Genomic DNA, 56,685 nt, shown 5'->3' with positions numbered 1-56,685 from the left:
GCTTCCGGGGCCTGTGCGCGGCGCACGTCCGGCTGCTTCCAGGAATCGGCCGCGGCCTCTTCGATGGCTTGCTGGATGGCGCGCTTGCGGCGCTCTTCGGCCTGGCGGCTGAAGTACCAGACCAGGAAGGTCACCAGCGACACCGCCAGCAGGATCAGGCTGGCCACGGCGTTGATTTCCGGTTTCACCCCCAGGCGCACCGCCGAGAACACTTCCATCGGCAAGGTGGTGGAGCCCGGGCCGGAGACGAAGCTCGCCAGCACCAGGTCGTCCAGGGACAGGGCGAAGGACATCATGCCGCCCGCCGCCAGGGACGGCGCGATCATCGGGATGGTGATCAGGAAGAACACCTTCCACGGCCGCGCCCCCAGGTCCATGGCCGCCTCTTCGATGGACAGGTCCAGCTCGCGCAGACGCGCCGACACCACCACCGCCACATAGGCCGCGCAGAACGTGGTGTGGGCGATCCAGATGGTGACGATGCCACGCTCCTGCGGCCAGCCGATCATCTGTGCCATGGCCACGAACAGCAGCAACAGCGACAGGCCGGTGATCACTTCCGGCATCACCAGCGGCGCGGTGACCAGGCCGCCGAACAGCGTGCGGCCCTTGAAGTGGGTGATACGGGTCAGGACGAAGGCCGCCAGGGTACCCAGGGCTACCGCGGCGATCGCGGTGTAGCAGGCGATCTCCAGGGAGCGCACCACCGAGCCCATCAGTTGCGAGTTGTCCAGCAGGCCGACGTACCACTTCACCGACCAGCCGCCCCAGACCGTCACCAACTTGGAGGCGTTGAACGAGTAGATCACCAGGATCAGCATCGGCAGGTAGATGAACACCAGGCCCACTACCAGCATCAGGTTCGAGAAACTGAAGCGCTTCATTCCTTGCCCTCCATTTCTTTGGCCTGACTGCGGTTGAAGAGGATGATCGGCACAATCAGGATCGCCAGCATCACCACTGCCAGGGCCGATGCCACCGGCCAGTCACGGTTGTTGAAGAACTCTTGCCAGAGCACTTTACCGATCATCAGGGTTTCCGGACCGCCGAGCAGTTCCGGGATCACGAACTCGCCCACCACCGGGATGAACACCAGCATGCAGCCGGCGATGATGCCGTTCTTCGACAGCGGCACGGTGATTTTCCAGAAGCTGTTGAAAGTGCTCGAACCCAGGTCCGAAGCGGCTTCCAGCAGACTGGTATCGTGCTTCACCAGGTTGGCATAGAGCGGCAGGATCATGAACGGCAGGTACGAATAGACCACGCCGATATACACCGCCAGGTTGGTGTTGAGGATCTGCAGCGGCTCGTCGATCAAGCCCATGCTCATCAGGAAGCCGTTGAGCAGGCCGTTGTTGCTGAGGATGCCCATCCAGGCATAGACGCGGATCAGGATCGCGGTCCAGGTCGGCATCATGATCAGCAGCACCAGCACGGTCTGCAGCTCTTTGCGGGCGCTGGCGATGGCATAGGCCATCGGGTAGCCGATCAGCAGGCACAGCAGCGTGCTGAAGAACGCCATCTTCAGCGAGCCGAGGTAGGCGGCGATATACAGTTCGTCGTCGCCGAGCATCGCGTAGTTGCCCAGGTTGAGCAGCACCTGCAGCTTCTGGTCGATGAAGCTGTAGATCTCGGTGTACGGCGGAATGGCCACGTCCGCTTCGGCGAAGCTGATCTTCAGGACGATGAAGAACGGCAGCATGAAGAACAGGAACAGCCAGAGGAACGGAACCCCGATGACCATCTGGCGGCCACCGGGAATTATTCGATTGAGGCGGCGCTTGAGCTTTCGCATGTTCATGAGCGCAGTACCACGCCGCTGTCGTCTTCCCACCAGACGTACACCTGGTCGCCCCAGGTCGGACGCGCGCCGCGACGCTCGGCGTTGGCCACGAACGACTGCACCAGCTTGCCGCTCGGCAGCTCGACGTAGAACACCGAGTGGCCGCCCAGGTAGGCGATGTCGTGCACCTTGCCGCTCGACCAGTTGTATTCGCAGGTCGGCATGTCCGGGGTCACCAGGAGTTTTTCCGGGCGGATGGCGTAGGTCACCGACTTGTCCTGCACCGAGGTGCTGATGCCGTGGCCCACGTAGATGTTACGGTCCAGGTCCTTGCAGGTGATGGTCGCGTGGCCTTCGGCGTCGTCGATCACTTCACCCTCGAAGATGTTGACGTTGCCGATGAACTCGCAGACCAGGCGGCTGGTCGGGGTTTCGTAGATGTCGATCGGGCTGCCGATCTGGGCGATCCAGCCCAGGTGCATGATCGCAATACGCTCGGCCATGGTCATGGCTTCTTCCTGGTCGTGAGTCACCATCACGCAGGTCACGCCGACGCGCTCGATGATCTCCACCAGCTCCAGTTGCATCTGCGAGCGCAGCTTTTTATCCAGGGCGCCCATCGGTTCGTCGAGCAGCAGCAGTTTCGGCCGCTTGGCCAGGGAGCGGGCCAGGGCCACGCGCTGGCGCTGGCCGCCGGAGAGCTGGTGCGGCTTGCGCTTGGCGTACTGGCTCATCTGCACCAGTTTGAGCATCTCGGCCACGCGGGCATCGATCTCGGCCTTGGGAATCTTGTCCTGCTGCAGGCCGAAGGCGATGTTCTGCGCCACGGTCATGTGCGGAAACAAGGCATAGGACTGGAACATCATGTTGATCGGCCGCTCGTAGGGCGGCATGTCGGTGATGTCCACACCGTCCAGGTAGATGCGCCCCTCCGTGGGCCGTTCGAACCCCGCGAGCATCCGCAGCAGGGTGGACTTACCCGAGCCAGAACCGCCGAGCAGGGCGAAGATCTCGCCTTTCTTGATTTCCAGGGACACATCGTCCACGGCAATCGTCTCGTCGAACTTCTTCGTGACCCGGTCGATCTTGACCAACACCTGCTTCGGTGTCTGGTCGCCCTCGAGGGCTTTCTTGTAGGCGCCGGAGGCAACTGCCATTTACGAAACTCCCAGAAAAAAAGAGTGCAGTTCGCCCAAGGCGAGCGAACCCAGGATAGTTTGAGCGATTGACGCTATTTGCCCGACTTGACCTTGGTCCAGCTGCGGGTCATGAGTCGTTGGATCTTGGGCGGCAACTCTGAGTTGACGTATAGCTTGTCGACAATCTCCTGCGCCGGGTAAACGGCTTCGTCCTTGCGGACCGACTGGTCCATCAGCTCGCCTGCCTTGGGGTTCGGGTTGGCGTAACCGACGGAATCGCTGACCTGGGCGATCACCTCAGGCTTGAGCAGGTAATTGATGAAGGCATGGGCCTGCTTGACGTTACCGGCGTCCTTGGGAATGGCCAGCATGTCGAACCAGAGGTTGCCGCCTTCCTTGGGAATCACATAGGCGATTTCGATGCCCTTGCCGGCTTCGGCGGCGCGCGCCTTGGCCTGGAACACATCGCCGGAGAAACCCGCGGCCACGCAGATTTCGCCATTGGCCAGGTCGGAGATGTATTTCGAGGAGTTGAAGTAGGTCACGTAAGGCCGCACTGCCAGCAACTTGGCTTCAGCCTTCTTGTAGTCGTCGGGGTTCTGGCTGTTGGGGTCCAGGCCCATGTAGTTGAGCACCGCCGGGAGCATTTCATCGGCGGAGTCGAGGAAAGCCACGCCGCAGCTCGACAGCTTCTTGATGTTTTCCGGCTCGAACAGCATGGCCCAGGAGTCGATCTTGTCCACGCCCAGCGCGGCCTTGACCTTCTCGACGTTGTAGCCGATGCCGTTGGTGCCCCACAGGTAAGGCACGGCGTACTGGTTGCCCGGGTCGTTCTTTTCCAGACGCTTGAGCAGCACCGGATCGAGATTGGAATAGTTGGGCAACTGCGCCTTGTCGAGCTTCTGGAACGCCCCGGCCTTGATCTGCTTGCCCAGGAAGTGGTTGGACGGCACGACCACGTCATAACCGGTACGACCGGCGAGCAACTTGCCTTCCAGGGTTTCGTTGGAATCGAACACGTCGTACAGCGGCTTGATGCCGGTGGCCTTTTCGAAGTCCGCCAATGTGCTCTGACCGATATAGTCAGACCAGTTATAAATATGCACGGTCGGCGCGGCATAAGCGCTGACGGCCAGCGTCAGTCCGGCGCCCACCAGCATGGCTTTGCGAAATAAAGAAATAGGCAAGTGGAGGTCCTCTCAACAATTGGGCCTGAGTTGCCCGCACTACATGACAGCCAAGAGCTGCCCAGCAACAAAACCGGCGCGCAACTTACCTTCGATAAACCGATCCAGCAAAACTTTCTGTCATTTAATTGCACCGCTGACCGCCCTCGCGGGGACGACGGCCAGCGGTTGCTGCCTCAAACCGGTTATTTGCCGGATTTGATCTTGGTCCAGCTGCGGGTCAACTCACGCTGGGTGGCGGCCGGCAGATCGGCGATCGCATACAGCTTGGCCTGCACGTCTGCTGGTGGGTAGATGCCCGGATCGCTGGTGATGTCTTTTTCTACCAGTGCCGTTGCGGCGGCGTTGCCGTTCGGGAAACGCACGGCGTTGGTGATGCTGGCCATGACTTCAGGCTTCTGCAGGTAGGTCATGAACTTGTAGGCGCCCTCGACGTTTTCCGCATCCTTGGGGATAGCGACCATGTCGTAGAAGGTGCCGGCGCCTTCTTTCGGAATGACGTAGCTGACTTTCACCTTGTCGCCGGCTTCGGCGGCGCGGGACTTGGCCTGCTGCACGTCACCCGAGTAACCGACCGCTACGCAGATGTTGCCGTTGGCCAGGTCCGAGATGTACTTGGAGGAGTGGAAGTAGGTGATCGAAGGACGGATCTTGAGGAACAGCTCTTCGGCTTTCTTGATGTCGTCTTTCTTCTGGCTGTCGGTCGGCAGGCCCAGGTAATGCAGGGCGACCGGGAGCATTTCGGTTGGCGAGTCGAGGAAGCTCACGCCGCAGCCCTTGAGCTTGGCAATGTTCTCGGGCTTGAGCAGGGTGTCCCAGGAATCGATCTTGTCGACGCCCAGCGCAGCCTTGACCTTCTCCGGGTTGTAACCGATACCGATGGAACCCCACATGTATGGGAAAGCGTGCTTGTTGCCCGGGTCACTGACCGAAACCGCCTTGAGCAGATCCTGGTTCAGGTTTTTCCAGTTGGGCAACTTGGAGACGTCCAGCTCCTGATAAACACCGGCCTTGATCTGCTTGGCCAGGAAGTTGTTCGACGGCACGACCACGTCGTAACCGGACTTGCCTGCCAGCAGTTTGGCTTCCAGGGTCTCGTTGCTATCGAAAACGTCGTAGACCACCTTGATCCCGGACTCTTTCTCGAAGTTCGCGATGGTGTCAGGTGCGATGTAGTCGGACCAGTTGTAAACGTGCAGCACTTTGTCGTCTGCCTGGGCCACTGCCGCCATCGCGCCCATCAGGGACATGGCGAGGAGGGTCTTGCCAGCTTTCTTCATACCTATTGCCTTCATGCGTCATGCTCCAATTATTCTTTTTAACCTTGTGTTCAGCGACCGGTTGCCAGGCAACTAAAAACAGGCGGTAGTCTGGCAAGTTCCAAGGCGGGCTTTCAACAGAAGACCCCATCCTTTATGGCCGCCCCGAGCGAAGTACCGTGGGGTACTCCGCTCAGAGCCTAGCACTTAGCCCTGTAACGCACTCAAGGTCAGGTCCAGGCACTTGCGGGCCTTGCTCACCAGCTCATCGATCTCCTCCCTGGTGATCACCAGGGGCGGAGCAATGATCATGGTGTCGCCCACGGCGCGCATGATCAGGCCGTTGTCGAAGCAGAACTGCCGGCAGATCATGCCGACGCCTTTTCCGACATACCGCGCACGGGTGGCCTTGTCCTGAACCAGCTCGATGGCGCCCAACAGGCCGACTCCGCGAACCTCACCCACCAGGGGGTGATCGTTCAGTTCCCGCAGGCGTTTCTGCAAATACGGTGCCGTTTCTGCCTTGACGCGCTCGATAATTTTTTCGTCGCGCATGATACGGATGTTTTCCAGGGCCACGGCGGCGGCCACCGGGTGCCCGGAATAGGTGAAACCGTGGTTGAAATCGCCGCCCTCGTTGAGCACCGCCACCACTTCGTCGCGCACGATCAGGCCACCCATGGGGATGTAACCGGAGGTCAGGCCCTTGGCGATGGTCATCATGTCCGGCTTGAGGTCGTAGAAATCGCTACCGAACCACTCACCGGTCCGCCCGAACCCACAGATCACCTCGTCGGCGACGAACAGGATGTCGTACTTGGCGAGGATTTCCTTGATCCGCGGCCAGTAGCTTTCTGGCGGCACGATCACGCCGCCCGCGCCCTGGATCGGCTCGGCGATGAAGGCACCGACGTTATCGACGCCGACTTCGAGAATTTTTTCTTCCAGCTGGTTGGCCGCCCAGATCCCGAACTCGTCCGGGGTCATGTCGCCGCCTTCGCCGAACCAGTAAGGCTGCGGGATATGCACGATGCCCGGGATCGGCAAGTCGCCCTGTTCGTGCATATAGGTCATGCCGCCCAGGCTCGCGCCGGCCACGGTGGAGCCGTGATAGCCGTTGACCCGGCTGATGATGGTTTTCTTCTTCGGCTGGCCCTTGATCGCCCAGTAGTGGCGAACCATGCGCAGCATGGTGTCGTTGCCTTCGGAACCGGAGCCGGTGAAGAACACATGATTCATGCCCTTGGGGGCCACATCGGAGATGGCCTTGGCCAGTTCCAGCGCCGGCGGGTGGGCGGTCTGGAAGAACAGGTTGTAGTACGGCAGCTCGCGCATCTGCTTGCTGGCGGCGTCGGCCAGTTCTTCGCGGCCATAACCGATGGCCACGCACCACAGCCCGGCCATGCCGTCGAGGATCTTGTTGCCCTCGCTGTCCCAGAGATAAACGCCCTCGGCGTTGGTGATGATCCGCGGACCCTTCTCCTTCAATTGCTTGAAGTCGCTGAACGGGGCCAGGTGGTGCTCGCTGCTGAGGGTTTGCCACTCACGGGTTTGCGGGTTGTTGCTGATCATTGGAACTCTCCTGATTTTCCGGTGAGGGCGCCGCCGGTGATAGCGGCGCCCCGCGCATCAGACGGCGAAGAGCAGGAATTCCCGCTCCCACGAACTGATGACGCGCTTGAAGTTTTCATGCTCGGCCCGCTTGACCGCGACGTAGCCAGTGATGAATTTCTTGCCCAGGTACTTCTCGATGGTCTTGCTGTTTTCCATGCGCTCCAGGGCGTCCTCGATGGTCAACGGCAGGCGCAGGTTGCGGCGCTCGTAACCGCGGCCAACCACCGGCGCGCTCGGGTTGTGGCCTTCGACCATGCCGATGAACCCACACAGCAGGCTGGCAGCAATGGCCAGGTAAGGGTTGGCGTCGGCGCCCGGCAGGCGGTTTTCCACCCGGCGGTTCTGCGGCCCGGCATCCGGCACGCGCAGGCCCACGGTGCGGTTCTCTTCGCCCCACTCCACGTTCACCGGTGCCGAGGTGTCCGGCAGGAAGCGGCGGAACGAGTTGACGTTGGGCGCGAACAGCGGCAGCAGCTCGGGGATGAACTTCTGCAGGCCGCCGATGTGGTTGAGGAACAGCTGGCTCATGGTCCCGTCTTCATTGGAGAAGACGTTCTTGCCGGTCTCGATGTCGATGATGCTCTGGTGCAGGTGCATGGCGCTGCCCGGCTCGCCGGTCATCGGCTTGGCCATGAAGGTGGCGGCCACCTCGTGCTTGAGCGCGGCTTCGCGCATGGTGCGCTTGAACACCAGGATCTGGTCGGCCAGGGACAGGGCGTCGCCGTGACGGAAGTTGATCTCCATCTGCGCCGTGCCGTCTTCGTGGATCAGCGTGTCGAGGTCCAGCTCCTGCAGTTCGCACCAGTCGTAGACGTCCTCGAACAGCGGGTCGAATTCGTTGGCCGCTTCGATGGAGAACGACTGGCGACCGGTTTCCGGGCGCCCGGAACGACCGACCGGTGGCTGCAACGGGTAGTCCGGGTCGTCGCTGCGCTTGGTCAGGTAGAACTCCATCTCCGGCGCCACGATCGGCTGCCAGCCATGGTCGGCGTAGAGTTTCAGGACCTTCTTGAGCACGTTGCGCGGCGACAGCTCGATCGGGTTGCCCTGCTTGTCGTAGGTGTCGTGGATCACCTGGGCGGTCGGCTCGATGGCCCAGGGCACGAGGAATACCGCGTTCTGGTCCGGGCGGCAGACCATGTCGATGTCGGCCGGGTCCAGCAGTTCGTAATAGATGTCGTCTTCGACATAGTCGCCGGTCACCGTCTGCAACAGCACACTCTCGGGCAGGCGCATGCCTTTTTCGGCGATGAACTTGTTGGTCGGCGAGATCTTGCCCCGGGTGATCCCGGTCAGGTCGCCAATCATGCATTCGACTTCTGTGATCTTGTGGTCTTTCAACCAATCGGTGAGCTGGTCGAGGTTGTTACTCATAAATGCCTCTAGGCGTGAGTTTCCTGGCTCTTATAAGCCAGGTTTTTGTGACGCATTGGCGTCGCGTTGCATTACCCGCTGGCGACAGGCATCGCCAAATGCCTGGAAGATGGCGAGGTAGTGAGGGTTAGAGCTTACCTGCCATTCGGGGTGCCATTGCACCCCCAAAGCAAAAGCCTTGCCTCCCTCGATCGGCGCCCCCTCGACAGAGAAGGCTTCGATCAATCCGTCGGGTGCCAGGGCCTCTATCTTCAGGCCCGGCGCCAGACGTTCAACGCCTTGGCCATGAATCGAATTGACTTCAATCTGCGCCGGCAGGCCGAGGCCGGCCAGCACCCCGCCCGGTTGTACATGCAGCGCATGGGCCGGAGCGTATTGCACGTCCACCGGCTGGCTATCGTCCTCGCGGTGGTCCATGAACGGGCCGGCCTCGTGGACCCGCTGATGCAGGCTGCCGCCGAAGGCCACGTTCATTTCCTGAAAACCGCGGCAGATCCCCAGTACCGGAACCCCGGCCGCCACCGCGGCGCGGATCAGCGGCAGGGTACTGGCATCACGGGCAGGGTCGTGCGCGGTTCCCGGCGCGCTGGCGGGACCGCTATAGTGAAAAGGTTCGATATTGGAGGGTGAACCGGTAAAGAGGATGCCATCCAGACCGTCCAGAATATCGGACGGGCTCAGAATATCGGCCAGGGACGGGAGGATCATGGGCACGCCCTTGGCTGCTACTGCCACTGCGCGGACGTATTTGTCGCCACTGATGTGATAAGCATGCAGACCGATCTGCCTGGAGCAGGCGGTGACGCCGATTAACGGCAGGCGAGACATGAAACACCCCGGTATTATTGCTGTTATGGGTTTAAATCGAGCTTAGCCTTGTTCATTTTTTTACACAACACCCCCGTAAAAAATACAACACGGCCCGCTCAAGGCCGTGGCGGCCAAGCCCTCCGAAGCCAGAAAAGCGCCCCAAAAATGCCCCGCAGGCGCTTTTTTAGGGCAAAAAAGGCCTCGCTTGACTTCGGCATGCCGTTCGGGTTGACTGAAACCTGAAAAGATCAATGATTGATATTTTTAACAACAAAGGTGTTGCATCATGTCGGTACCCCCGCGTGCCGTTCAGCTTAACGAAGCGAACGCGTTCCTTAAGGAACATCCTGAGGTTCTGTACGTTGACCTTCTGATTGCGGATATGAATGGTGTGGTGCGCGGCAAGCGCATCGAACGCACCAGCCTCCACAAGGTTTACGAGAAAGGCATCAACCTGCCAGCCTCTTTATTTGCTCTGGATATCAATGGCTCGACGGTGGAAAGCACCGGCTTGGGCCTGGACATCGGCGACGCCGATCGAATCTGCTATCCAATCCCCGATACCCTGTGCAATGAGCCCTGGCAGAAGCGCCCCACCGCGCAACTGCTGATGACCATGCACGAACTCGAAGGCGACCCTTTCTTCGCCGACCCGCGCGAAGTGCTGCGCCAGGTCGTTGCCAAGTTCGACGAGCTGGGCCTGACCATCTGCGCGGCTTTCGAGCTGGAGTTCTACCTGATCGACCAGGAGAACGTGAATGGCCGGCCACAGCCGCCACGCTCGCCAATCTCCGGCAAGCGCCCGCATTCGACCCAGGTCTACCTGATCGACGACCTCGACGAGTACGTCGACTGCCTGCAGGACATTCTCGAAGGCGCGAAAGAACAAGGCATCCCGGCCGACGCCATCGTCAAGGAAAGTGCTCCGGCGCAGTTCGAAGTGAACCTGCACCACGTCGCCGACCCGATCAAGGCTTGCGACTATGCGGTACTGCTCAAGCGTCTGATCAAGAACATCGCCTACGACCATGAGATGGACACCACCTTCATGGCCAAGCCTTACCCAGGCCAGGCGGGTAATGGTCTGCACGTCCACATTTCGGTCCTGGACAAAGACGGCAAGAATATTTTTGCCAGCGAGGATCCCGAGCAGAACGCCGCACTGCGTCACGCGATCGGCGGTGTGCTCGAGACCCTACCGGCGCAGATGGCTTTCCTCTGCCCGAACGTCAACTCCTACCGTCGTTTCGGCGCGCAGTTCTATGTGCCGAACTCGCCGAGCTGGGGCCTGGACAACCGTACCGTAGCCATTCGCGTACCGACCGGTTCTTCCGATGCCGTGCGCATCGAACACCGTGTCGCCGGTGCCGATGCCAACCCGTACCTGCTGATGGCTTCGGTGCTGGCGGGCGTGCACCACGGTCTGGTCAACAAGGTCGAGCCGGGCGCGCCAACCGAAGGCAACTCCTACGAGCAGAACGAGCAGAGCCTGCCGAACAACCTGCGCGATGCATTGCGCGAGCTGGACGACAGCGAAGTCATGGCCAAGTACATCGATCCGAAATACATCGATATCTTCGTGGCCTGCAAAGAAAGCGAGCTGGAGGAGTTCGAGCACTCGATCTCCGACCTCGAGTACAACTGGTACCTGCACACCGTGTAAGCGGCTGCTGCAAAAAACGCCACCGGCCGCAAAGGCCCGTGGCGTTTTTTTATGGCCGCTGTAGCCGCTGCCGCAGGTTGCGACCGGCTCTGCAGGAGACACGCTCTGAGGGCCTCGGAAGCCCCTTCGGGCCTTGTCGCAGCCTGCGGCAGCGGCTACAACGATCGCGCCTGACCGTGCCTCATGACCTCGCGTACAATGCCCGCTGCCCCGCAGGAGACTCCCATGACACGCGTAGCCACCCCCCGCAAACCCCGCGCACGCAGCCAGGCCCGGATCGACTCGATACTCGATGCCGCCCGCACCCTGCTTGCCGCCGAGGGCGTGGCCAGCCTGTCGATCTACAGCGTGGCCGAGCGCGCGGAGATCCCGCCCTCCTCGGTCTACCACTTCTTCGCCAGCGTTCCCGCCCTGCTCGAAGCCCTGACCGCCGACGTCCACGCCGCCTTCCGCGCCTGCCTGCAAGAGCCCATCGACCACGCCGCCCTGGGCAGTTGGCACGACCTGTCGCGCCTGGTCGAACAGCGCATGCTCGCCATCTACAGCGCCGACGCCGCGGCCCGCCAGTTGATCCTGGCCCAGCATGGCCTCACCGAGGTCACCCAGGCCGACCGCCAGCACGACATCGAACTGGGCGACCTGATGCACAAGCTGTTCGACCAGCACTTCCAGCTGCCTGCGCTGCCCACGGATGTGGATGTGTTCGCCCTGGCCATGGAGCTGGGCGACCGCGTCTACGCGCGCTCGGTCCAGCAACATGGGCAGATCACTGAGCGCATGGCCGAGGAAGGCATGCGGGTGTTCGATGCCTACCTGGGGCTGTACCTGCCGCCTTACCTGCCCAAGCGCCCTGCCCTGTAGCCGTCATCGCCCACAAAAAAGCCCCGAAGGGCTCACGCCATCCGGGGCCGGTTGTCGCACACCGATCACAACTTGGCGATCGATACCTCGGTGGATTTCACGAACGCGATCACTTCGCTGCCGATCGCCAGCTCCAGCTCCCGGACCGAACGGGTGGTGATCACCGACGTGACGATGCCGGAGGCGGTCTGCACGTCGATTTCCGAGAGCACGTCGCCTTCGACGATTTCCTTGATAGTGCCTTTGAACTGGTTGCGAACGTTGATGGCCTTGATAGTCATGGTATTTCTCCTGAGGTCGAAATAAGCCACAAGCTTCAAGCGATAAGCTGCAAGCAAAAGCGCTCGGCTCTTTCTTGCCGCTTGCAGCTGGAAACTTGCTGCTGCTTTAAAGCGCCCAGCGCAATTGCGTGGGCAAGGGTGAAAAAGGTTCCGGCTCGGGCGGCGACCCGGGCAGCGACAACACGCGGTTGAGTACTTCGGCTTCCAGCGCCGCCAATCGATGGGAGCCACGCACCCGTGGGCGCGGCAGCTCCACCAGCAGATCGAGACCGACCTCGCCTTCTTCGATCAGGATCACCCGGTCGGCCACCGCCACCGCTTCGCTGACATCGTGGGTCACCAGCAGGACGGTGAAACCATGCTGCTGCCACAGGCGCTCGATCAGTTGCTGCATCTCGATCCGGGTCAGGGCATCCAGCGCGCCCAGGGGCTCGTCCAGCAGCAACAGGCGTGGCTGGTGGATCAGCGCCCGGGCCAGGGCCACCCGCTGCTTCTGGCCACCGGACAAGGCAGCCGGCCACTCATTGGCGCGGTCGGCCAGGCCTACCGCCTCCAGGGCTTCCAGGGCCTGGGGGCGCCAGTCGCCCTTGAGGCCCAGGCCGACGTTGTCGATGACTTTCTTCCAGGGCAGCAGGCGCGCCTCCTGGAACATCAGGCGGGTGTCCTCGATGGCCTGGCTCAGCGGCGCGGCACCGGCCAGCAATTCGCCGCCGGCGGGTTTGTCGAGGCCGGCCAGCAAGCGCAGCAAGGTGCTCTTGCCGCAGCCGCTACGGCCGACCACCGCGACGAATTGCCCGGCCGGAATATGCAGGTCGATCTCGCGCAACACCTGGCGCGAACCGAAGGTCTTTTGCAGCTTGCGCACCGCCAGCGGAATACCGCGCAGCAGGCGTGGAGGTTGTTGAGCCGTCATTGCGCACCTCCCCTGGCCACTTGATAGGCCGGATGCCAACGCAGCCAGGCACGCTCCAGGCCGCGCGCGGCGAGGTCCGCCAGTTTGCCGAGCACGGCATACAGGACGATGGCCAGTACCACCACGTCGGTCTGCAGGAACTCCCGGGCGTTCATCGCCAGATAACCGATGCCCGAGCTGGCGGAGATAGTTTCCGCGACGATCAGCGTCAGCCACATAAAGCCCAGGGCGAAACGCACGCCCACCAGGATCGAAGGCAAGGCGCCCGGCAGGATCACCTGGCGGAACAGGGCGAAGCCGGACAGGCCATAGCTGCGCGCCATTTCCACCAGCGCCGGATCGACGTTGCGGATGCCGTGATAAGTGTTCAGGTAGATCGGGAACAGAGTGCCCAGGGCCACCAGGAAAATCTTCGCCGACTCATCGATGCCGAACCACAGGATCACCAGGGGAATCAGCGCCAGGTGCGGCACGTTGCGGATCATCTGCACCGAGCTGTCCAGCAGGCGCTCACCCCACTTCGACAGGCCGGTGATAAAGCCCAGGGCCAGGCCGATGCCGCCGCCGATCAGGAAACCGATCGCCGCGCGCCAGCCGCTGATAGCCAGGTGGGTCCAGATTTCGCCGCTGCGCACCAGGCCGACCCCGGCTTCGATCACTGCGCTGGGTGCCGGCAGGATCCGCGTCGACAGCCAGCCGGCCGAGACCGACAACTGCCATACCGCCAGTAACAGCAGCGGCAGGGCCCAGGGCGCCAGGCGATGGAACAAGGTTTGTCTGTTCATGGCCACGCCTCAGCTCTGGGACGCAGCTTTGGGAATGATGTCGTTGGCGACCATTTCGCCGAACGGGCTGACGTAGCCGGCGCCCTTGGGCAGCTCGGGACGTTCGATATCCAGGTGCGGGAACAGCAGCTCGGCCACCCGGTACGACTCTTCCAGGTGGGGGTAACCGGAGAAGATAAAGGTATCGATACCAAGGTCCGCGTACTCCTGCATCCGCGCCGCCACGGTCGGGCCATCGCCGACCAGCGCGGTGCCCGCGCCGCCCCGCACCAGGCCAACGCCGGCCCAGAGATTGGGGCTGACTTCCAGCTTGTCACGGCGCCCGCCGTGCAGCGCCGCCATGCGTTGCTGGCCGACCGAATCGAAGCGCGCCAGGGACGCCTGGGCGCGGGCGATGGTGTCGTCGTCCAGATGGGAGATCAGGCGCTCGGCCGCCTGCCAGGCCTCGGCGTTGGTTTCACGCACGATCACATGCAGGCGAATGCCAAAGCGCACGCTGCGCCCCTGCTTGGCAGCCTTGACCCGGACCTGCTCGATCTTCTCGGCCACCGCGGCCGGTGGTTCGCCCCAGGTCAGGACCATGTCCACCTGCTCGGCGGCCAGGTCCTGCGCGGCTTCCGAAGAGCCGCCGAAGTACAGCGGCGGACGCGGTTGCTGGATCGGCGGATAAAGCAACTTGGCGCCCTTCACGCTGATGTGCTGGCCGTCGTAATCGACGGTTTCGCCTTCCAGCACCCGGCGCCAGATGCGGGTGAATTCCACCGAAGCCTGGTAGCGCTCTTCATGGCTGAGGAACAGGCCGTCGCCGGCCAGTTCGTCCGGATCGCCGCCGGTCACCAGATTGAACAGCGCCCGGCCACCGGACAGGCGATCCAGGGTTGCCGCCTGGCGCGCCGCCACCGTCGGAGAAATGATCCCCGGACGCAGGGCGACCAGGAACTTCAGGCGCTGGGTCACCGGGATCAGCGAGGCCGCCACCAGCCAGGAGTCCTCGCAGGAACGTCCGGTGGGAATCAGCACGCCGCCGAAACCGAGGCGGTCGGCCGCCTGGGCGATCTGCTGCAGATAGCCGTGGTCGACGGCGCGAGCGCCTTCGGCGGTGCCAAGGTAATGGCCGTCGCCGTGGGTAGGCAGGAACCAGAAAATATTGAGGCTCATGGAGTTGTCTCCTAAGGGGATCGAGTTACGGCGCTTTGGCAACGGCGGCTGGAGGCGTCCAGATCACGTCTTTGATGCTCAGGGGCTTGGGAATCAGCTTGAGCTGGTGGAAGCTGTCGGCGATTTTCTGCTGGGCCGCCACCACGTCCGGGGTCAGGAAGTGCGCGCCATAGCCCTGGCGTTTCACCGAGGTCAGGGTGATGTCCGCCGGCAGGCCGAGCAGTGGCGCCACCTGCTGGGTCACCTCGTCCGGGTTGGCCTTGGACCACTCGCCCACCGCGCGCACTTCTTCCACCAGGGTCTTGATCACCTCGGGGTGCTGTTGCGCGTAGGGTTTGGTCGCCAGGTAGAACTGGTGGTTGTCGACGATGCCGCTGCCATCACGCAGGGTGCGGGCTTGCAGCTGCTTCTCGGCCGCCGCCTGATAGGGGTCCCAGATCACCCAGGCATCGACGCTGCCACGCTCGAAGGCGGCGCGGGCATCGGCGGGCGGCAGGAATACGGTCTGGATGTCGCTGTACTTGAGGCCGGCGTCTTCGAGGGCGCGGACCAGCAGGTAGTGCACGTTGGAGCCCTTGTTGAGGACCACCTTCTTGCCCTTGAGCTCCGCCACCGACTTGATCGGCGAATCCTTGGGCACCAGGATCGCTTCGCTGGTCGGCGCCGGAGGTTCGTAGGCCACGTACAACAGGTCGGCACCGGCGGCCTGGGCGAATACGGGCGGGGTCTCGCCGGTGACGCCGAAGTCGATGGAGCCGACGTTCAGCCCTTCCAGCAGCTGCGGGCCGCCGGGGAATTCGGTCCATTGCACCTGCACGCCCTGCTCCGCCAGGCGCTTCTCCAGCGAGCCCTTGGCCTTGAGCAGCACCAGGGTGCCGTATTTCTGATAGCCGATACGCAGGGTTTCGGCCGCTTGGGCTTGAACGATGGCGCCGAAGGACACAGCCGCAGCAAACAGAGCGACCAGACCACGACGCAAAATCACAGGGCGCATGGCGCTCTCCTTTTTGCTGTTGGGTTTTGGCTGCACCTGCTAGGCCGTTGGCGGCTAAGTAAGGCCAGTACTTCAGATTCGGGTAGGACTCAAATGCTCCAGCGAGCACTCAACAAACGGTCATTCAACAGATTCGGGTCCAGCGGCTTGGGACGCCGCGCCATGGCGCTGTGGAACTGTTCCAGGGCTTCGCGCAGACGCTGCTCCAGCGCCGGCGCCAGCTGCGCCTGGGCGCTGCCTTCGCCGTAGGCGATCTGGCTGTCCTCGGCGAAGATGCCCTGGAGCATCTCCTGGGCCTTTAGTGCCGACAGCACCGGCTTGAGCGCGTAGTCCACCGCCAGCATGTGGGCGATGCTGCCGCCCGTGGCCATCGGCAGCACCACCTTGTGGTTCAGGGCGCGTTCCGGCAGCAGGTCGAGCACAGTTTTCAGCGCGCCGGAAAACGATGCCTTGTAGACCGGGGTGGCGATCAGCAGGCCGTCGGCCTGTTCGATCTGTTGCAACAGGTCGATCACCATCGGGCTGTCGAAGCGCGCATGGAGCAGGTCCTCGGCCGGGAAATCCCGCACCTGATAGTCGACCACTTCCACACCTTGTTGCTGCAACCAGCGTTTGGCGTGTTCCAGCAGCACCCCGGAGCGGGAGCGTTGGCTGGGACTGCCACCGAGTGAGACGACCAGCATGCAGAGGTTTCCTTTAGCGGTAATGGGCGATTCGCGGTTTGCGATCTCGCTGAGCTGAGCAGACCTTAACAGCCTATTTATATATCCATAAATCTTATTTTTTCATTTGTTTATTCTTTAAATGAATATAAGAAAAGCCGTTTTCCAAGCAAAAAAATAGGCCGTCGAAACGGCCTTAAAACCCCTGCTTTGTGGATACATCAATCTTTGTAGGAGCGAGCTTGCTCGCGAAGCGGCGTACCTGACACGCCGCGTTGACCCCATCGCCAGCAAGCTGGCTCCTACAGCAACACGCCGCCGCGTAATCGAAAACGGCTTAGCGATTCGGTTGCGGAGTCAGGCGCAGGTAGGGTTTGACCGCGCGATAGCCTTTGGGGAAGCGCTTCTTGATTTCCTCTTCGTCCTTGAGCGACGGCACGATCACCACTTCATCACCGTCCTGCCAGTTGGCCGGGGTGGCCACCTTGTAGTTGTCGGTGAGCTGCAGCGAGTCGATCACCCGCAGGATCTCGTGGAAGTTGCGCCCGGTACTGGCCGGATAAGTGATGGTCAGGCGCACCTTCTTGTTCGGGTCGATGACGAACAGCGAACGCACGGTCAGGGTGTCGTTGGCATTCGGGTGGATCAGGTCGTACAGGTCCGAGACCTTGCGGTCGGCGTCGGCCAGGATCGGGAAATTGACGAGGGTGTTCTGGGTTTCGTTGATGTCCTCGATCCACTTGTGGTGCGAGTCCACCGGATCCACCGACAGGGCAATGGCTTTCACGCCGCGCTGGGCGAACTGCTCCTTGAGCTTGGCGGTGAATCCCAGTTCGGTGGTGCATACCGGGGTGAAGTCCGCCGGATGGGAAAACAGCACGCCCCAACTGTCGCCGAGCCACTCGTGGAAGCGAATCTTGCCGGCGCTGGAATCCTGTTCAAAGTCGGGGGCGATGTCGCCAAGTCTGAGGCTCATGTTGCTGCTCCTGTGAGTGCGTTATGAGCCCTACTGTGCCTGCGCCTGGGAATATTTAAAAAGAATAAATATCGATTTATTTAGACCATAAGTGAATATTAAAAATCTCTTCACTGGATTCGCACACGCCCAGGGCACACCATCCTCGACAAGGTTCGAGAAGGCCTTGAGTAGCTGTAAAGAGGGGTTTCGGGGAGGACCTGCGGGGGTGGGTCCGACCTGGATGACAACACCTCGCCCGGCATTGCGCCGGGCGAGGTTTTAACGTCGGATTACAACAGCGGGATCGAGTAGCTGACGATCAGGCGGTTTTCGTCCTGCGAGCGCTGGCCCGGAATGTCGTTACGCCACATGGCGTTTTTCCAGGTCAGGCCGAGGTTTTTCAGTGGACCTTCCGGAATCACGTAGGCCACGGTCAGGTCGCGTTCCCACTCGCTGGCGTTGGTAACCGAAACGGAACGCTGAGGGGTAACGGAACCCTCCCGGCCAGTCGTATCGATGTTGTCGCCACGCAGATAGATCACACCGGCGGTCAGGCCAGGCACGCCTACCTTGGCGAAATCGTAGGAGTAGCGAGCTTGCCAGGTACGTTCGCCAGCACGGGCGAACTTGGCGATCTGCATGTCGGTAGTCAGGTAAGCCGACGAACCATCACCCTGGTTCAGCCAAGGGAAATCGCTGTCACCGTTACTGACCTGGTAGCCACCACCGAAGGTATGGCCGGCAACCGAGTACAGGAACAAGCCGCTGATCAGGTTGTTATCAACCTTGCCCTTGGTGATGCCGGTACCGTAGTCGCCCGTGGTGTAGTAGGCCGAGTCGTGGCCGTTGGCACCGTCGTCACGGCTGTTGAAGTAGCGCAGGTCAGACTTCAATACGCCCGGACCGATAGCCCAGTTGTGCAGCAGGCCAACGAAGTGCTGCTTGTAGAAGTCTTTCAGGTTGCCGTAGTAGTACTGAGCGGTCAGATCTTTAGTGATCTTGTAGTCACCACCACCGTAGATGAACTTGTTGCTGTCGCGACCAGCAGCGGTGTGCGCGTTGGCACCGGCAATCGACAGTTCTTCGTTGTTGCTGGAGTTACGACCCTTGGCATGCTCGATCTGACCGCCAACCAGTGTCAGGTCCTTGATGTCGTTCGAGGTGATCTGACCGCCCTGGAAGGTTTGCGGCAGCATACGACCATCGTTGGTCACGATAACGGGCAGTTTTGGCTGCAGGGTACCGAGCTTCAGCTCAGTCTGAGAAATCTTGGCTTTGGCAGTCAGGCCCAGGCTGGAGTAGTTATCGACTGCTTTGCCGTTGGACTCGCTCGGGAAGACGGTGCCGCCGTAAGAAGTAGCAGAGGCGCCGTTGGTACCGCCGCCCGAATCCAGCTTGATACCCAGCAGGCCGATGGCGTCGAGACCGAAACCGACGGTGCCTTCGGTGTAACCGGAAGTGAAGTTGAGCTGGAAGCCTTGGCCCCACTCTTCCTGCTTGCTCTGCGCACCGGACGCCTTGGTATCGGCATCACGGTTGTCGGTATTGATATAGAAGTTACGCAGACCCAGAGTGGCCTTGCTGTCTTCGATGAAACCGGCGGCGCCTGCCTGCTGCGCCAGAACCCCAACGGCCACAGCCAGGGCCAAGGTGGACTTGTTCATGTTTCGCTCCTCTCGTTTCTAATTCTTGTGTACTCAGGCCCAGGGTCTGATGCCCCGGGTCCATCGGTGGGCGATTAGCGCCAGACCGTGACTCATAAGTCAATCGTAACCAACTGTGTCTACGACCAAGGTCTAATCGCGATGATTTACGCCTTGCAGGGTAATGAGTTTTCCATAATCCCAAAAAGAATTATTTCATTCTTTTTCATACTGTTCGGGAATATCGACAGGTATGCCTGCTTGAGCCGTGGCACAAGGTATCGGCGTACCGTCTGATTCCTGAATGGTATTTCCCCGCTGATCTTTAGATCGATCAGTTAAAACATAAGCCAGATACGTCAACCAGTATCAAAAAAGCGACGCAATAATGGCTTCGCGCCGATGGTCGCGTCAATTTGTTACAGTTTTTGTGTCACGCGAATTTATTTTTCTGAAACACAAATCGCGTGCAGCCGGGCGCAGCAAAAACCCGCTCCTGTCAAGAGCGGGTTGCCGAAGGGAGTGATGCTCAGAGGGCTTTTTCGAAGATCTTCGAGTTGCGCTGATAGTTGTACAGCGACGCCCGCGCGGAAGGCAGACGCTCGACGCTACTAGGGGCAAAACCGCGTTCGCGGAACCAGTGGGCGGTACGGGTGGTGAGGACAAACAGGGTTTTCAGGCCCTGGGCCCGGGCCCGGGTTTCGATCCTTTCCAACAGTTCGTCGCCACGACCGCCGTGGCGGTATTCCGGGTTCACCGCCAGGCAGGCCAGCTCCCCGGCGTCGGAGTCGGCGATCTGGTAGAGCGCGGCACAGGCGATGATCATTCCCTCGCGCTCGACCACGCTGAACTGTTCGATCTCACGTTCCAGCACCTCGCGGGAACGCCGCACCAGAATCCCCTGCTCTTCCAGCGGGCTGATCAGATCCAGCAGACCGCCGACGTCCTCGATGGCCGCCTCGCGGACCAGTTCGAACTGCTCCTGGGCCACCAGCGTACCGCCACCGTCACGGGTGAACAGCTCGGTCAGCAGCGCGCCGTCTTCGGCGTAGCTGACGATATGGCTGCGCCCCACTCCGCCCCGACAGGCTTCGGCCGCGGCATCCAGCAGTTCCGCCTGATAGTTACCGCCCAGACGCTGCAAATGCGCCGGCACCTGCTGCGGACGCAGTTCGCGCACCAGGTTGCCGCTTTCATCCAGCAGGCCACGCTCGGCGCCGAACAGCAGCAGCTTGTCGGCAGCCAGGTCGATGGCCGCGCGGGTGGCGACGTCTTCGCAGGCGAGGTTGAAGATTTCCCCGGTCGGCGAGTAGCCCAAGGGCGACAGCAGGACGATCGAGCGCTCGTCCAGCAGGCGATTGATGCCCTTGCGATCGACCCGGCGCACTTCGCCGGTGTGGTGATAGTCGACGCCTTCGAGCACGCCGATCGGCCGGGCGGTCACCAGGTTGCCGCTGGCGACCCGCAGCCGCGAACCCTGCATCGGCGAGGACGCCATGTCCATGGACAGCCGCGCTTCGATGGCGATGCGCAACTGGCCGACGGCGTCGATCACGCATTCCAGGGTCGCCGCATCGGTGATGCGCATGCCGTGGTGGTAATGCGGGGTCAGGCCGCGCGCGGCCAGGCGGGCTTCGATCTGTGGACGCGAGCCGTGCACCAGCACCAGGCGCACGCCCATGCTGTGCAGCAGCACCAGGTCATGGACGATGTTGCCGAAGTTCGGATGTTCTACGCCGTCGCCGGGCAGCATGACCACGAAGGTGCAGTCGCGGTGGGCATTGATATAAGGAGAAGCGTGACGAAGCCAATTGACGTAATCGGGCATAACCTGAGCCTGTAAATAAGAAGCAGCCTATAAAAGGACGAAACGGGAAAACGCACAGCGGGCTGGTGGTTATCGTCGGAACAGGCTTGGCGACACGCTCGCTCTCCTTGAGGTACGGGCTTGGCCGTCGGTGATTTAGTAGAAATCAGGCCGGCGTCAGGCAGTAATGGTTAATCAGTTCACGTAGTAGATGCACGGTAGGCTGCAAGCGTGACATTTCGAGGTATTCCCCCGGCTGGTGAGCACAGGCGATGTCGCCCGGGCCCAGTACCACTGTCTCGCAGCCAAGGCGCTGAAGATAAGGCGCTTCGGTGCCGAACGCCACTGCTTCGGCGCGATGGCCGGTCAGGCGTTCGGCCACCCGCACCAGTTCGCAGTCTTCGGCCTGCTCGAAGGCCGGCGCTTCGGGGAACAGCGGCGCGTAGTCGATCTGCACCTGATGCCGCTCGGCCACGGGCACCAGCTTCTGTCGGATGGCCGCCCGCAGCGCCTGCGGGTCCATGCCCGGCAACGGCCGCAGGTCGAACTCCAGCGAGCATTGGCCGCAGATCCGGTTCGGGTTGTCCCCACCATGGATACACCCAAGGTTCAGGGTCGGCTGCGGCACGCTGAACTGCGGATTGCGGAATTCGCGCTGCCACGCCAGGCGCAGGCCGCGCAGTTCGCCGATGGCATCGTGCATGGCTTCCAGGGCGCTATGGCCCAGGCTCGGGTCGGAGGAATGGCCGCTGCGCCCGAGGATATCGATGCGCTCCATCATCACGCCTTTGTGCATGCGGATCGGCCGCAGCCCGGTCGGCTCGCCGATCACCGCGGCGCGCCCCAATGGCCGGCCGGCTTCGGCCAGGGCCCGGGCGCCCGCCATGGAACTTTCCTCGTCACAGGTGGCGAGAATCAGCAGAGGTTGTTTGAAGGGCTGATCCAGCAGCGGCCGGACCGCCTCGATGACCAGGGCGAAAAAGCCTTTCATGTCGCAGCTGCCCAGGCCGACCCAGCGTCCGTCGACCTCGGTGAGCTTCAGCGGATCGGTCTGCCACAGCGCGCCGTCGTAGGGCACGGTATCGCTGTGCCCGGCCAGCACCAGGCCGCCGGGGCCGCTGCCGAAACTGGCGAGCAGATTGAACTTGCCGGGGCTGACCTGTTGGATGTCGCAGGCAAAACCCAGGTCGCCAAGCCAGCTCGCCAGCAGGTCTATGACCGCACGATTGGACTGATCCAGCGCCGGCTGGGTACAGCTGACCGAAGGTGTGGCAATCAGCGCAGCGAACTGCTCTTTCATCGACGGCAATGGCATGCGCTGGCTCCAGGGTTCCAAGATGAAGTCCATCATAGAGCCATCCTGCGACAGGAATAAACCGCCACGGCACCTCGACGCGGCGAGTCCTGTACACTGCACGGCCTTGGCAGCCACACATTTCCCCCGGCTGCGCTCCCGATCCTGGATTTTCCGGCCATGCAGAAAGAAACCGAAATCAAACTCCGCGTCAGCCGCGAAACCCTCGCCGCCCTGCGTGAGCACCCGCTCCTGAAAAAACGCAACAAAAGTGGCTGGGAACACCGCGAACTGATGAACCAGTACTTCGACACGCCCGAGCGCGACCTGGCCCGCGCCAAGGTCGCCCTGCGCCTGCGCCGCGACGGCGAAGAAGTGATCCAGACCCTCAAGACCCGCGGCCAGAGCGTCGCCGGCCTGTCGGAACGCAACGAGTACGACTGGCACCTGGCCAAAGCCAAGCTCGACCTGAAGAAACTCGACGGCGAATGCTGGCCCGAGCAACTGGCCGAGCTGGACAAGAAGACCCTCAAGCCGATCTTCACCACCGATTTCGTCCGCGAACGCGCGGAAATCGCCTGGGGCCGCGGCAAGGCCAAGGTGGTGATCGAAGCCGCCCTGGACCTGGGCCACGTGATCGCCGGCAAACAGAAGGAAGAGATCTGCGAGCTGGAACTGGAACTGCGCGAAGGCGAACCGGCCGCCCTGCTGGAACTGGCCGCCGAACTGGCCGCCACCCTGCCGCTGATGCCCTGCGACATCAGTAAAGCCGAGCGCGGTTACCGCCTGTTCGACGCCAACAGCTACTCCCTGAGCCTGCCGGCCCCGGAACTGAGCGCGCAAACGCCGCTGGACGACGCCTTCGCCGCACTGACCTGGCACCTGCTGGGCAGCAGCCAGCGCCTGGCCGAGCAATATCGCTTCAACGGACACTGGCGCCTGCTGCAGGACTGGGTCGAGAACCTGGCGGAACTGCGCGCCCTGGTCAGCAGCCTGGGCCAGGCCGCACCGCGCCAGGCGACCGCCGAGTTGCGCGCGTCGCTGGACGGCCTGCTGGAAGACTGGCGTCCGCTGGTACAAGCCGGCCTGGACGACGAAGACGTGCGCAAGGCCGCGCCCGAACAGTTCATCGAAGAGTTGCAGGACATGCGCTGGGGCCTGTTCTCGTTGAACACCTCGCGCTGGTTGCTGGCCCGCAGCTGGACCGCCGAGCGTAATACCCGTGGCAACCGCCAGGGTGCGGCGCAACTGGGCAGCTGGTTGCCGCGCCTGCTGGCCGACGAAGCCAGTGCCCTGCAACTGCCACGCTACCAGCAACAGCCGGAAGACCTGGCCGAGCAACTGCCGCGCATCGAACGCATCCAGTCCTGGTTGCATCACGCGCGCAATGTGCTGGAAATCCCGGAGCTGGATCGCCTGTACGGCGAGTTGAACAAGCTGGCGCAACTGGCCAACGAGCCGATCACCGACGAAACCCTGGATGCCCGCAAGCAACAGGCGATCACGGTGTTCCAGAACCGCGCATGGAAAACCTTGCTACGCATGTAACGGCCTGATCGCGAGCAAGCTCGCTCCTACAGGTTGGCGGTAATCCCTTGTAGGAGCGAGCTTGCTCGCGATAGCGCCAACGGCATCAACGCAGGACCGGCAGGCTGGTCGTGGACTTGATCTCCGACAGCGCCACGATCGAATTCACTTCCTGGATCCCCGGCACCATCGACAGTTTCTCGAAGAAGAAACGCTCGTACGCCTCGATGTCCGCCGTGACGATGCGCAACAGGAAATCCACCGCGCCCATCAGCACATAACACTCCAGCACTTCCGGAAAACCGCGGATCGCCTCGGTGAATTCGGTGAAGTTGGAACGGCCGTGAGCGTTGAGTTTGACCTCGGCGAAGATCTGCGTGTTGAGGCCGATCTTCTTGCGGTCGAGCAAGGTCACCTGGCCACGGATCACCCCCTCCTCCTTGAGCCGCTGGATCCGCCGCCAGCAAGGTGACTGCGACAAGCCCACCTGCTCGGCGATCTGCGCGCTGGACAGCGAAGCGTCCTCTTGCAGCAGCGCCAGAATGCGGCGGTCGTAAGCGTCCAGCTCGCTATGCATAGAAAACCCTCAATAATCCTTAAGGACGAATCATCCAATTCGATAATCCGGAAAATACGTTCATCTTAGATAAGAAATACCCGCAACCGAATGTAAAAATTTCTCCATTGATCTGGAGAACCCCATGCCCTCTCTCGAAGCCGCCAGTTCCCGCGCCGATGTGTGGAATGTCGCCAACACCCATTGCCGGGTGCATTACCAACTGGTCACCGACGCCGAAGCCGATGTGCTGTGCCGGGTGCTCAACCATTTCGCCCTGCAGTCCCTGCTGCCGCAGCAGGTCCAGGTGCAACAGCAGGACGGTTCGCTGCTGATGGAAGTGCTGCTCGACGGCCTGAGCTGGCACCGCGCCCAGGTCATCGCGGAAAAACTGCGCAACCTGATCAGCGTGTGTTCGGTACAGTTGCAACTGGCCGAGCGCGAGCCGCTGCAAGCCGCCGGCTGAAGGCGCCAGGCAAAACCCTGCAACGCTTGGGCGACTGGCGGTCGCCATCCCGGGACTATTCTTGGCATTGCGTGGTCAGAGGCGCATCTAACCCGCCTGCTGCCGGATTGTTCACAAGGAGCCCGCATGTCCGTTCCTCTCGTTACCCAGGACCACTGGCTGGATCTCAACGATCTGCTGCGCGACCTGGTCGCCCAGGGTTTCATCAGCCAGGACTCGGCCGAACACGCCCTGACCACCCGCCGTAATGCCGCCAACAGCCAGCTGCATCCGCTGGAGTTTCTCGCCAGCCAGCACCTGGACGACCTCAGCCGGCCCGGCAGGCGCCTGGACCTGGAAAGCCTGACCCTGTGGCTGGCGCAACAGGCCGGCCAGCCGTACCTGCGCATCGACCCGCTGAAAATCGACGTCGCCGCCGTGACCCCGCTGATGTCCTACGCCTTCGCCCAGCGCCACAAGATTCTCGCGGTGTCGATCGATGCCGAGGCGATCACGGTGGCCAGCGCCCAGCCTTATGTCAGTGCCTGGGAAGCCGACCTGACCCACGTGTTGAAACTGCCGATCAAGCGGGTGGTGGCCAACCCGGTGGAAATCCAGCGCCTGACCGTGGAGTTCTTCCGCCTGGCCAAGTCGGTCACCGGCGCCAGCGCCGACCAGAAAAGCCACGCCCCGGGCAACTTCGAACAACTGCTCAACCTCGGCGCCAGCGATCAGGAGCCCGACGCCAACGACGCGCACATCGTCAACATCGTCGACTGGCTGTTCCAGTACGCGTTCCAGCAACGGGCCAGCGATATCCACATCGAACCGCGCCGCGAACAAGGCACCGTGCGCTTTCGCATCGACGGGGTGCTGCACAACGTCTATCAGTTCCCGCCCCAGGTCACCATGGCCGTGGTCAGCCGCCTGAAAAGCCTGGGCCGGATGAACGTCGCGGAAAAACGCAAACCCCAGGACGGCCGGGTCAAGACCAAGACCCCGGAAGGCGGCGAAGTGGAATTGCGCCTGTCGACCCTGCCCACCGCCTTCGGCGAAAAAATGGTCATGCGCATCTTCGACCCCGAGGTGCTGCTCAAGGACTTCGACCAATTGGGGTTCTCCAGCGACGACCTGCGGCGCTGGCAGGAAATGACCCGCCAGCCCAATGGCATCATCCTGGTCACCGGCCCCACCGGTTCGGGCAAGACCACCACCCTGTACACCACCCTGAAGAAGCTGGCGACGCCGGAGGTCAACCTCTGCACCATCGAGGACCCGATCGAGATGGTCGAGCCGGCGTTCAACCAGATGCAGGTCCAGCACAACATCGAGCTGACCTTCGCCAGCGGCGTGCGTGCGCTGATGCGCCAGGACCCGGACATCATCATGATCGGCGAGATCCGTGACCTGGAAACCGCGGAGATGGCGATCCAGGCGGCGCTCACCGGCCACCTGGTGCTGTCGACCCTGCACACCAACGACGCGCCCGGCGCCATCAGCCGCCTGCTGGAACTGGGCGTCGCGCCTTACCTGATCAAGGCCACGCTGCTGGGAGTCATGGCCCAGCGCCTGGTGCGCACCCTGTGCCCACACTGCAAGACCCCGCTGACCCTGGACGAAGGCGACTGGCAAAGCCTGACCCGGCCCTGGCAGGCACCGCTGCCCAGCCATGCCCACGGCGCCACCGGCTGCCTGGAATGCCGCGATACCGGCTACCGGGGCCGCGCCGGGGTGTATGAAATCATGCAGTTGAGCGACAGCCTCAAAGCCCTGATCAGCGCCGACGCCGACCTGCTCGCCATACGCCGCCAGGCCTTCTTGGAAGGCATGCGCAGCCTGCGCCTGTCCGGGGCGCAGAAAGTCGCGGCCGGGCTGACCACCCTCGAGGAAATATTGCGGGTCACGCCACAAAGCGAGCAGCGATGAGCTATCCCGCTACCAGTCGGCGACACCCAACCCGGCATTGGGCTTGATCCACAGCACCGCGCCGCTTTCCCGGCGTTGCTGTATCGAGCGCCCAGCGTCGAGCGTTTCCCCCGTACGCAGGTTCTGCGCGCAGTCCGACTTGCTCGGGCTGAACATCAGGGTCCCCGGCGTGTCCTGGCGAACCCTCATGCCGCGGGGGTAGTGCCAATCGCCCAGGGTCAGGTCTTGCGCCAGTTGCCCGTTCCAACGTCCGGGTTGCCGTTGCTCGTCGAGGTCCAGGCTCAGGGTCGACAGCGCTATCCCCTGGATAACCACCGCCGGTGAAGCCAGACCGATGGTGTCGATGCTGAACCTGCCGTCGTACTGCCTGACCTCGCTGGAGTCCGGCCACTTCACCCCTGCCACATCGGCCCCGGTCACCAGCCTGCAGGCAGAGAAACGCCAGCGGCTGGGTTGCAAGCGGTCCTCGTCGGCAATGTCCAGCGTTACCCAGGTGCCGCCGGCACAGGGCCAGCCCGCAACGACCTGGTCACGGCTCAGCAGCATCTTTGAGAAAGGGCCGCTGCCGTACATCTGCAACTCTGTAACCTCCACACCGTTGATGGTGTGTGGTGTAGCGAACTCGGCGTAAACAAGGCTGCGAAGGCCATAGGGTTGCGGCCGGCCTTGCGCATCCAGAGGTTCAAGTGTTCGCAGATTCAGCTTGGCGCCTGCCGGCAATGGCAGGCCATCAAGCTGTACGTCCTGCTCAAGTTGCGGGTGGTGCGCCTTATTCAGTTGATTGTCCCGGTGGATTTTCCACAGTACGCAAACCACGATGATTGCGCATACCCCTGCAAGCACACTGAAGTGCAGGGGCTGACGACGCATCCGGCGTCGGCAGGCCGGAATGAGCAAGGCAATCAACAGCAGGGGAAGTCCGATAAAGGACAGCAACACCAGGTTCAGCAGGGTTCCATACATCATCGCGCCAAAAATCAAGGCAAGCATCCGTGCAGTCGAGAAAGTCGCCCATGGTGTCAAATGCCACTGCTGCATTCCAGTGCGCTGACTCGACGCCGAAGTACCGCTCAGCCCCTGTCCACACAGGCGAAAGCTTGTTGGAGCAGCAGGGAACTCAATCGGGCCAACACCTATCAAAGGGCTCAGTTTTCCCCCCTAGTTTTGGAGTCACCCACCATGCGTCTCAAAACAGCTGTCGCCACCCTGGCCCTGCTTTCCCTGCCTGTAGGTTCGGCAATGGCCGACAGCTTCTGGCGTAACATCCTTTCCACCGGCGCCACCACCGCGTCCACCTACCTGACTTCCAAGGATCACAAGCTGATCGGCGCCGCCCAAGACGACGCCAGCAGCTTCGTCGCCAGCGAAGGCAACATCCGCGGTCCGTACCTGGAAGCTGCGATGCAGAAAGTCCGTGCCGACAACCCGGGCCTGCAGGCCACCGACATGGAGTTGGCCAACGCGATCCTGGCGAAAAACGCCGTCGCCCAGTGACCGCCAGCCTGTAGCCAGGTTGACGCAACGAAAAATGCCGCTCACAAGAGCGGCATTTTTTTGCCCGCCGTTCGAGCTCAGCGGTAGGCATCCACCGGTACGCAGGCGCAGAACAGGTTGCGGTCGCCGTAGACATTGTCGACCCGGTTCACCGTCGGCCAGTACTTGTGCGCCCTGGCGTGGGGGCTGGGGATCACTGCCTGCTCGATGCTGTAGGGCCGCTCCCAGACCCCGGCGATGTCCGCCAGGGTATGGGGCGAACGCTTGAGCGGGTTGTCTTCGGCCGGCCAGTTGCCTTCCTGGACCTGGGCGATTTCGGCGCGAATGCTCAGCATGGCCTCGATAAAACGGTCCAGCTCGGCCTTGGACTCGCTTTCGGTGGGCTCCACCATCAGCGTGCCCGGCACCGGGAACGACATGGTCGGCGCGTGGAAACCGTAGTCCATCAGGCGCTTGGCCACATCCTCTTCGCTGATGCCGGTCTGCGCCTTGAGCGGCCGCAGGTCGAGAATGCATTCGTGGGCGACCCGGCCGTTGCGCCCGCTGTAGAGCACCGCAAAGGCCCCGCTCAGGTGTTCGGCCAGGTAGTTCGCCGAGAGGATCGCCACTTCGCTGGCATCCGCCAGCTGCGGGCCCATCAGGGCGATGTACATCCAACTGATCGGCAGGATGCTGGCGCTGCCCCAGGGCGCCGCGCTGACCGCGCCGTTCTGCGGCAGCGGCCCGTCGATGGCCACCACCGGGTGGTTAGCCACGAACGGCGCCAGGTGCGCCCGCACGCCGATCGGCCCCATGCCCGGGCCACCGCCGCCGTGGGGAATGCAGAAGGTCTTGTGCAGGTTCATGTGGGAAACGTCGGCGCCGATATCGGCCGGCCGCGTCAGCCCGACCTGGGCATTGAGGTTGGCACCGTCCATGTACACCTGGCCGCCGTGGCTGTGGATCACCTCGCAGATCTCGCTGATGCCCTCCTCGTACACCCCGTGGGTCGAAGGATAGGTCGCCATCAGGCACGCCAGGTGTTCGCCCGCAATCTGCGCCTTGTCCTTCAGGTCTTGCAGGTCGACGTTGCCAGCGGCGTCGCAATCGACGATCACCACCTGCATGCCGGCCATCTGCGCCGAGGCCGGGTTGGTGCCGTGGGCCGAGGCGGGAATCAGGCAGATATTGCGCTCTCCCTGCTGGCGGCTCTCGTGGTATCTGCGGATCGCCAGCAACCCGGCGTACTCGCCCTGGGCCCCGGAGTTGGGCTGCATGCAGATCGCATCGAAGCCGGTAATGGCGCATAACCAGCGCTCCAGTTCCTCGATCATCAGCGAATAGCCGAGGGCCTGTTCCGGCGGGACAAAGGGATGCAGGTTGGCGAAGCCGGGCCAGGTGATGGGAATCATCTCGCTGCTGGCATTGAGCTTCATGGTGCAGGAGCCCAGCGGGATCATCGACTGGTTCAGCGCCAGGTCCTTGTTCTCCAGCTGCTTGAGATAACGCAGCATCTCGGTTTCGCTGTGATGGCTGTTGAACACCGGATGGCTCAGGTAAGACGTGCTGCGCAGCAGGTCCTGGGGGATGCCCGGGACCAGGGTTTCAGCATCCAGTTGCGCGACGTCCAGCCCGTGGTCGGCGCCGAGGAACACATCGAACAGCCGGGCGACGGTGCTCTCGTCGCAGGTTTCATCCAGGCTCAGGCCCAGGTGCCCGCGCCCGAGGATCCGCAGATTGATCTGCGCGGCCTTGGCGCTCTCGATGATGGCCGTCTGGCTACCGCCGACCTCCAGCGTCAGGGTGTCGAAGAACTGCCGGTTCAGCCGCTCGATGCCCTTGCGTTCAAGGCCGGCGGCGAGGATGCAGGTCAGGCGATGGACGCGCTGGGCGATGCGCCGCAAGCCTTCCGGGCCGTGATAGACCGCGTAGAAACTGGCGATATTGGCCAGCAGCACCTGGGCGGTGCAGATGTTCGAGTTGGCCTTCTCGCGGCGGATATGTTGTTCGCGGGTCTGCAGGGCCATGCGCAGCGCCACGTTGCCCCGGGCATCCCTGGATACGCCGATGATCCGTCCCGGAATCGCCCGCTTGTACTCCTCGCGGCTGGCGAAGAACGCCGCGTGGGGCCCGCCGTAGCCCATGGGCACGCCAAAGCGCTGGGACGAACCGAACACCACGTCGGCCCCCAGCTCGCCCGGCGGCGTCAGCAGCAACAGGCTCAACAGATCGGCCGCCACGCAGGCCAGCGCCTGCTGCGCGTGCAGATGATCGATCAGCGGTCGCAGGTCGCGAATCTCGCCGTGGGTGTCCGGGTATTGCAACAAGGCGCCGAACACCTGATGCCGCTTGAGGTTGTCCAGGCTGTCGACCACCAGTTCGAAGCCGAATCCTTCGGCGCGGGTCTGCACCACCGAGAGGGTCTGCGGATGGCAGTTCTGGTCGACGAAGAACAGATTGCTTTTCGACTTGGCCACGCGCTTGGCCAGGGCCATGGCTTCAGCGGCGGCCGTGGCTTCGTCCAGCAGCGAGGCGTTGGCCAGGTCCAGGCCGGTGAGGTCGATGGTCAGTTGCTGGAAATTGAGCAGGGCTTCGAGCCGGCCCTGGGCGATTTCCGGTTGGTAGGGCGTGTAGGCGGTGTACCAGCCGGGATTTTCCAGCACGTTGCGCAGGATCACCGTGGGGGTCAGGGTGCCGTGATAACCCATGCCGATCAGGCTGGTCCAGACCTGGTTCTGCTCGGCATAACCGCGCAATTTGGCCAGGGCGGCCTGCTCGTCCAGCGCTGGCGGCAGGTCCAGCGGACGATTGAAACGGATGCCCGGCGGCACGGTCTGTTCGATCAGCTCGACCCGGCTGCCCAGGCCCAGGCTGTCGAGCATCGCTTGCTGCTCGGCGGCGTCGGGCCCGAGGTGACGCCGCAGAAAGGCATTGGGATCGCGTAACTGGCTCAAGGACGGCAACTGGGACATGACGGGCTCTCTCTCAGGCGGCGCTCGGCGTCGATGGAACACGGTCAAAGCAGCATAGCAGCCGATCCCGCCCGCCGACGGTGTGGCACCCCGGGCGAACCGGTAGCATGATGCTCGACTCCGGCGCGGCCCGCCGCCCTGCCTCGACCACTGTTTATCGGGTATCCCATCGTCATGAGCCAACTGCCTTTCCTGCCGTTCTCCAAACCCACCATCGATGAAGCCACCATCGCCAGCGTCGGCGAAGTGCTGCGTTCGGGCTGGATCACCAGCGGGCCCAAGGTCCAGGCCTTCGAGGCGCAACTCTCGCAGTACTGCGGCGGGCGCCCGGTGCGCACCTTCAATTCCGGCACCTGCACCATGGAGATCGCCCTGCGTATCGCCGGCATCGGCCCTGGCGATGAAGTCATCACCACGCCGATCTCCTGGGTGGCCACGGCCAACGTGATTCTCGAAGTCGGCGCCACCCCGGTGTTCGCCGACATCGACCCGATCACCCGCAACATCGACCTGGCCCAGGTGGAAGCAGCCATCACGCCCCGGACCAAGGCCATCATCCCGGTGTTTCTCGCCGGCCTGCCGGTCGATATGGCACGCCTCTACGCCCTGGCGCGCAAGCACGGCCTGCGGGTTGTGGAAGATGCCGCCCAGGCACTGGGCTCAAGCTGGAATGGCGAACGCATCGGCGCTGGCGGCGACCTGGTCTCTTTCAGTTTCCAGGCCAACAAGAACGTCACCTGCAGCGAAGGCGGCGCCCTGGTGCTGAACACCGCCGAAGAGGCTCGCCTGGCGGAGAAGTACCGACTGCAGGGCGTGACCCGCCACGGCTTCGACGGCCTGGACGTGGACGTGCTGGGCGGCAAATTCAACATGACCGATGTTGCGGCCGCCATCGGCCTGGGCCAGTTCGCCCACCTCGAAACCCTCACCGCTCACCGCCGCGAACTGGCCCGGCATTACTTCGAATGCTTGGGCAGCGACTTCGAAGCCCGCTACGGCGCCCAGCTGCCCCCGGCGGACTTCAGCAACAGCAACTGGCACCTGTTCCAGCTGGTACTGCCGGAGCGGCATGACGGCAAGCCGGCGCGGGCGACCTTCATGGAGCAGATGCAGGAACGTGGGATCGGCATCGGCTATCACTACCCGCCGATTCACCTGCTGAGCCTGTACCGCGAGCGCGGTTTCAAGGAAGGGATGTTCCCGGTGGCGGAACGGGTGGGACGCCTGATCGTCTCGTTGCCGATGTTCACGGCTATGAGCAAAGGCGATGTCGAACGCTCGGTAGCGACGGTGAAGGCTGTCTTGCAAGATACATAAATAGATACCCAGCCCTTGAACAGCTGGTTTCTGCAATATTCAAGACGGCTCAATATCCCGTATTGGGCGTTTTTTATTTCAGCAATAAATACAGTTGCCAATAGTTATATAAATGTCCACTTGTCTGATCCTTGGCGCCAAAAACCAGACTCCCGGCAGCACTCACTTTAACCGCACATATAAGCACATGATAAATCAGCACGAACCCATACATAAAATTTCCGAAATACAGACGAATTTAAAACAATAGCCAATCATTCTATAGGTCCACTTTCCGCCTGCTATGTTTACTTGTGACTGCGCAAGGGAGGCAAAAAACCACTACGCAGTTGCAAGTTACAACCTGCAAAGACCGTTACAAAAATCCATGTTTCAATTTACTCGAAATGGAGTTCAAAGAAATGAGCAGCCAACAAATAGTTGTATACATCGAAGAAGAACAGTTGATTGCGCAAAAGAACAACAACTACAGCCTCTATCTGGCCAAGAAAGTAAACAATGACTTTACGGTCATCTGGCAATCAAAAGGCCCTGTTGCCACAGTCAACAACCCTAGTTACCAATATAGAAACACCTTTGATATCGCTACCCCGTCCTTCATGGTCAACTTCACCAATGACCCGGTCAGCAGTGGCGATGTCACCTTCACCTCCGGCGGCAGAAACCTGCCCATCAGTACTGGCCAGACCACGACGCTCGATGCGAACGGCGTGTTCACACCGGCCAAGAATGGCGGCGTACCCTCGGATGTTCTCATCAAAAATGAGCTGCAAGGCAATCCGCATGCAATCCTCCTGGATTCCAACGGCAACAACATCTGGGTGAACCGTCAGAGCGGCATGAACATCGGCCCTGCGACGCTGACACCAAAGAGCCAATATCAACTCTGGTTCGGCAACATTCAGGAAACCGGTTCGTTGATCGCCATCAACCTGTCCAACCCCTATGTAGCGACCCTGCAGGATGGCGGCAGCGTCACCATCACCTATAACGACAGTGGTGTCTGGGTGACCGGCGAACCGGCCAGAGTCCTGAGCGCCTCTGAAGTCAGGGCGCTGCACGCCAGGCTCGGGATCGCGGCATAGTCCGCCGGGCGGATCGAGCATCGGTTGCGCGAAGGACTTAGAGCACTGCGCGATGCCATTGGCAGTCTTCCGTTCGCACGTTGCGCTCATGCAAGAAAAACCCTGTATATCGTAGATCTACAGGGTTTTTTATTGATGGCGTCGAACTCATAGTCGAACGGGCCAGGTGGAGTCGAGACTCTGTACCTAAATCATCCACAGGATGAGCGTGAGATTAGCCATGAGTAAGCAAACCATAATTATCTACATTGAAGAAGAGCAACTTGTTGCACAAAAGGTAAATAACTACAGCCTCTACCTGGCCAAGAAAGTAAACAGCTCCTTCACTGTCATCTGGCTTTCAAAACCCCCATTCGCCACCCCCAACCAACCGACTTATCAATACAAGAACATCTTCAATATCACCAATGATTCCTACATGGTGAATTTCACTAACACACCACTACAGGAAGGAGACGTTAACTTTACTTCAGGCGGAAAGAACCTACCCATCAACACAGGCCAGATAACCACTCTGGATCAATACGGTGTATTCAGCCCGGCAAAAAATGCTGGAACGCCAGGAGATGTTTCAATAAATAACGAACTTCCGGCCCACCCCAGCAATATATTATTGGACTCCACCGGACTTAGTCTCTGGGTGAACCGCTCAGGTGGCATGAATATAGGCATAGCCACCATGACCCCCCAAAACGAGTTTCAACTATGGTTCGGTCCGGCCCAAGCGGCGGGTTCGCTGATCCCCAGCAGCCTGTCCAACCCTTACAACATGAGTGTGAACGACGGAGAAACCAAAACCGTCACCTACACCAATCAGGGCGCCTGGGTTAGCGGCGAGCCCGCGACGAGTTTGACGGCAGAAGAAGTGGCAGAGCTTCACATCAGGGTGAACAAGGCCGTGCTGCGGGCCAGATTGCTCCGCCGCTAGGCCAACCCCCAAGTGTCGCCTCCTGCAAACGAAAAACGCCGTGTACCCGATAAGGGCAACACGGCGCTCTTGTAGCGGATTCGCGTCTGGCAGGGATTATTCGCCGATAGCGGCCTTATAACCGGCTGCGTCGAGCAGCTTCTCAAGATCAGCAGCGTTGGCCGGCTTGAGCTTGAAGATCCAGGCGCCGTACGGGTCGCTGTTGAGCAGTTCCGGGCTGCCGCTCAGGTCTTCGTTGACCGCGATCACTTCGCCAGCCACTGGCGCGTAGATGTCGGAAGCTGCCTTCACCGATTCCACCACACCGGCCTGGTCGCCAGCGCCGAAGACATTGCCGACTTCGGTCAGCTCGACGAACACCACGTCGCCCAGGGCTTCCTGAGCGTGGTCGCTGATGCCCACGGTCACGGTGCCATCGGCTTCCAGACGGGCCCATTCGTGACTTTCGGCAAAACGCAGGTCAGCAGGGATATCGCTCATGTTCTGTGTCCTCAAGAAGAAATGTCAGCGGTAGATCCCGCCGGAAATAAGTTAGATCAGGGTTTTGCCATGACGCACGAAGGTCGGTTTTACCACCCGGACCGGGTACCACTTGCCACGGATTTCCACTTCTGCGCGGTCGGCGGTAGCCATGGGCACCCGCGCCAGGGCGATCGATTTGCTAAGCGTAGGAGAGAAACTACCACTGGTGATCTCTCCTTCGCCAACATCGGCGATGCGAACCACCTGATGGGCACGCAGCACGCCGCGTTCTTCCAGCACCAGGCCGACCAGTTTGTGCTTCACCCCACCCGCGCGCTCGGCCTCCAGCGCGGTGCGCCCGATGAACTTACGCGACGCCGGCTCCCAGGCGATGCTCCAGGCCATGTTGGCCACCAGCGGTGAAACCTCCTGGTGAATGTCCTGGCCGTACAGGTTCATACCAGCCTCCAGGCGCAAGGTATCGCGGGCGCCGAGGCCGATCGGCGAGATACCCGCGCCTACCAGATCGTTGAAGAACGCCGGGGCCTGGTCGGCCGGCAGGACGATTTCCAGGCCATCCTCACCGGTGTAACCGGTGCGCGCGATGAACCAGTCGCCATCGGCCTGGCCTTCGAAGGGCTTGAGTTGCTGGATCAGCGTGCCGCGCGACTGGGTCACCAGCTCGGCGATCTTGTGGCGGGCGTGGGGCCCCTGGATCGCCAGCATCGCCAGCTCGGAGCGTTCGTGCAGTTGCACCTGGAAAGCGCCCAGTTGCGCCTGCATCCAGGCTATATCCTGGTCACGGGTGGCGGCGTTGACCACCAGCCGGTAACCGGATTCGGTGCGGTAGACGATCATGTCGTCGACGATACCGCCGTGCTCGTTGAGCATGGCGCTGTACAAGGCCCTGCCGGGGCTTTGCAGGCGTTCGACATCGTTGGCCAGCAGGTGCTGGAGCCAGGCCTTGGTCTGGGGGCCGTCGACATCGATCACGGTCATGTGGGATACATCGAAAACCCCGCAATCGCGTCGCACCTGATGGTGCTCCTCGACCTGCGAGCCGTAATGCAGAGGCATATCCCAACCGCCAAAATCGACCATCTTCGCGCCCAGGGCGAGATGAAGGTCATACAGAGGCGTGCGCTGTCCCATGGGTTTCTCCTTCCGGGCGTGGCGAAGGTGCGGGCGGTCGCTGTATGAGCTGGAAGCCTTGAAATAGATGGCTCTCAGATAATTCAAAAGACCCGATCAGAAAGATCGACCGCACCGAATGCCGCGCATTGTAGCCGCAAGGTGTGACACTGGCACCTAACCGATTCGATGAGCGGAGCGTCGGATCAGCCCGATCACCGGCAGCAATCCCACCAGGACCAGGGTCAGGGCCGGCAACGCGGCACGCGCCCACTCGCCCTCGCTGGTCATCTCGAAGATCCGCACCGCCAGCGTGTCCCAGCCGAACGGGCGCATCAGCAAGGTGGCGGGCATTTCCTTGAGCACATCGACGAACACCAACAGCGCCGCGCTCAGGGTGCCGGGCAGCAACAGCGGCAGATACACTTTGAAAAACAGTCGCGGTCCGCTGACCCCCAGGCTGCGCGCCGCCTCCGGCAACGACGGGCGGATCCGCGCCAGGCTGCTTTCCAGCGGCCCGTAGGCCACCGCGATAAACCGCACCAGATAGGCCAGCAGCAACGCCGCCAGGCTGCCCAGCAGCAACGGCTTGCCCGCCCCCCCCAGCCAACCCGACAGCGGGATCACCAGTTCGCGGTCCAGATAACTGAAGGCCAGCATGATCGACACCGCCAGCACCGAGCCCGGCAAGGCGTATCCCAGATTGGCCAGGCTGACGCCGGAACGAATCGCCCGGGTCGGCGCCAGCCGTCGGGCGAACGCCAGCAGCAGGGCCACGCTGACCGTGATCAGGGCCGCCATGGCGCCCAGGTACAGAGTGTGCAGGATCAATCCGGCATAACGTTCGTCGAGGTCGAAACGGCCACGCTGCCAGAACCACACCAGCAGTTGCAGCACTGGGATGACAAAGGCGCAGGCGAACACCAGCGCGCACCAGCTGGTGGCCGCCAGGGCCTTGATGCCATGCAGGTGATACAGCGCCTTGCCTCGCGGCCGCTCGTTACCCGAGCGACTGGCGCCGCGGGCGCGACGCTCGCCGTACAGCACCAGCATCACCGCCAGCAGCAACAGGCTGGCCAGCTGCGCGGCGCTGGACAGGCTGAAGAAGCCATACCAGGTCTTGTAGATGGCGGTGGTGAAGGTGTCGAAGTTGAACACCGCCACCGCGCCGAAGTCCGCCAGGGTTTCCATCAGCGCCAGGGCCACACCGGCACCGATGGCCGGCCGCGCCATGGGCAGGGCCACGCGCCAGAACGCCTGCCAGGGCGTCTGCCCAAGCACCCGCGCGGCTTCCATCAGGCCTTTGCCCTGGGCCAGGAACGCGGTGCGCGCCAGCAGGTACACATAGGGATAGAACACCAGCACCAGAACCAGGATCACCCCGCCGGTGGAACGCACCCGCGGCAGGCGCAGGCCCGTGCCGAACCATTCGCGCAGCAGGGTCTGCACCGGGCCGGAAAAATCCAGCAGGCCGACGAAGACAAAGGCCAGCACGTAGGCCGGAATCGCAAAGGGCAGCATCAGCGCCCAGTCCAGCCAGCGCCTTCCGGGAAACTCGCAGAGGCTGGTCAGCCAGGCCAGGCTCACGCCCAACAGTGTCACGCCGACGCCGACGCCCAGCACCAGGGTCAGGGTGTTGCCCAGCAGGCGCGGCATCTGGGTCTCCCACAGGTGCGACCAGATCTGCTGGTCGATCACCTGCCACGACAGCAGCAGCACGCTCAGCGGCAGCAGCACCAGGGCGGCGACGGCAAAAACCAGCGGGTACCAGCGACGTTGGGCGGGATGGGCCACGAAAGACTCTCGAACGAGATGGATCAATAAAAGGCAATGACAAACCGGTTAAACAAAACGCCCCGCAAAGGCGGGGCGCAGTATAACCAGGGGATCAGTTCCAGCCAGCACGGTCCATCAGGCGAATGGCCTCGGCCTGGCGCTTACCGGCGACTTCCACCGGCAGGGTGTCGGCCACGAACTTGCCCCAGGCGGCCACTTCGGCGGACGGCGGCACGCTCGGGTTGGCCGGGAACTCCTGGTTCACGTCGGCGAAGATCTTCTGCGCTTCCTCGGTGGTCATCCACTCCACCAGCGCCTTGGCGGCTTCCGGATGCGGTGCGTGCTTGGTCAGGCCGATGCCCGACAGGTTGACGTGCACGCCGCGATCGCCCTGGTTCGGCCAGAACAGTTTGACCGGCAGATCCGGCTTCTGCTTGTGCAGGCGGCCGTAGTAGTAGGTGTTGACGATGCCCACGTCGCACTGGCCGGCGCTGATCGCCTCGAGCACCGCGACGTCGTCGGAGAACACGTCGGTGGACAGGTTGTTGACCCAGCCCTTGACGATTTCTTCGGTTTTCGCCGCGCCATGGGTTTCGATCAGGGTCGCGGTCAGCGACTGGTTGTAGACCTTCTTCGCCGTGCGCAGGCACAGGCGGCCTTCCCACTGCTTGTCAGCCAGGGCTTCGTAGGTGGTCAGTTCGGACGGTTTCACCCGCGCGGTGGAGTAGGCGATGGTCCGCGCCCGCAGGCTCAGGCCGGTCCAGGCGTGCGAGGCGGCGCGGTATTGCAGGGGGATGTTGGCCTTGATCACCTTGGAGTCGAACGGCTGCAGGATACCCATCTGCTCGGCTTGCCACAGGTTGCCGGCATCGACGGTGAGCAGCAGGTCGGCGGTGGCGTTCTCGCCCTCGGCCTTGATCCGCTGCATCAGCGGCGCTTCCTTGTCGGTGATGAACTTCACCTGGACCCCGGTTTTCTGGGTGTAGAGATCGAAGACCGGCTTGATCAACTCGTCGATACGCGAGGAGTAGACCACCACTTCGTCGGCTGCCTGGACAGTGCCGCCAATGAGGGTGAGGGCCAGGGCGGTCAGTAGACGCTTCGGTGCCAACATGGGAGCGGTCTCTCGAAATCAAAGGGGGACTAAATGATAAGGACTACTATTTAGCTTCTCAAACTGAACCGGAGCCCGAGGCGTTACGAGATGTTGCTGAGGCATCGCCAGCGTGGGTTAAGAGCAGACGCGCGCCCACACATGTCCGCGCGGCCCCTGCGGGAGCCGCCGGTTGAGCGGTTCGACTACTCGCGATAGCGGTCAGGCCTTGGCCAGTTCCGGCAGGTCTCCACTGAGGCCCAACGCCTGGCGCACGAACAGCGCCTTGGCCTCGGGCATCTGGTCGACCATTTTCAGCCCGGTATTACGCAACCAGCGCAGCGGCAGAGGATCGGCCTGGAACAGCCGTTCGAAGCCTTCCATCGCCGCCATCAGTGCCAGGTTGTGCGGCATGCGCCGCCGCTCGTAACGGCTGAGCACCTTGGTGTCGGCCAGGCGTTCGCCACGGCTGGCCGCCTGCAGCAGCACCTCGGCCAGCACCGCGGCATCGAGGAAACCCAGGTTGACCCCCTGCCCGGCCAGCGGATGGATGGTATGGGCCGCGTCGCCGATCAGGGCCAGGCCTTGCGCCACGTAACGCTTGGCATGGCGCTGGCGCAAAGGCACGCAGAGCCGCGGATCGGCGCTCAACACCGCGCCCAGGCGGCCTTCGAAGGCGCGTTCCAGCTCACGGCAGAAGTCGCTGTCGTCCAGCGCCATCAGGCGTTCGGCCTCGCTGGGCGTGGTCGACCAGACGATCGAACACCAATCGTGCAGCCCGTCGCGCTCCAGCGGCAGGAACGCCAGCGGGCCGTTGTCGGTGAAACGCTGCCAGGCGGTCCTCTGGTGCGGCTCGGCGCAGCGCACGCTGGTGACGATGGCGTGGTGCAGGTAATCCCATTCGCGGGTAGCGCAGCCGGTCAGGCGCCGCACCGCCGAATTGGCGCCGTCGGCGGCGATTACCAGCGGGGCGCGCAGGCTGCGGCCATCGGCCAGGGTCAGCAGCCAGTCGTCGCCGGAACGGCGCATCTGCTCCAGGCGGGCATTGGCCAGCAGGCCGATGTCGCAGTTGTGCAGACGCTCCAGCAGCGCGTCCTGGACCACGCGATTTTCCACGATGTGGCCCAGCACCTCGGCATGCACGCTGGCAGCCGAGAAGTGAATCTGCCCGGTGCCGCTGCCATCCCAGACCTGCATCTCGGCATACGGGCTGCTGCGCCGCCGGGTCACCCCTTCCCAGACACCCAGGCGCTCGAGAATCCGCTGGCTGGCCACCGACAATGCGCTCACCCGCGGCTCGAACGGTGCTTCGTCGTCGAAGGGCTTGACCTTCAGCGGGCTGCCATCGAGCAGCAGCACTTCCAGGCCGCTGTCCTGCAACGCCAGCGCCAGGGCGCTTCCGACCATTCCGGCCCCGACAATCAGCAGATCTGCACGCATTTCCATGCTTTAAGCCTGTCTCGCTTGCGGCTTGAGCCGCACGTAAAGGGTTTTGTCGAACCGCGCTACCTGGCTGCCGACACTGTGCTGGATTTCCATGCCCGGTCGCGGGCTCAACCACTCACGCATCGGGACGGGTACCCAGGCCCATGGCTTGCCGCGCGAACCAGCGTTTGGCCGGTGGCAACAGGTCCAGGCCCAGCAGCCCGATATTGCGTCCCAGGGACACCAGCGGCAGCTTGCTGCCGAACAGCCGGGTGACCTGGTCGGAGAAGCCCACGGTCAGGTCCTGGTCCAGGCGCTGCCGCTCGCGGTAGGCCTGCAAGATACTGAAGTCGCCCGGCGGCGTCGGGCTGACCAGCAAGGCATCGGCCAGCGCCTGGGCGTCGCGCAACGACAGGTTGAAACCCTGCCCGGCAATCGGGTGCAGGCTATGGGCGGCGTTGCCCAGCACCACCAGGTGAGGACGCACCTGCTCCTCGGCCTCCACCAGCGCCAGCGGGTAAAGATGCCGCGCGCCGACCTGTTTCAGGGTTCCCAGGCGATAACCGAATACCCCCTGCAATTCGCTGAGGAAGCTGCGTTCGTCCAGCGCGGCCAGGCGCTGCGCGTCCATGCCCAGGCGGGTCCAGACCAGTGCGCAGCGGTTGTCCGGCAGCGGCAGCAGGGCCATCGGGCCGTCGTCGGTGAAGCGCTCGAAGGCCATGCCGTTATGGGCTTCGCTCGGGGTGATATTGGCGATCAGCGCGCTCTGGTTGTAGGGGCGCTTTTTCACCCCGATCCCCAGTTGCTCGCGCAGCCCGGAGCGACCGCCGTCGGCCAGTACCGCCAGTTCGCAATCCAGGCTGGTTTCATCGTTGAGGGTCAGGCGGTAGCCGTCTTCCAGCGGCTCCATGCGCATGACCTCGGCCGGGCAGCGCCAGCTCACCACGTCCTTGTCCAGCCCCTGCCACAGGCATTGGCCGAGCCAGGCGTTTTCCACCACATAACCCAGGGCGGGAACACCCTCTTCCATGGCCGACAGCCGCGCGGTGGAAAACCGCCCACGGTCGGAGACATGGATCTGTTTGATCGGCTCGGCGCGGCGGGAGATTTCCTGCCACACACCCAGCCGTTGATAGATCTGCCGCGCACCGAACGACAGCGCCGAAGAACGCGCATCGTAGCTGGGCTGATAGGTATCGCCCGGAGCGAACGGCTCGATCAGCACGATCTTCCAGCCACGTTCCTTGGCGCCGGCCTGCAAGGCCAGGGCCAGGCTGGCACCGACCAGGCCACCGCCAATGATCGCCAGATTGACCCGGTTCATGCTGCGTGGCTCCGGGCGGCGGCCATCAGGGCCTCGATCTCGGCCACGGTCTTGGGCACGCCACCGGTGAGAATTTCACAGCCTTGCTTGGTTACCACCACGTCATCCTCGATGCGCACGCCAATGCCGCGCCATTTCTTCGCCACGTTCTGATTGTCCGGCGCGATGTAGATGCCCGGCTCGACCGTCAGGGCCATGCCGACTTCCAGCACCCGCCATTCGCCGCCGACCTTGTACTCGCCGACGTCATGCACATCCATGCCCAGCCAGTGGCCGGCGCGGTGCATGTAAAACGCCTTGTAGGCTTCGCTGGCGATCAACTCGTCCACCTCGCCTTCGAGCAGACCCAGCTTGACCAGCCCGGCGGTGATCACCCTGACGGTCGCCTCATGGGCCTGGTTCCAGTGCTTGTTCGGCGCGATCTCGGCAAAGGCGGCTTCCTGGGCGGCCAGCACCAGCTCGTAGATCGCCTTCTGCTCGGCGGAAAACTTGCCGTTCACCGGCCAGGTGCGGGTGATATCGCTGGCATAACAATCAATCTCGCAACCGGCGTCGATCAGCACCAGATCGCCGTCCTTGAGCAACGCGTCGTTCTGCTGGTAATGCAGGATGCAGCTGTTGCGCCCGGCGGCGACGATCGAGCCGTAGGCCGGCATCTTCGCCCCGCCCCGGCGGAACTCGTAGTCCAGCTCGGCTTCCAGGCTGAACTCGTACAGGCCGGCGCGGCTGGCCTGCATGGCCCGGATATGGGCCTGGGCGGAAATCCGCGCGGCCTCGCGCATCACCTTCACTTCCGCCGCCGATTTATACAGGCGCATGTCGTGCAGCAGATGATCCAGGGCAACGAATTCGTTCGGCGGCTGGGCGCCCAGGTGCGCCTTGGAGCGGATCACGTTGATCCATTCCATCAGGTGGCGATCGAACTCGGGGTTGCTGCCCATGGCCGAATACACCCGGTCACGGCCTTCGATAAGGCCCGGCAGGATGTCGTCGATATCGGTAATGGGGAAGGCATCGTCGGCGCCGTAATCGCGGATCGCGCCCTCCTGGCCAGCCCGCAGGCCGTCCCAGAGTTCGCGCTCGGCATTACGCTCGCGGCAGAACAGGATGTACTCGCCATGCTCGCGACCGGGCATCAGCACGATCACCGCCTGGGGTTCGGGGAAACCGCTGAGGTACTGGAAATCGCTGTCCTGGCGGTAGACATGCTCGACGTCGCGGTTGCGGATCGCCACCGCGGCAGCCGGCAGGATCGCGATGCTGTTGGGTTCCATCTGCGCCATGAGCGCCTTGCGGCGGCGGGTGTATTCCGATTTCGGGATATGGATCATGGGCAGACGGATTTCCCTATCGCGATCAGTGCAGAGAAGGCTTGGCGGCCGGTTCAACCGTCTTGTTGGTCTCGGTGAACAGCAGCAGCGGGGCGACCCGCAGGTATTCCATCACTTCCATGTAGTCGCTTTCGCCGTCGTCGGACTCTTCCAGCGCGTCCTGTACCTGGGCGATCGCCGCCAGGTCCTGCAGCACTTCCGTGGCCTCGGTGCTCAGGGCACTGCTGTCGCGGGAGTTCAGGCCGAAGCCGGTGAGGAAACCCTGGCACCACTGACCCAGGGCCGCGGCGCGCTCGGCCAGCGGGGCGTCGTCGGTGGGCAGCAGCAGGACGACGGTCATGTCGTCGCTGGTCAGCTCGCCCTTGACCATTTCCTGCAGGCCGATCAAGGCGTTGCGAACATTGTCCTGCGGCTCGCCTTCGAGCAGCTCGGCGGCGTCGATCAGCCAGCCGTCGACTTCGAAGCCGGCGCCGGCGCAGCTGCGACCCAGCAACAGGCCATGCAATTCGGCGGGCGAGACAGGGTGACCGCTGCTGCTGAGCAGGGTGGCGAAGGCGTTGTACGGGGAATTCTGAATGGGCATGGGTAGCTAGGCGCCAAGCGGCGCAATGTCTAGAATGGAGGCCTTGTATCCTAGCATCGGCAGACGCGCCAAGACCATCGAGGCCGTCAACTCGTTTGCCCAGGCAGTTGCCACTCATCAGACAAATCCAGTGGGATCCAATGGAAGACACCGATCTGCAAGCGCTGATGGCTAGACTCGAACTGCTAATTGGCCGGGTCGAGCAACTAAAGAGTCAAAACGCACTCTTATTAGCTCAGGAAAAGACTTGGCGCGAGGAACGCGCGCACCTCATTGAAAAAAACGAAATCGCCCGGCGTAAGGTCGAATCGATGATTTCGCGCCTCAAGGCCCTGGAGCAAGACTCATGAGTTCAAGCAATAGCGTTACTGTGCAGATCCTCGACAAAGAGTATTCGATCATCTGCCCCCAGGAAGAACGTAGCAATCTGGTGAGCGCCGCCCGGTACCTGGATGGCAAGATGCGCGAGATCCGCAGCAGCGGCAAAGTCATTGGCGCCGATCGTATCGCGGTGATGGCCGCCCTCAATATCACCCACGATCTGCTGCACAAGCAGGACCGCCCTGACGTGCAAGCCAGCGGTTCGACCCGCGAACAGGTGCGCGACCTGCTCGAGCGCGTGGATCTGGTGCTCGCCACCGACACCGATACAACCAAGGCTGATTCCTGAGGGTGGTTGCGGTATAATCCCCACCACTCCCTGGGGTGCTTGCCAGTTGGCGATGTCCCTGAGCCGATTCGCACTACCCTGGAAGTTGCACGTTGGGCCGGTGTGCATGTCCGCTAGACGGAAAGCCTTAACGCCTACTGCATCTTCCGCCTTGAACTTTCGGGTTCAAGGGCTAAGTCGACAGCGGTTCATCCGGGGAGCCTGAATTCCAGACCAATGCCAGCTATGCAAATAGCTGGCATTGTTTTTTTGGGGCTCCGTTTTTTTCGGCTCTGTTTTTTTCGATCAGGGGTTATTTGGTACGCTGTCCTGCCGTACCCCTCCCGGACCCGAGCGACCATGACCGAACCGGCGCCGCTTTCCCGCCCGCAACTTCGACGCATACTGCGCAAAGCCCGCCGCGCCCTCACCGCCAGCGAACAACGCCAGGCCTCTCGTGCGCTGTATCGGCAACTGGCGCAGCATCCGCTGTTCCGCCGCGCCAGGCACATCTCCCTTTACCTGCCCATGGACGGTGAAATCGACCCGCGCCCGCTGCTGCTTGCCGCGCAACGCCGGGGCAAGGCGACTTATCTGCCGGTGCTCAGCGCCTGGCCACGGACCAAGATGGTGTTTCAGCGGGTTCGCCCCGGGGAGAAACTGCGCCCCAACCGCTTCCGCATTCCCGAGCCACGGGTGAGCCTGGCCCGGCAACGCAAGGTCTGGGCCCTGGACCTGGTGCTGTTGCCGCTGGTCGGCTTCGATGAGGCGGGTGGACGCCTGGGAATGGGCGGTGGTTTCTATGATCGCAGCCTGGCCTATCTGGCGCGGCGCAAAAGCTGGCGCAAGCCGACGCTACTGGGGCTGGCCCACGAATGTCAGAAAGTCGCGAAACTGGATCAGGCGAGCTGGGACGTACCGCTGCAAGGAACGGTGACTGACAAGAAATGGTATTTCGCGAAATAGGCGCCACCAGGAGAAAGCGGCGCCTTGGAAGGAATCAACGCTTGTAAGGCTGCTGCTGTTGCGCGAGCTCGACCGGTGCGTCGGTCTTGTTGGCCCACAGGCTCTGCGCATAACCGGTTGTCACTACGCCCAAACCGAACAAAATAACCAAAATCCATAGTAAATCCGGTTTGCGTTGCATCGATTGCCCCCCTCAGGCAAATCCCACACGATGACAGCGACGGTTTCCATAACAGGCCGTGCAGCAGCGTCAAGCTTAAAATCCCGGCATTCTGCGATAAGGTGAACCGACACGCAAATGCTGACGTCAACCGACTGTCGGTTTGTCATAAAATTGCCCGACAACTTGCCCACGTCCCTCTGGAGAGCACAGAAAATGGCCTATTGGCTGATGAAATCCGAACCGGAAGAACTCTCGATCGAGGGCCTGGCGCTCAAGAAACAGGCGCGCTGGGACGGCGTACGCAACTACCAGGCACGAAACTTCCTGCGCAGCATGGCGGTGGGTGACCAATTCTTCTTTTATCACTCCAGCTGTCCCGAACCGGGCATCGCCGGGATTGGCCGGATCATCGAGGCCGCCTACCCCGACCCGACCGCCCTGGAACCGGAAAACCCGCATTTCGATCCCAAGGCCAGCGCCGAGAAAAATGCCTGGAGCGCCGTCGATGTCGCCCATGTCGAAACCTTCCCCAAGGTGCTGCGCCTGGATTATCTGAAGCAGCAAACTGCCCTCGCCGAGCTGCCCCTGGTGCAGAAAGGCAGCCGGCTGTCCGTGATGCCAGTGACCGCCGAACAGTGGGCGGCAGTACTCGTGCTGCGCTGAACAGGCCGCAATCGATACTCAGGCAGGCATCCCGCGCACATCGTACTAGGCTTGCCCGTTCAGTTGACGGACATCAAGTCGCCCAGCGGCTTGAGCCGCCAGACTAGGACGCTATAGCCGCAGGGATGCCCCCCCAATGCCGACGAATCACCGCTCCTCCCGCCTTTTTGCCTTCGCCCTGCTGGCATTGCTGCTGATCGCGGGCGGCTTTGGTTACTGGAAATCCACCCTGGACCGCCTGCCCGAAGGCCTGAGCATGGGCAACGGCCGGCTTGAAGCCACCGAAGTGCAGATCGCCAGCAAGACGCCCGGACGCCTGGCCGAAGTGCTCGTCGACGAAGGCGACAAAGTGTCCAAGGGCCAATTGCTGGCCCGCATGGACACCCGCACCCTGGAGGCCCAGCGCGCCCAGGCCGAGGCCGACGTGGTGCGCACCCGGGAAAACCTCGCGGCGGCCGAAGCCAATGTGCATCTGCGCCAGAGCGAACTGCTGCTGGCCAACCAGGAACTCAAGCGCTCCCGGGAACTGTTCAACCGTGGTTACGCCAGCCAGCAGATCATCGACCAGCAGCAGGCGCGCCTGAACACCGGCAACGCCGCCGTCCAGGCAGCCCAGGCCCAGGTCGCCGCAGTGCGCGCCGCCATTGGCTCGGCCAAGGCCATGGTCGCCCAGCTGACCAGCGAGATCGACGACAGCAGCCTGCGCGCGCCCATCGACGGCATCATCCAACTGCGTCTGGCTGAACCGGGCGAGGTGCTGGGCGCCGGCGGCCGGGTGTTGCTGCTGATCGACCCGAGCGACCAGTACATGAACCTCTACCTGTCCGCCTCGGTGACCGGCCGCCTGGCTGTCGGCAGCGAGGCACGGATCCTGCTCGACGCCCTGCCTGATCAGCCGCTGCCGGCGAAGATCAGCTTTGTCGCGGCCAAGTCCCAATTCACCCCCAAGGAAGTGGAAACCCGCGATGAGCGCCAAAAACTGGTGTTCCGCGTCAAGCTGCGGCTGACCCAACCCAGCGCCGTACCGCAGGCCAAGCCGGGTATGCCCGGCGCCGGTTACGTGCGTACCGCGACCGTGGCCTGGCCGGCCAACCTGCAATGAACGAACTGGCGCTGCAGGCCACGGGCATCAACCACCGTTATGGCTCGCAACAGGCCCTGGTCGACCTCGCCTTCAGCCTGCCCGGCGGCACCCGCTGCGGATTGATCGGCCCGGATGGCGCCGGCAAGTCGAGCCTGCTGGGCTTGATCGCCGGGGTGAAGAAGCTGCAGCAGGGCCAACTGCAGGTGCTCGGCGGCTCCATCGAGCAACGCCGCCATCGCAACAGCCTGTACGCGCGGATTGCCTTCATGCCCCAGGGCCTGGGCGGCAACCTGTATCCCGAGCTGTCGATCGAGGAAAACATCCGCTTCTTCGCCACCCTGTTCGGCCTGTCGAAGACCGAATGCGAACAGCGCATGCACAACCTGTTGCTGGCCACCGACCTGCTGCGTTTCGCCGAACGGCCCGCGGGCAAGCTGTCCGGCGGGATGAAGCAGAAGCTCGGGCTGTGCTGCGCATTGATCCATGAGCCCGACCTGCTGATCCTCGACGAACCCACCACTGGCGTCGATCCGCTGTCCCGCCGGCGCTTCTGGGAACTGGTGGACGAGGTTCGCCGCCAGCGCCCGCAACTGACACTGCTGGTGGCCACCGCCTATATGGAGGAAGCCGAGCAGTTCGAGCACTGCCTGATGCTCGACCGCGGCCGGCTGATTGCCCAGGGCTTGAGCCGGGAACTGGCCATCGCCACGCCCAGTGGCAAGCTCGACGATGCCTTCACCCACTTTCAAGGCGACAGTGGGCACGACAACCAGCCGCTGGTGATCCCGCCAAGAACCACGGACAACCAGCAAATTGCTATCGAAGCCCATGAGCTGACCCTGCGTTTCGGCGACTTCACGGCCGTGAACAAGGTCAGCTTCGCCATTGGCCGGGGTGAGATTTTCGGCTTTCTCGGCTCCAACGGCTGCGGCAAGACCACCACCATGAAGGTCCTGACCGGGTTGATGCCGGCCACCGAGGGCAGCGCCAAACTGCTGGGCAACCCGGTGGACGCCAGGGACCTGGCCACCCGCAAGCGCGTGGGTTTCATGTCCCAGAGCTTTTCGCTGTACGGCGAACTCAGCGTGCGCCAGAACCTGGTGCTGCACGCCCGGCTGTTCGACCTGCCCAAGGCCGAGAGCGGCCCGCGGATCGAAGAGTTGATCCGCCGCTTCGCTCTCCAGGAGATCGCCGACCAACCCTCCGGCGCCCTGCCCCTGGGCTTGCGTCAACGCCTGTCCCTGGCGGTGGCGGTGCTGCACCGTCCGGAAGTGTTGATTCTCGACGAACCGACCTCGGGCGTGGACCCGGCGGCCCGCGACGACTTCTGGCGGCTGTTGATCGAGCTGTCGCGGGAACAGGGGGTAACGATCTTCCTGTCCACCCACTTCATGAACGAAGCCCAGCGCTGCGACCGCATCTCGCTGATGCACGCCGGCAAGGTACTGGCCTGCGATACACCGGCCGCCCTGCAGCAACAGTTCGCCGGCGAAACCCTGGAAGCCGCTTTTGTCCGCTGCCTGGAAGACGCCCAGGGCACGCCGGAACCTGCTCCCCCGGCGACCGCCCAGCCCGAAGTCAGCAGCGCCATTCACAGCGACAGTCGGCATTTCAGCCTGGCGCGCCTGGTCGCCGTGGCCACCCGCGAAGGCAAGGAGCTGTTGCGCGACCGGGTGCGCCTGGGCTTCGCCTTGCTCGGGGCGCTGTTCATGATGGTGATCTTTGGCTACGGCATTTCCCTGGACGTGGAAAACCTCGCCTTCGCCGTCTACGACCAGGACCAGACCCCGCAAAGCCGCGCCTACCTGGAAGCCTTCCGCAGCTCCCGCTACTTCAAGGAGCAGCAGCCGATCCGCGACGCCGCCGAACTGCATCGGCGCCTGCAACGCTCGGAGATCAAGCTGGCCCTGGAGATTCCCCCCGGTTTCGGTCGCGACCTGTACGCCGGGCGCCAGCCCGCGGTGGCTGCCTGGCTCGACGGCGGCATGCCGTTTCGCGCCGAGACCAGCCGCAACTATGTCGAGGCGGTGCATCAGGCCAATATCGAATTGCTCGCCGAACACAGCAGCCCGGCCCTGGGGCGAGCACCCGCGGCCCGGCTGGAAACGCGCTTTCGCTACAACCAGGACGTGGTCAGCGTGAATGCCATCGGCCCCGGGGTGATGGCGCTGATCCTGGCGTTCATCCCGGCGATGCTCACGGCGCTGGGCATCGTGCGCGAGAAGGAGCTGGGTTCGATCACCAACTTCTACGCCACGCCACTCAAGCGCCTGGAGTTTCTCCTGGGCAAACAGGCGCCCTACCTGGGCCTGAGCCTGATCAACCTGGCGCTGCTGGTGGCGATGAACCGCTGGCTGTTCGGCGTGCCCTTCAAGGGCAGCGGCCTGACCCTGGCCTTCGGCGGCCTGCTGTATGTGCTCGCCACCACCAGCCTGGGCCTGCTGATTTCCGCGTTCACCCGTACCCAGATCGCGGCGATCCTCGGCACCATGATCATCACCAGCCTGCCGACCATCCAGTTCTCCGGGCTGATCGTGCCGCGCTCGTCGCTGGACGGCGCCGCGGCGCTGATGGGGCAGCTGTTCCCCGCCGGTTACTTCCTCGACATTGCCGTCGGCACCTTCACCAAGGCCCTGGACCTGCGCCAGCTGTGGCCGCAGTGCCTGGCGCTGTTCGGGTTCTTCCTCGGGTTCACCGGGCTGAGCCTGGCGATGCTGAAAAAACAGGAGGCCTGATGCACCGGTTCAGCCACATCCTGCGCCTGGGCCTCAAGGAGCTCACCAGCCTGCGACACGACAGCGTGTTGCTGCTGTTTCTGCTGTACGCCTTCACCGTGGCCATCTACATGCCGGCGGCCGGTTCGGTGATCGGCGTGCACAACGCCAGCGTGGCGCTGGTGGACGAAGACCACAGCCAGCTCTCGCGCCAGCTGGCCGAGGCCCTGCAACCACCGGAATTCCAGAGCCCGGTGCAGTTGCCCTACGACCAGTTGGACCAGGTCCTGGACAACGGCCAGTTCACCTTCGTCATCAATGTGCCGGCCAACTTCCAGAGCGATCTGCTGGCCGGGCGCCAACCCAGCGTGCAAGTGAATGTCGACGCCACGGCCATGAGCCAGGCCTTCATGGGCGCCGGTTATATCGGGCGGATTTTCCAGCGTGAACTGCTCAACTACAGCCAGGCCGACCCGGCGAGCCGGATGCCCGCACTGCTGACCAGTCGCGCGCTGTTCAACACCAATCTGCAGGGCGGCTGGTTTCTCGCGGTGATCCAGATCGTCAACAACATCACCATCCTGGCCATTGTCCTGACCGGCACGGCGCTGCTACGCGAACGCGAGCACGGCACCCTCGACCATCTGCTGGTGCTGCCGCTGACGGCCCTGGAGATCATGCTGGCGAAGATCTGGAGCAACATGCTGGTGGTGGTGCTCTGCACCTGGATGTCGCTGGAGGTGATCGTCAAGGGCGTGCTGGGCGTGCCGCTGGCCGGCTCGTTGGCGCTGTTCCTCGCGGTGACCGGGCTTTACCTGTTCGCCAGCACCGCGCTGGGGATCTTTCTCGCCACGCTGGCGCGTTCGACCCCGCAATTCGGACTGCTGGCGATTCCGGTGATCATCCCGATGTTGCTGCTGTCGGGCGGCAGTACCCCGCTGGACAGCATGCCCCAGTGGCTGCAATGGGTGATGCAGGGCTCGCCGTCGACCCACTTCGTCAGCCTCAGCGCCGCGATTCTGTTTCGCGACGCCGGCATCGAGGTGGTCTGGCCAGACCTGCTGGCCCTGGCAGTGATCGGCCTGCTGTTCTTCGGCATCGCCTTGGCGCGGTTCCGCAAGAGCCTGGCGTCCTGAGGTTGCCTCAGGGTGCCAACTTGCAGGAGCGAGCTTGCTCGCGATCAGCCGCCAGGCTGAAATGCGGCGGAGCTTGCAATATCGCTATCGCGAGCCAGCTCGCTCCTACAGATCCAGCATTACTGGATGATCAGGTTGTTGAACAGCAGGTCTTCCACCACCGGCTTGCCGGTTTCGTCGTTCATCACCTGCTGGGTCTGCTTCAGGGCTTCCTGGCGCAGTTTTTCCTTGGCTTCGACGTTGTTCATGGTTTCCGTGGTCTGCTGGGCGAACAGTGCCACCAGCTGGTTGCGGATCAACGGTTCGTTGGCCTTCACCGCCTGGGCGGCGGCATCGCCGGTCACCCGCAGGGCGACGTCGGCCTTGTAGACCTTGAGCTTCGGGCCACCATCCAGACCGTAGTTGCCCACGAACGGCGGGTTCAGGCTGATGTAACTGACTTTCGGTGCTTCGCCCTCTTTGGCTTCCTCGGCCATGGCTGCCATTGGCAGAGACAGGGCCAGCATCAACATGATCCACGCTTTCACAGTTCGCTCCTTATCCGGTAGGCGGTCTAGCATAAAGGCCCCTGCGCCCGTGCCCAAGCACAAAGCTTATGGCTGGCTATCAGGCCGGGGCATGCTCGTTGACCGCGTTATTCACCCACCTACACTTATCGGCCATCACTCCCAAAGGAATAGCCCTGATGAAAGCCGTGCTGTGCAAAGCCTTCGGCCCCGCCGAAACGCTGGTGCTGGAAGACGTCGCGAGTCCTGTGCCGAAGAAGAACGAGATCCTGCTGCAGGTGCACGCGGCCGGGGTGAACTTCCCGGACACGCTGATCATCGAGGGCAAATACCAGTTCAAGCCGCCCTTTCCGTTCTCGCCCGGTGGCGAGGCCGCGGGGGTGGTCGGCGCCGTCGGCGAGAAGGTGGGCCACCTCAAGGTCGGCGACCGGGTCATGGCGCTGACCGGCTGGGGCAGCTTTGCCGAGGAAGTGGCGGTACCGGGCTACAACGTGCTGCCGATTCCACCGTCGATGGACTTCAACACCGCCGCCGCCTTCAGCATGACCTACGGCACCTCGATGCATGCCCTCAAGCAACGCGGCAACCTGCAGCCGGGTGAAACCTTGCTGGTGCTCGGCGCTTCCGGCGGTGTCGGCCTCGCGGCGGTGGAAATCGGCAAAGCCATGGGCGCCCGGGTCATCGCCGCCGCCAGCAGCGCCGAGAAACTCGCGGTGGCCAAGGCCGCCGGCGCCGACGAATTGATCAACTACAGCGAAACCAGCCTGAAGGACGAGATCAAGCGCCTGACCGACGGCCAGGGCGCCGATGTGATCTACGACCCGGTCGGCGGCGACCTGTTCGACCAGGCCATCCGCGCCATCGCCTGGAACGGCCGGCTGCTGGTGGTGGGTTTCGCCAGCGGGCGCATTCCCGAACTGCCGGTCAACCTGGCGCTGCTCAAGGGCGCTGCGGTGATCGGCGTGTTCTGGGGTTCGTTCGCCCAGCGCCAGCCCCAGGACAACGCGGCGAACTTCCAGCAGCTGTTCGGCTGGTTCGCCGAAGGCAAGTTGAAACCGCTGGTCTCGCAGGTCTACCCGCTGAGCAACGCCGCCAGCGCCATCAACGATCTTGGCCAGCGCAAGGCGGTGGGCAAGGTGGTGGTCCAGGTTCGCTGAACCTCCCCCTTTTCTTTATGTAGGAGCGAGCTTGCTCGCGATAGCGGTGTGACAGTCGACTTCATTGCTGACTGTCGGATCGCCATCGCGAGCAAGCTCGCTCCTACACAGAAGCATCAGGTACGTCCTCCACTTATCTTTAAGCGACATGTTCGTAAAAGAACATGCAAATGCTCCTGCGTTGCGTGCCCCCAGATAAGATGCAGTGCTATTTTCGGTAACGAAACTGTAACATTCGCATCCGCAGTCAAAACAAGAAATTTGGAGCTCTTGAATGTTTGCTTTCTTTCGACCTGCCGCACATCAGGCGCCCCTGCCTGACGAAAAAATAGACAGTACCTACCGCCGCCTGCGCTGGCAGATCTTCGCCGGGATCTTCATCGGTTACGCCGGCTACTACCTGCTGCGCAAGAACTTCTCCCTGGCCATGCCGTACCTGATCGAAGAGGGTTACACCCGCGGTCAGCTGGGCCTGGCCATGTCGGCGATCGCCATCGCCTACGGCCTGTCCAAGTTCCTCATGGGCCTGGTGTCCGACCGCTCCAACCCGCGCTACTTCCTGCCCTTCGGCCTGTTGGTGTCGGCCGGGGTGATGTTCATTTTCGGTTTCGCGCCCTGGGCCACGTCCAGCGTGACCATGATGTTCATCCTGCTGTTCATCAACGGCTGGGCCCAGGGCATGGGCTGGCCGCCAAGCGGACGGACCATGGTGCACTGGTGGTCGCAGAAGGAACGCGGCGGCGTGGTTTCGGTATGGAACGTGGCGCACAACGTCGGCGGCGGCCTGATCGGCCCGCTGTTCCTGCTCGGCATGGGCTGGTTCAACGACTGGCACGCGGCGTTCTACGTCCCGGCCGCCGTGGCCCTGATGGTGGCGCTGTTCGCCTTCGTCACCATGCGCGATACCCCGCAATCGGTCGGCCTGCCGCCGATCGAGAAGTACAAGAACGACTACCCGGAAGGCTACGACGCCAGCCACGAAGAAGAATTCAGCGCCAAGGAAATCTTCGTCAAATACGTGCTGCGCAACAAAATGCTCTGGTACATCGCCATGGCCAACGTCTTCGTCTACCTGCTGCGCTACGGCGTACTCGACTGGGCGCCAACCTACCTCAAGGAAGCCAAGCACTTCACCGTGGATAAAACCTCGTGGGCGTACTTCTTCTACGAGTGGGCGGGGATTCCGGGCACGCTGCTGTGCGGCTGGATGTCGGACAAGATCTTCCGCGGCAACCGTGGCCTGACCGGCATGGTGTTCATGGCCCTGGTGACCGTGGCGACCCTGGTGTACTGGCTGAACCCGGCCGGCAACCCGACCATCGACATGATCGCGCTGTTCTCCATCGGCTTCCTGATCTATGGCCCGGTGATGCTGATCGGCCTGCAGGCCCTGGAACTGGCGCCGAAGAAAGCCGCCGGCACCGCTGCGGGCTTCACCGGTCTGTTCGGTTATTTGGGTGGTTCGGTCGCGGCCAGCGCGGCGATGGGCTACACCGTGGACCACTTCGGCTGGGACGGCGGTTTTGTCCTGCTGGTAGGCGCCTGCCTGCTGTCGATGGCCTTCCTGGCCCCGACCCTGTGGCACAAACAGGTCGCCAGCCAGAGTCGCGAAGCCATTGCCTAATGGGTGGCTGACTTACAGCGCTTGAGCCGCGCCTCCAGATTACGGTCTGGCATGGCGTGGCTACGCAGGGCGTGCACGGTCTGCTCGACATAATCGCGAGTAGTGCCGTAGCGCCCGCAGGCGTTTTCAAATACCTGGCTCAGCACATGGTCCGGCAGGTTGCCGGCATAGCTGGGCAGGTGTCGCTCCAGAACGAACCCCAGGGCCTGAACCCGGCTACCGTCTTCAAGACGGCAGTTGAGCCAGTGCGGGCGATAGGACGGGTATGGCATCTCGCGCTGCCACAGCGCATACAGCGAGGTTTCCAGCTGCTCTTGCGGCAGGCGGTAGGCGAAGCCACTGCAGGAACCGCCACGATCCAGGCCAAAGACCAGCCCCGGCTTCTCCGGCGTGCCACGGTGCTCGTGGGACCACAGGTACAGACCGCGATGGTAGCCATGCACCCGCCCGCGCATGCGCTCGACCGCCGAACATTCAGGACGCCAGATCAGCGAACCGTAGGCAAACAGCCAGACCGGCCCGCCCTTGTGGCGCGCCATGGTGGACTGCATCGAGCTGAGAAGCTGTTCGTGGGTGAGCTGCGGCCCCAGGTCGAGCCGCGGAGGGTAAGCCAGATTCAAAAAACTGGATTCAATGGCTGTCATGGCGAATAGCGTTCGGCTCCCCGCGTATAAAGAATTACTTAATAGAACGCACGGCTGTAACTCCAAGACACATATGTTTCAAGGCAAGTTAAGTGCCATCGAAGAGTTTTAACTTTCAATAATGCGTGACATATAACCTACCGGTATTTATCTAATTAAATAAATACCGATGGGCTATATAGGAAGTTATAACGAGGGACAGCCCCGAGAACTCAGGACCGAGGGGCGTAGGCAAATACATCGGCGCGCATCTGGTGCGCATCCATGCCCGCTTCGACCAGCGCGTCGAGGGTCGCGTAGATCATCGCAGGCGAGCCGCTGGCGTAGACATGCACCGCCGACAGGTCGGCTATATCCTCGCTCACCGCCTCGTGCAGCATGCCGCAGCGCCCTTCCCAGCCACAGAGGTCGCTGACCACCTTGTGCAGGAACAGGTTGGGCAGCTTTTTCCATTCGTCCCAGTGTTCGATCTGGTAGAAGTCGTCCGGCCGGCGCACGCCCCAGTACAGGTGCACCGGGTATTTGAAGCCCTTGGCCCGGCAATGCTCGATCAGGCTGTGCATCTGCGCCATGCCGGTGCCAGCGGCGATCAGCACCAGCGGCCCGTCCGGCAGCTCGGCCAGGTGGGTATCGCCAAACGGCAGCTCGACGCGCACGTTGCCATTGCGCTGCAACTGTTCGATCAGGCTTTGTGCACTGCTTTCGCGCACCAGTACGTGCAGCTCCAGATCGCGCCCGGCGTGCGGCGCCGAGGCCAGGGAGAACGCCGACTTCTCGCCATTCTCCCGCTCGAGCATCAGGTACTGGCCAGCGTGATAACGCGGTGGCTTGCCGGCGGGCGCCCGCAGGCGGACCCGCCAGACATCGCCGCCGATTTCCAGACACTCGGTGACCTGACACGACAGACTGCGCACCGGCAGCTCTCCCAGCGCAAGGACGCCATCCCACAGCACGATGCAGTCTTGCAGCGGCTCTGCAATGCAAGTGTAGAACTCGCCATGATCGCGCACCTCGCCGGCCTGTAGGACGCGGCCCTCCACCAGCAGGGCGCAGCACACATGACAGTTGCCATTGCGGCAGCTTTGCGGGCATTCATAGCCCAGGCGCCGCGCCGCATCGAGAATCCGCTCGCCGGGCAGCGTCTCAAGCACCGCTCCGGAGGGCTGCAAGGTTACACGCATCAATCTATTCCTAACTGATTCCAGATGGCATCGATCCGGCGGGTCACTGCCTCATCCTTGACGATCACCCGGCCCCACTCGCGGGTGGTTTCACCGGGCCATTTATGCGTGGCATCGAGCCCCATCTTCGAGCCCAGGCCGGAGACCGGCGAGGCGAAGTCGAGGTAGTCGATCGGCGTGTTATCGATCATCACCGTATCGCGCTTGGGGTCCATGCGCGTGGTAATGGCCCAGATCACGTCGTTCCAGTCGCGCGCGTTGATATCGTCGTCAGTGACGATAACGAACTTGGTGTACATGAACTGTCGCAAAAACGACCAGACACCGAGCATTACCCGCTTGGCGTGGCCGGGGTACTGCTTCTTCATGGTCACCACCGCCATGCGGTACGAGCAGCCTTCGGGCGGCAGGTAGAAATCGGTGATTTCCGGGAACTGTTTCTGCAGGATAGGCACGAATACTTCGTTCAGCGCCACGCCGAGAATCGCCGGCTCATCCGGCGGACGACCGGTGTAGGTACTGTGGTAGATCGGCTTGATCCGGTGGGTGATGCGCTCGACGGTGAACACCGGGAAGCTGTCGACTTCGTTGTAGTAGCCAGTGTGGTCGCCATACGGGCCTTCATCGGCCATCTCGCCCGGATGGATCACCCCTTCCAG

52 protein-coding genes, 1 other RNA gene and 1 pseudogene (2 of these 54 only partly in view) are annotated in these 56,685 nt (G+C 62.5%); 19 read left to right on the top strand and 35 right to left on the bottom strand.

Annotated elements, in window-relative coordinates; all coding sequences use genetic code 11:
• The 8 genes from BM019_RS19140 to BM019_RS19105 form a co-directional block, all read right to left on the bottom strand.
• Positions 1-884 carry the 5' portion of an ABC transporter permease subunit gene (locus tag BM019_RS19140; protein WP_009046085.1) on the bottom strand. 7 nt of this gene lie to the left of the window's left edge, so the window shows 884 of its 891 coding nt (coding positions 1-884); its start codon is at positions 882-884; its stop codon lies off the left edge, out of view.
• Positions 881-1,762 (bottom strand): ABC transporter permease subunit, encoded by an 882-nt coding sequence (locus BM019_RS19135; protein WP_169916015.1) that lies wholly within the window; start codon positions 1,760-1,762, stop codon positions 881-883. The genes BM019_RS19140 and BM019_RS19135 overlap by 4 nt, the downstream gene beginning before the upstream one ends.
• A 35-nt stretch (positions 1,763-1,797) precedes the next feature.
• The gene (gene potA, locus BM019_RS19130) at positions 1,798-2,940 is read right to left on the bottom strand and encodes an ABC transporter ATP-binding protein (protein ID WP_007928322.1); all 1,143 of its coding nucleotides are present in this window, start codon (positions 2,938-2,940) and stop codon (positions 1,798-1,800) included.
• Between the two features lie 74 nt (positions 2,941-3,014).
• Positions 3,015-4,109, bottom strand: coding sequence for a polyamine ABC transporter substrate-binding protein (locus tag BM019_RS19125; protein WP_009051375.1), 1,095 nt, complete (start codon positions 4,107-4,109; stop codon positions 3,015-3,017).
• A gap of 185 nt (positions 4,110-4,294) precedes the next feature.
• Positions 4,295-5,389: a polyamine ABC transporter substrate-binding protein gene (locus BM019_RS19120; protein WP_062824304.1), complete on the bottom strand. Its 1,095-nt coding sequence runs from the start codon at positions 5,387-5,389 to the stop codon at positions 4,295-4,297.
• Positions 5,390-5,575: 186 nt separating this feature from the next.
• Positions 5,576-6,940, bottom strand: coding sequence for an aspartate aminotransferase family protein (locus BM019_RS19115; protein WP_092419313.1), 1,365 nt, complete (start codon positions 6,938-6,940; stop codon positions 5,576-5,578).
• A 57-nt stretch (positions 6,941-6,997) separates the two neighbouring features.
• Entirely contained in the window at positions 6,998-8,356 is a 1,359-nt protein-coding gene (locus BM019_RS19110) for a glutamine synthetase family protein (RefSeq protein WP_007928318.1), read from the bottom strand.
• 30 nt (positions 8,357-8,386) lie between these two features.
• Complete coding sequence (locus BM019_RS19105; RefSeq protein ID WP_092419310.1) at positions 8,387-9,184, bottom strand: gamma-glutamyl-gamma-aminobutyrate hydrolase family protein; 798 nt, start codon at positions 9,182-9,184, stop codon at positions 8,387-8,389.
• A 268-nt stretch (positions 9,185-9,452) separates the two neighbouring features.
• On the opposite strand from BM019_RS19105, the gene BM019_RS19100 reads away from it, so the two are divergent.
• Positions 9,453-10,829, top strand: a complete 1,377-nt coding sequence (locus BM019_RS19100; protein ID WP_007928314.1) for a glutamine synthetase family protein — start codon at positions 9,453-9,455, stop codon at positions 10,827-10,829.
• A gap of 225 nt (positions 10,830-11,054) precedes the next feature.
• Positions 11,055-11,690: a TetR/AcrR family transcriptional regulator gene (locus BM019_RS19095; protein ID WP_009046091.1), complete on the top strand. Its 636-nt coding sequence runs from the start codon at positions 11,055-11,057 to the stop codon at positions 11,688-11,690.
• A gap of 65 nt (positions 11,691-11,755) precedes the next feature.
• Here the strand turns inward: BM019_RS19095 and BM019_RS19090 are convergent, their stop codons facing one another.
• The 10 genes from BM019_RS19090 to argE form a co-directional block, all read right to left on the bottom strand.
• Complete coding sequence (locus BM019_RS19090) at positions 11,756-11,971, bottom strand: TOBE domain-containing protein (RefSeq protein WP_007928303.1); 216 nt, start codon at positions 11,969-11,971, stop codon at positions 11,756-11,758.
• 106 nt (positions 11,972-12,077) lie between these two features.
• On the bottom strand, positions 12,078-12,884 hold the full coding sequence (gene ssuB / locus BM019_RS19085) for an aliphatic sulfonates ABC transporter ATP-binding protein (protein WP_092419307.1): 807 nt from the start codon (positions 12,882-12,884) through the stop codon (positions 12,078-12,080).
• A complete protein-coding gene (gene ssuC, locus BM019_RS19080) occupies positions 12,881-13,675 on the bottom strand; it encodes an aliphatic sulfonate ABC transporter permease SsuC (protein ID WP_175510685.1) in 795 nt (264 codons plus the stop codon). Before ssuC ends, ssuB begins: the two co-directional genes overlap by 4 nt.
• Positions 13,676-13,678: 3 nt before the next feature.
• A complete protein-coding gene (ssuD, locus tag BM019_RS19075; protein ID WP_092419304.1) occupies positions 13,679-14,827 on the bottom strand; it encodes an FMNH2-dependent alkanesulfonate monooxygenase in 1,149 nt (382 codons plus the stop codon).
• Positions 14,828-14,852: 25 nt separating this feature from the next.
• Complete coding sequence (locus BM019_RS19070; RefSeq protein WP_009046094.1) at positions 14,853-15,821, bottom strand: sulfonate ABC transporter substrate-binding protein; 969 nt, start codon at positions 15,819-15,821, stop codon at positions 14,853-14,855.
• 89 nt (positions 15,822-15,910) lie between these two features.
• Positions 15,911-16,504, bottom strand: coding sequence for an NADPH-dependent FMN reductase (gene ssuE / locus BM019_RS19065; RefSeq protein WP_007928287.1), 594 nt, complete (start codon positions 16,502-16,504; stop codon positions 15,911-15,913).
• Between the two features lie 316 nt (positions 16,505-16,820).
• A complete protein-coding gene (locus BM019_RS19060) occupies positions 16,821-17,459 on the bottom strand; it encodes a peroxiredoxin (protein ID WP_007928285.1) in 639 nt (212 codons plus the stop codon).
• A gap of 272 nt (positions 17,460-17,731) precedes the next feature.
• The gene (locus BM019_RS19055) at positions 17,732-19,105 is read right to left on the bottom strand and encodes an OprD family porin (protein ID WP_009046097.1); all 1,374 of its coding nucleotides are present in this window, start codon (positions 19,103-19,105) and stop codon (positions 17,732-17,734) included.
• 508 nt (positions 19,106-19,613) lie between these two features.
• Entirely contained in the window at positions 19,614-20,912 is a 1,299-nt protein-coding gene (argA, locus tag BM019_RS19050; RefSeq protein WP_009046098.1) for an amino-acid N-acetyltransferase, read from the bottom strand.
• A 145-nt stretch (positions 20,913-21,057) separates the two neighbouring features.
• Positions 21,058-22,206 (bottom strand): acetylornithine deacetylase, encoded by a 1,149-nt coding sequence (gene argE / locus BM019_RS19045; protein WP_009046099.1) that lies wholly within the window; start codon positions 22,204-22,206, stop codon positions 21,058-21,060.
• Between the two features lie 159 nt (positions 22,207-22,365).
• Here argE and BM019_RS19040 point away from each other — a divergent pair, with 159 nt between their 5' ends.
• Positions 22,366-23,733, top strand: a complete 1,368-nt coding sequence (locus tag BM019_RS19040; protein ID WP_092419301.1) for a CYTH domain-containing protein — start codon at positions 22,366-22,368, stop codon at positions 23,731-23,733.
• 85 nt (positions 23,734-23,818) lie between these two features.
• On the opposite strand, the gene BM019_RS19035 is transcribed toward BM019_RS19040, so the two are convergent.
• Positions 23,819-24,289 carry an Lrp/AsnC family transcriptional regulator gene (locus BM019_RS19035; protein ID WP_007928270.1) on the bottom strand — a complete coding sequence of 157 codons (471 nt, stop codon included), beginning with the start codon at positions 24,287-24,289 and terminating at the stop codon, positions 23,819-23,821.
• 124 nt (positions 24,290-24,413) lie between these two features.
• On the opposite strand from BM019_RS19035, the gene BM019_RS19030 reads away from it, so the two are divergent.
• Both BM019_RS19030 and BM019_RS19025 read left to right on the top strand, forming a co-directional pair.
• The gene (locus tag BM019_RS19030; protein WP_092419298.1) at positions 24,414-24,734 is read left to right on the top strand and encodes a hypothetical protein; all 321 of its coding nucleotides are present in this window, start codon (positions 24,414-24,416) and stop codon (positions 24,732-24,734) included.
• Positions 24,735-24,860: 126 nt separating this feature from the next.
• Positions 24,861-26,639, top strand: coding sequence for a type IV pilus assembly ATPase TfpB (locus BM019_RS19025; RefSeq protein WP_085532928.1), 1,779 nt, complete (start codon positions 24,861-24,863; stop codon positions 26,637-26,639).
• A 9-nt stretch (positions 26,640-26,648) separates the two neighbouring features.
• Here BM019_RS19025 and BM019_RS19020 read toward each other — a convergent pair whose 3' ends face one another.
• A complete protein-coding gene (locus BM019_RS19020) occupies positions 26,649-27,629 on the bottom strand; it encodes a hypothetical protein (RefSeq protein ID WP_092419295.1) in 981 nt (326 codons plus the stop codon).
• Between the two features lie 189 nt (positions 27,630-27,818).
• Between BM019_RS19020 and BM019_RS19015 the strand changes: the two genes are divergently transcribed.
• Positions 27,819-28,133 carry a DUF2388 domain-containing protein gene (locus tag BM019_RS19015; protein WP_007928261.1) on the top strand — a complete coding sequence of 105 codons (315 nt, stop codon included), beginning with the start codon at positions 27,819-27,821 and terminating at the stop codon, positions 28,131-28,133.
• Positions 28,134-28,210: 77 nt separating this feature from the next.
• Here the strand turns inward: BM019_RS19015 and gcvP are convergent, their stop codons facing one another.
• Positions 28,211-31,084 (bottom strand): aminomethyl-transferring glycine dehydrogenase, encoded by a 2,874-nt coding sequence (gene gcvP / locus BM019_RS19010; RefSeq protein WP_092419292.1) that lies wholly within the window; start codon positions 31,082-31,084, stop codon positions 28,211-28,213.
• Between the two features lie 174 nt (positions 31,085-31,258).
• On the opposite strand from gcvP, the gene BM019_RS19005 reads away from it, so the two are divergent.
• The 3 genes from BM019_RS19005 to BM019_RS18995 all read left to right on the top strand — a co-directional run bounded on the left by BM019_RS19005 (position 31,259) and on the right by BM019_RS18995 (position 34,414).
• A complete protein-coding gene (locus BM019_RS19005; protein WP_009046106.1) occupies positions 31,259-32,401 on the top strand; it encodes a DegT/DnrJ/EryC1/StrS family aminotransferase in 1,143 nt (380 codons plus the stop codon).
• Positions 32,402-32,802: 401 nt separating this feature from the next.
• Positions 32,803-33,486: a hypothetical protein gene (locus BM019_RS19000; RefSeq protein ID WP_009046107.1), complete on the top strand. Its 684-nt coding sequence runs from the start codon at positions 32,803-32,805 to the stop codon at positions 33,484-33,486.
• A 220-nt stretch (positions 33,487-33,706) separates the two neighbouring features.
• The gene (locus tag BM019_RS18995) at positions 33,707-34,414 is read left to right on the top strand and encodes a hypothetical protein (RefSeq protein ID WP_092419289.1); all 708 of its coding nucleotides are present in this window, start codon (positions 33,707-33,709) and stop codon (positions 34,412-34,414) included.
• A 96-nt stretch (positions 34,415-34,510) separates the two neighbouring features.
• On the opposite strand, the gene gcvH is transcribed toward BM019_RS18995, so the two are convergent.
• The 9 genes and pseudogenes from gcvH to BM019_RS18955 form a co-directional block, all read right to left on the bottom strand.
• Complete coding sequence (gene gcvH, locus BM019_RS18990) at positions 34,511-34,894, bottom strand: glycine cleavage system protein GcvH (protein WP_009046109.1); 384 nt, start codon at positions 34,892-34,894, stop codon at positions 34,511-34,513.
• Positions 34,895-34,945: 51 nt separating this feature from the next.
• Positions 34,946-36,028 carry a glycine cleavage system aminomethyltransferase GcvT gene (gcvT, locus tag BM019_RS18985; protein WP_092419286.1) on the bottom strand — a complete coding sequence of 361 codons (1,083 nt, stop codon included), beginning with the start codon at positions 36,026-36,028 and terminating at the stop codon, positions 34,946-34,948.
• Positions 36,029-36,184: 156 nt separating this feature from the next.
• On the bottom strand, positions 36,185-37,801 hold the full coding sequence (locus BM019_RS18980) for an ABC transporter permease (protein ID WP_085532916.1): 1,617 nt from the start codon (positions 37,799-37,801) through the stop codon (positions 36,185-36,187).
• Between the two features lie 94 nt (positions 37,802-37,895).
• Complete coding sequence (locus BM019_RS18975) at positions 37,896-38,897, bottom strand: extracellular solute-binding protein (RefSeq protein WP_062824291.1); 1,002 nt, start codon at positions 38,895-38,897, stop codon at positions 37,896-37,898.
• Positions 38,898-39,098: 201 nt separating this feature from the next.
• Entirely contained in the window at positions 39,099-40,316 is a 1,218-nt protein-coding gene (locus BM019_RS18970) for a 2-octaprenyl-3-methyl-6-methoxy-1,4-benzoquinol hydroxylase (RefSeq protein ID WP_175510689.1), read from the bottom strand.
• 9 nt (positions 40,317-40,325) lie between these two features.
• A pseudogene (locus tag BM019_RS31225) lies at positions 40,326-40,427 on the bottom strand (tetrameric acyl-CoA thioesterase); the annotation flags it as partial.
• Positions 40,428-40,437: 10 nt separating this feature from the next.
• A complete protein-coding gene (gene ubiH / locus BM019_RS18965; RefSeq protein WP_092419283.1) occupies positions 40,438-41,625 on the bottom strand; it encodes a 2-octaprenyl-6-methoxyphenyl hydroxylase in 1,188 nt (395 codons plus the stop codon).
• Positions 41,622-42,956, bottom strand: a complete 1,335-nt coding sequence (pepP, locus tag BM019_RS18960) for a Xaa-Pro aminopeptidase (RefSeq protein WP_092419280.1) — start codon at positions 42,954-42,956, stop codon at positions 41,622-41,624. Before pepP ends, ubiH begins: the two co-directional genes overlap by 4 nt.
• Before the next feature lie 25 nt (positions 42,957-42,981).
• The gene (locus BM019_RS18955; protein ID WP_007926743.1) at positions 42,982-43,539 is read right to left on the bottom strand and encodes a YecA/YgfB family protein; all 558 of its coding nucleotides are present in this window, start codon (positions 43,537-43,539) and stop codon (positions 42,982-42,984) included.
• A 140-nt stretch (positions 43,540-43,679) separates the two neighbouring features.
• Here BM019_RS18955 and BM019_RS18950 point away from each other — a divergent pair, with 140 nt between their 5' ends.
• The 4 genes from BM019_RS18950 (at position 43,680) to BM019_RS18935 (ending at position 45,154) form a co-directional block, all read left to right on the top strand.
• On the top strand, positions 43,680-43,889 hold the full coding sequence (locus tag BM019_RS18950) for a TIGR02449 family protein (RefSeq protein ID WP_007911197.1): 210 nt from the start codon (positions 43,680-43,682) through the stop codon (positions 43,887-43,889).
• The gene (locus BM019_RS18945) at positions 43,886-44,209 is read left to right on the top strand and encodes a cell division protein ZapA (RefSeq protein WP_007926742.1); all 324 of its coding nucleotides are present in this window, start codon (positions 43,886-43,888) and stop codon (positions 44,207-44,209) included. Before BM019_RS18950 ends, BM019_RS18945 begins: the two co-directional genes overlap by 4 nt.
• Before the next feature lie 24 nt (positions 44,210-44,233).
• A non-coding RNA gene (gene ssrS, locus BM019_RS18940) (6S RNA) lies at positions 44,234-44,412 on the top strand.
• 136 nt (positions 44,413-44,548) lie between these two features.
• Positions 44,549-45,154, top strand: a complete 606-nt coding sequence (locus BM019_RS18935; protein ID WP_092419277.1) for a 5-formyltetrahydrofolate cyclo-ligase — start codon at positions 44,549-44,551, stop codon at positions 45,152-45,154.
• Between the two features lie 34 nt (positions 45,155-45,188).
• Here BM019_RS18935 and BM019_RS30830 read toward each other — a convergent pair whose 3' ends face one another.
• Positions 45,189-45,335, bottom strand: coding sequence for a hypothetical protein (locus BM019_RS30830; RefSeq protein WP_007926740.1), 147 nt, complete (start codon positions 45,333-45,335; stop codon positions 45,189-45,191).
• 195 nt (positions 45,336-45,530) lie between these two features.
• Between BM019_RS30830 and BM019_RS18925 the strand changes: the two genes are divergently transcribed.
• The 4 genes from BM019_RS18925 to BM019_RS18910 all read left to right on the top strand — a co-directional run bounded on the left by BM019_RS18925 (position 45,531) and on the right by BM019_RS18910 (position 50,914).
• Positions 45,531-45,980 (top strand): EVE domain-containing protein, encoded by a 450-nt coding sequence (locus tag BM019_RS18925; protein ID WP_092419275.1) that lies wholly within the window; start codon positions 45,531-45,533, stop codon positions 45,978-45,980.
• A 136-nt stretch (positions 45,981-46,116) separates the two neighbouring features.
• On the top strand, positions 46,117-47,082 hold the full coding sequence (locus tag BM019_RS18920; protein ID WP_085532906.1) for an HlyD family secretion protein: 966 nt from the start codon (positions 46,117-46,119) through the stop codon (positions 47,080-47,082).
• Positions 47,079-49,799 (top strand): ribosome-associated ATPase/putative transporter RbbA, encoded by a 2,721-nt coding sequence (gene rbbA / locus BM019_RS18915; protein ID WP_092419272.1) that lies wholly within the window; start codon positions 47,079-47,081, stop codon positions 49,797-49,799. Before BM019_RS18920 ends, rbbA begins: the two co-directional genes overlap by 4 nt.
• Positions 49,799-50,914, top strand: coding sequence for an ABC transporter permease (locus tag BM019_RS18910; protein ID WP_092419269.1), 1,116 nt, complete (start codon positions 49,799-49,801; stop codon positions 50,912-50,914). The genes rbbA and BM019_RS18910 overlap by 1 nt, the downstream gene beginning before the upstream one ends.
• 119 nt (positions 50,915-51,033) lie before the next feature.
• Here the strand turns inward: BM019_RS18910 and BM019_RS18905 are convergent, their stop codons facing one another.
• Positions 51,034-51,441: a flagellar basal body-associated protein FliL gene (locus BM019_RS18905; protein WP_007926735.1), complete on the bottom strand. Its 408-nt coding sequence runs from the start codon at positions 51,439-51,441 to the stop codon at positions 51,034-51,036.
• A 158-nt stretch (positions 51,442-51,599) separates the two neighbouring features.
• Between BM019_RS18905 and BM019_RS18900 the strand changes: the two genes are divergently transcribed.
• Positions 51,600-52,577 (top strand): NADPH:quinone oxidoreductase family protein, encoded by a 978-nt coding sequence (locus tag BM019_RS18900; RefSeq protein ID WP_092419266.1) that lies wholly within the window; start codon positions 51,600-51,602, stop codon positions 52,575-52,577.
• Between the two features lie 274 nt (positions 52,578-52,851).
• Positions 52,852-54,201: a glycerol-3-phosphate transporter gene (gene glpT, locus BM019_RS18895; protein ID WP_007926732.1), complete on the top strand. Its 1,350-nt coding sequence runs from the start codon at positions 52,852-52,854 to the stop codon at positions 54,199-54,201.
• On the opposite strand, the gene BM019_RS18890 is transcribed toward glpT, so the two are convergent.
• The 3 genes from BM019_RS18890 to ubiD form a co-directional block, all read right to left on the bottom strand.
• Positions 54,198-54,845, bottom strand: coding sequence for a gamma-glutamylcyclotransferase (locus tag BM019_RS18890; protein ID WP_007926730.1), 648 nt, complete (start codon positions 54,843-54,845; stop codon positions 54,198-54,200). The two genes, glpT and BM019_RS18890, sit on opposite strands and share 4 nt — an antisense overlap.
• Positions 54,846-55,057: 212 nt before the next feature.
• On the bottom strand, positions 55,058-56,026 hold the full coding sequence (locus BM019_RS18885) for a CDP-6-deoxy-delta-3,4-glucoseen reductase (RefSeq protein ID WP_092419263.1): 969 nt from the start codon (positions 56,024-56,026) through the stop codon (positions 55,058-55,060).
• Positions 56,026-56,685 carry the final stretch of a 4-hydroxy-3-polyprenylbenzoate decarboxylase gene (gene ubiD, locus BM019_RS18880; protein WP_053263060.1) on the bottom strand. It continues 807 nt past the right edge of the window, so only the last 660 of its 1,467 coding nucleotides appear in the window; the start codon falls outside the window, past its right edge; its stop codon occupies positions 56,026-56,028. Before ubiD ends, BM019_RS18885 begins: the two co-directional genes overlap by 1 nt.

The organism is Pseudomonas sp. NFPP07 (genome assembly GCF_900115645.1).
Taxonomy (GTDB): Bacteria; Pseudomonadota; Gammaproteobacteria; order Pseudomonadales; family Pseudomonadaceae; genus Aquipseudomonas; species Aquipseudomonas chlororaphis.
Note: the sequence above shows the minus strand (reverse complement) of the source record. Positions and strands in the feature narration are given on the sequence as shown.

Coding starts and splice junctions, on each gene's coding strand:
- BM019_RS19030 (WP_092419298.1), top strand. CDS start 24,414: ATGCCCTCTCTCGAAGCCGCCAGTTCCCGCGCCGATGTGTGGAATGTC.
- BM019_RS19105 (WP_092419310.1), bottom strand. CDS start 9,184: ATGTCTCGCCTGCCGTTAATCGGCGTCACCGCCTGCTCCAGGCAGATC.
- BM019_RS19100 (WP_007928314.1), top strand. CDS start 9,453: ATGTCGGTACCCCCGCGTGCCGTTCAGCTTAACGAAGCGAACGCGTTC.
- ssuD (WP_092419304.1), bottom strand. CDS start 14,827: ATGAGCCTCAATATTTTCTGGTTCCTGCCTACCCACGGCGACGGCCAT.
- ssuE (WP_007928287.1), bottom strand. CDS start 16,504: ATGCTGGTCGTCTCACTCGGTGGCAGTCCCAGCCAACGCTCCCGCTCC.
- pepP (WP_092419280.1), bottom strand. CDS start 42,956: ATGATCCATATCCCGAAATCGGAATACACCCGCCGCCGCAAGGCGCTC.
- argA (WP_009046098.1), bottom strand. CDS start 20,912: ATGCCCGATTACGTCAATTGGCTTCGTCACGCTTCTCCTTATATCAAT.
- BM019_RS18975 (WP_062824291.1), bottom strand. CDS start 38,897: ATGTTGGCACCGAAGCGTCTACTGACCGCCCTGGCCCTCACCCTCATT.
- BM019_RS19070 (WP_009046094.1), bottom strand. CDS start 15,821: ATGCGCCCTGTGATTTTGCGTCGTGGTCTGGTCGCTCTGTTTGCTGCG.
- BM019_RS18925 (WP_092419275.1), top strand. CDS start 45,531: ATGGCCTATTGGCTGATGAAATCCGAACCGGAAGAACTCTCGATCGAG.
- BM019_RS18950 (WP_007911197.1), top strand. CDS start 43,680: ATGGAAGACACCGATCTGCAAGCGCTGATGGCTAGACTCGAACTGCTA.
- BM019_RS19060 (WP_007928285.1), bottom strand. CDS start 17,459: ATGAGCCTCAGACTTGGCGACATCGCCCCCGACTTTGAACAGGATTCC.
- BM019_RS18890 (WP_007926730.1), bottom strand. CDS start 54,845: ATGACAGCCATTGAATCCAGTTTTTTGAATCTGGCTTACCCTCCGCGG.
- BM019_RS19110 (WP_007928318.1), bottom strand. CDS start 8,356: ATGAGTAACAACCTCGACCAGCTCACCGATTGGTTGAAAGACCACAAG.
- BM019_RS18995 (WP_092419289.1), top strand. CDS start 33,707: ATGAGTAAGCAAACCATAATTATCTACATTGAAGAAGAGCAACTTGTT.
- BM019_RS18910 (WP_092419269.1), top strand. CDS start 49,799: ATGCACCGGTTCAGCCACATCCTGCGCCTGGGCCTCAAGGAGCTCACC.
- potA (WP_007928322.1), bottom strand. CDS start 2,940: ATGGCAGTTGCCTCCGGCGCCTACAAGAAAGCCCTCGAGGGCGACCAG.
- argE (WP_009046099.1), bottom strand. CDS start 22,206: ATGCCATTGCCGTCGATGAAAGAGCAGTTCGCTGCGCTGATTGCCACA.
- rbbA (WP_092419272.1), top strand. CDS start 47,079: ATGAACGAACTGGCGCTGCAGGCCACGGGCATCAACCACCGTTATGGC.
- BM019_RS19090 (WP_007928303.1), bottom strand. CDS start 11,971: ATGACTATCAAGGCCATCAACGTTCGCAACCAGTTCAAAGGCACTATC.
- BM019_RS18935 (WP_092419277.1), top strand. CDS start 44,549: ATGACCGAACCGGCGCCGCTTTCCCGCCCGCAACTTCGACGCATACTG.
- BM019_RS19025 (WP_085532928.1), top strand. CDS start 24,861: ATGTCCGTTCCTCTCGTTACCCAGGACCACTGGCTGGATCTCAACGAT.
- BM019_RS18900 (WP_092419266.1), top strand. CDS start 51,600: ATGAAAGCCGTGCTGTGCAAAGCCTTCGGCCCCGCCGAAACGCTGGTG.
- BM019_RS19035 (WP_007928270.1), bottom strand. CDS start 24,289: ATGCATAGCGAGCTGGACGCTTACGACCGCCGCATTCTGGCGCTGCTG.
- BM019_RS18970 (WP_175510689.1), bottom strand. CDS start 40,316: ATGCGTGCAGATCTGCTGATTGTCGGGGCCGGAATGGTCGGAAGCGCC.
- BM019_RS19115 (WP_092419313.1), bottom strand. CDS start 6,940: ATGATCAGCAACAACCCGCAAACCCGTGAGTGGCAAACCCTCAGCAGC.
- glpT (WP_007926732.1), top strand. CDS start 52,852: ATGTTTGCTTTCTTTCGACCTGCCGCACATCAGGCGCCCCTGCCTGAC.
- BM019_RS18885 (WP_092419263.1), bottom strand. CDS start 56,026: ATGCGTGTAACCTTGCAGCCCTCCGGAGCGGTGCTTGAGACGCTGCCC.
- BM019_RS18920 (WP_085532906.1), top strand. CDS start 46,117: ATGCCGACGAATCACCGCTCCTCCCGCCTTTTTGCCTTCGCCCTGCTG.
- ubiH (WP_092419283.1), bottom strand. CDS start 41,625: ATGAACCGGGTCAATCTGGCGATCATTGGCGGTGGCCTGGTCGGTGCC.
- BM019_RS19095 (WP_009046091.1), top strand. CDS start 11,055: ATGACACGCGTAGCCACCCCCCGCAAACCCCGCGCACGCAGCCAGGCC.
- gcvP (WP_092419292.1), bottom strand. CDS start 31,084: ATGTCCCAGTTGCCGTCCTTGAGCCAGTTACGCGATCCCAATGCCTTT.
- BM019_RS19015 (WP_007928261.1), top strand. CDS start 27,819: ATGCGTCTCAAAACAGCTGTCGCCACCCTGGCCCTGCTTTCCCTGCCT.
- BM019_RS30830 (WP_007926740.1), bottom strand. CDS start 45,335: ATGCAACGCAAACCGGATTTACTATGGATTTTGGTTATTTTGTTCGGT.
- ssuB (WP_092419307.1), bottom strand. CDS start 12,884: ATGACGGCTCAACAACCTCCACGCCTGCTGCGCGGTATTCCGCTGGCG.
- BM019_RS18945 (WP_007926742.1), top strand. CDS start 43,886: ATGAGTTCAAGCAATAGCGTTACTGTGCAGATCCTCGACAAAGAGTAT.
- BM019_RS19000 (WP_009046107.1), top strand. CDS start 32,803: ATGAGCAGCCAACAAATAGTTGTATACATCGAAGAAGAACAGTTGATT.
- BM019_RS18955 (WP_007926743.1), bottom strand. CDS start 43,539: ATGCCCATTCAGAATTCCCCGTACAACGCCTTCGCCACCCTGCTCAGC.
- gcvT (WP_092419286.1), bottom strand. CDS start 36,028: ATGGGACAGCGCACGCCTCTGTATGACCTTCATCTCGCCCTGGGCGCG.
- BM019_RS19120 (WP_062824304.1), bottom strand. CDS start 5,389: ATGAAGAAAGCTGGCAAGACCCTCCTCGCCATGTCCCTGATGGGCGCG.
- BM019_RS19055 (WP_009046097.1), bottom strand. CDS start 19,105: ATGAACAAGTCCACCTTGGCCCTGGCTGTGGCCGTTGGGGTTCTGGCG.
- BM019_RS19005 (WP_009046106.1), top strand. CDS start 31,259: ATGAGCCAACTGCCTTTCCTGCCGTTCTCCAAACCCACCATCGATGAA.
- BM019_RS19040 (WP_092419301.1), top strand. CDS start 22,366: ATGCAGAAAGAAACCGAAATCAAACTCCGCGTCAGCCGCGAAACCCTC.
- BM019_RS19020 (WP_092419295.1), bottom strand. CDS start 27,629: ATGCTTGCCTTGATTTTTGGCGCGATGATGTATGGAACCCTGCTGAAC.
- gcvH (WP_009046109.1), bottom strand. CDS start 34,894: ATGAGCGATATCCCTGCTGACCTGCGTTTTGCCGAAAGTCACGAATGG.